Origin of the sequence: Vibrio sp. 5S239 (assembly GCF_041439575.1) — a bacterium.
GTDB lineage: Bacteria > Pseudomonadota > Gammaproteobacteria > Enterobacterales > Vibrionaceae > Vibrio > Vibrio kanaloae.
The window spans coordinates 1-57671 of sequence record NZ_JBGOOM010000009.1 but is presented as its reverse complement, the minus strand read 5'-3'; the positions used below and the strand labels follow the sequence as shown (position 1 = coordinate 57671).

Below are 57671 nucleotides of genomic sequence, written 5' to 3'. Positions count from 1 at the left end.
CAACATCCTACTTAAAATTGCCGACCGCATTGAAGCGAACCTAGAAGAAATCGCAGTCGCTGAGACGTGGGAAAACGGCAAGCCTGTGCGTGAAACTCTGGCGGCAGATATCCCTTTGGTTGTCGATCACTTCCGTTATTTCGCGGGTTGTATCCGAGCGCAAGAAGGCAGCGCAGCTGAGCTAGATTCAAACACAGCAAGCTACCACTTCCCTGAACCGATTGGTGTCGTAGGGCAGATCATTCCTTGGAACTTCCCGATTTTAATGGCGGCTTGGAAATTGGCTCCTGCACTGGCTGCGGGCTGTTGTGTGGTGATGAAACCCGCCGAGCAAACACCCACATCGATTTTGGTGATGATGGAGAAGATCGCTGATCTTTTGCCAGCAGGCGTCGTAAACATCGTGAATGGTTTTGGTAGCGAAGCGGGTCAAGCATTGGCAACCAGTGATCGTTTGGCTAAATTGGCGTTTACTGGCTCAACTGAAGTTGGACACCATATTCTGAAATGTGCGGCTGAAAGTTTGATTCCATCAACGGTTGAGCTGGGTGGTAAGTCTCCAAATATCTACTTCCCTGATATCTTTAACCATGAAGATGAATACCTAGATAAGTGTGTCGAAGGCATGCTGCTTGCGTTCTTCAACCAAGGTGAAGTGTGTACATGTCCATCGCGTGTGCTGATCCATGAATCGGTGTACGACAAGTTCATTGCCAAGGTGATCGAACGTGCTCAAACCATCAAGCAAGGTAACCCGTTAGACACTGATACTCAGGTTGGCGCACAAGCCTCTAAAGAGCAGTTTGATAAGATTCTGAGCTATCTAGAAATAGGCCGTCAAGAGGGCGCTAAAGTGCTAACCGGTGGTGAAATCGCGCAGCAACCAGATGATCTCGGCAACGGTTACTACATTCAGCCAACCATGTTGGAAGGGCACAACAAGATGCGTGTGTTCCAAGAAGAGATCTTCGGCCCAGTTATCGCAGTAACGACGTTTAAAGACGAAGCAGAAGCGCTAGAGATAGCCAATGACACCGAGTATGGCTTGGGTGCAGGCGTGTGGACGCGTGATGCAAACCTAGCGTATCGCATGGGTCGTAGCATTGAAGCGGGGCGTATTTGGGTGAACTGTTACCACGCGTATCCAGCACATGCCGCGTTCGGAGGTTATAAGAAATCAGGCATTGGTCGTGAGACACATAAAATGATGCTCGATCACTACCAAAATACTAAGAACCTATTGATCAGCTATGATACTAATCCGTTAGGCTTCTTTTAATACAGGTTCGTTTTAAAAGTATGAGAATGAATCATAGGTACAAAGAATAACTAACAACGCAGTAGGCTTAATTAAGAACAACAAAAGCTAGAAACCAAAACGCCCAACTCATTTGAGTTGGGCGTTTTTATGTTTGAATCGCTCTAGCTTTTCGAAAAGAAGATCTCTGGCTTGTGGACAGGGCCATAGTTGCCTTCTAGCTGAGTAAGCTCTAATCCTTGCTTTCCGATCAGAGAACCGACTAATTGGCGGTTAAACGGGTAACTGTCAGGGTTGTTAATATACTCTTCAACATCAATCCATTTTGCCTCTGCAATTTCATCGGTGTCTTGAATCGCAATCTCTTGGGTTTGAGCGATAAGGTGACAAACAAAGTAGAGGTTCGATTTGCCAAACTGATACGGGTGTCTCGTCGCCATGCCAACCACCGAAACAAATGTGGCTTCGATGCCAGTTTCTTCCAATGTCTCCCGAACCACAGATTCTTCAATGCCTTCACCCAACTCAATATGGCCGCCCGGTAATTTGTAGCCAGTCATACCGTGCTCTTTAATCATCAGCACTTGGTTGTGTTCGTTGGTGATCAATGCGCCTGCGCCCAAGGTGTGGGTCGGAATGAAAGGCACAAACTCGACAATCTCGGATTTATGGATCAGCGTAATTTCGTTTTCTAGACAGTTGTGAAACACAAAGCCAAGCTCAGTCGCCACCGGAATAAGGTGCGAGAGGGAAATAGGTAAGCTAATCCAAATAATGCCTTTGTTGTTCTGCTTTGAAAATTCGGTGATCTCGCTGAGTTCGGCATTGAATGAGTCAGCATCGTGAGGCGCTGTTGCTGGGTCGATGATGATGCCGTTAAATTTGTCGAGCGTAAATTCCACGGGTGATCCTTTATTGTTTTTGATTTATAGGGAGTCGAACATAGGTGGAGCTTATAACATCTGTAGGGGTTATGACACCTGCAGAGCTTGTGAGATTTGTTTTGCTTGTGAAGCGGAAGGCTAGAAACAAAAACTGCGCTTGGAAGCCAAAGCGCAGTTTTGAAATCAGGTTTATTGCAATTCGATGTTAGCGGATATAGTTCGCATCAATACTCACGTACCAGTGCTGAAGCTTGCCGTCAGATTTTTTGATCCATAAATCGTTGGTGTAGCTCTCTATCTTGCCGTTAACCGTTAGGTTGAATGTGTTCTCGTCGAATTCGCCAAGCTTCACGAACTGGTCCGTAGTAATCAGAAATGGGTCCATGTCGTCCACGCCAACCACATCAGAAATCAGATAGTAGTGATAAGTAAGCGGCTTGCTCGCATCATTTGGGTTGCTGCGATACGCCACAAGCTTGAACGGTTCCGTTAATGGGACATCAAGCGTTTGCTTGTCCATGGTCGCTGGAATCGGGATAAACAGCCAAGCGGTAAACAGACCGCTCAGTAAAACCATCAGGAAGAAAAGAGTCTTAATTGCTTTCATAGCAACCTTCAAAATAGGTGATGTTGAAGACGCTATGGTAACAGGTTCGATTTGCTGATTGTAAGAGTATGAATAAGTGAAGACATCACCTGTCTGTTAGGAAGTTTGAATGAATTGACACACTGTTCATAACCCTTGGTTTACATTGATGAGTGTAAGCAAATAACAGGAACAAAAAGCCCACACCTCACGCTTTTGCAAGGTGTGGGCTAAATCGGTGTGACTACTTGTTTAGGTAAGCTGCGTGGAACTCAATGTGCTCATCAATAAAGCTAGAGATGAAGAAGTAGCTATGGTCGTAACCTGGCTGCATACGTAGCTCTAAATCGGCATTGGTTACCTTAGCGGCTTCAACTAATTGCTCAGGCTTAAGCTGCTCAATCAGGAAGTTATCGGCTTCGCCTTGGTCAACCAACATTGGCAGCTTAGTGCCTTTGGTTTTTAGAAGCTCAGAAGCATCGTAGTATTTCCACTCTTCAATATCTAAGCCAAGATATTGGTTGAATGCTTTCTGTCCCCAAGGGCATTGCATTGGGTTGGTGATTGGGCTGAATGCAGAGATAGAACGGTAGCTATCTTCGTTCTTGATGCCAATCGTTAGGGCACCGTGTCCGCCCATGCTGTGGCCAGAAATCGACTTCACCGAAGTTACTGGGAAGAAAGACTCAATCAATGCTGGAAGCTCTGTTACCACGTAATCGTACATGTGGTAATGGCTGTCCCATGGTGCTTGAGTGGCATTTACGTAGAAGCCTGCCCCTTGGCCTAAATCGTAGCTTGCGTTGTCGGCAACGCCTTCGCCGCGCGGACTAGTATCGGGCGCGACAATAGCAATACCTTGCTCAGCCGCGGCTTTGAATGCGCCGGCTTTTTGCATGAAGTTTTCATCGGTACAGGTTAAGCCTGATAACCAATACAAAACAGGAACTGGGTTTTCTTTGCTTGCGTTGGGTGGCAAGAAAATCGCAAAACGCATGTTGCAGTCAAGCGTTGCAGAAAAGTGGGTGTATTGTTTGTGCCAACCACCAGCAACCTTTGCTTGGCTAATGTTTTCGATTGTCATCTATTGTGCTCCGTTAGGTTGATGGTTTGGGAGTAAATTTGTCTATATCACTTAAAGTTTCACCACCCACCGGGCAGGAGGTAGTGAAGACAGTTTCGCTCTGATGTTTAAGTCAGAACTGTAGTCTCGACACCTAAGTGCCAAGACCATGGGGTATTATCTATCCATGTGTAGAACTGTACGGATAGATTCACCTTTGTGCATTAGGTCGAATGCTTCGTTTACGTCTTGCAGACCCATGGTGTGAGTGATGAATTCTTGAAGCCCGAACTCACCTGCCATGTAACGATTAACGATTTCTGGAAGTTCAGAGCGGCCTTTAACACCACCGAAAGCAGAACCACGCCATACACGACCTGTTACTAATTGGAATGGACGAGTTGCGATCTCTTGGCCTGCACCGGCAACGCCAATGATGACTGATTCGCCCCAACCTTTGTGACAACATTCAAGTGCGGAGCGCATAACATCTACGTTACCGATACACTCGAAAGAGTACTCAACACCACCGTCGGTCATCTCAACGATAACGTCTTGGATTGGTTTGTCGAAGTTCATTGGGTTGATGCAGTCTGTCGCGCCAAGCTGTTTTGCTAGCTCGAATTTGCTCTCGTTGATATCAACACCGATGATGCGGTCAGCACCAGCCATGCGAGCACCAATGATTGCAGAAAGACCGATACCACCTAGGCCGAATACAGCAACGTTGTCGCCTTTTTCAACTTTAGCTGTGTTCAGTACCGCGCCCATACCCGTAGTTACCCCACAACCTAGAAGACAAACTTCTTCAAGTGGTGCTTCTTTGCTTACTTTTGCTAGTGAGATTTCAGGAAGTACCGTGTACTCAGAGAAAGTAGAGCAGCCCATGTAATGAAAAATCGTTTCGCCATTAATAGAGAAGCGGCTTGTACCGTCAGGCATCAGGCCCTTACCTTGCGTTTCACGAACGGCTTGGCATAGGTTAGTTTTACCAGATTTACAGAACTTACATTCGCCACATTCAGCAGTGTAAAGTGGGATAACGTGGTCACCAATCTCGACACTGGTAACGCCTTCGCCGATCATCTCAACGATACCGCCACCTTCGTGACCAAGAATTGAAGGGAAGATACCTTCTGGATCGTCACCTGATAGTGTGAATGCGTCAGTGTGACAAACACCAGTAGCAACGATGCGAACTAGAACCTCACCAGCTTTAGGAAGTTGTACATCTACTTCTTCCATTTTTAGTGGTTCACCAGCTGCCCATGCAACCATTGCTTTTGATTTTATATGAGTTTGATCAGGTTTAATGTCGATTGTCATTGGATGCTTCCTATATATGTCAGTACTGCGGATAACTGTGCCATTAGCTTCAATCCGTTAAGCGTAGTTGAGCCTAATTGTTTCCGCTTTTTCGTTTTGCTGGTTCTAGTATAGATGTGACTTTAGGTTTTGATAATCCCCGTAAATTGAAAATGATTAATACACATATGTAATAATTAATCGGAGAGGCAGATCTTGAACTAAGCCTGTTAACCATGGCTAGCGGTCTTTTTATTGGTTGAAAGAATGCGTACTTAAGGACCTATTTGCTGGAGTTAATAGTTAAGATCTTTTAGGGTACGTCATAATAATTACTTACTGAAAACCACATGAATTAGACATAAAATTACAATATTCTGAATGCTGTATTTTATTGTTGTGGACTTAAACATGCTTTTATCTCTTCCTCCTCCAGTAATGTTGTCACTTGCCATCGTGCTTGAAGTTGTCGCGACTTCTTTATTGCCTAAAACGCAGCAATTTACTTCTTTACCTGCGACTGTCGCGGTACTGATTGGTTACGGTTGTGCTTTTTATTTGTTATCCCTAACAGTGCAAACCATGTCTTTGGGTGTGGCGTATGCGATTTGGTGTGGAGCAGGGGTTGTATTGGTCGCAGCACTGTCTTGGCTGGTTTACGGGCAAAAGCTCGATATCTTCGCGATCATTGGAATCGCTTTGATTTTGTCGGGCGTGGTGATTATTAACTTGTTTTCGAGCTCGGTGAGTCACTAGGCTTTTTAGCTTACCTTTGCCCATTATGAGCTAGAAGACATTTTAGTGGCGATAAAATCTACAAGTAACTTTGATAGATGCGAGTGAAAATTTATTGCACGATAATGAATGAATATTGTCAGTGGAGATAAATCATAATCTACAAAAACCTGTTGTAACTCATCCTGTTTTATTTCATCTGAGCAGAAGCTAGTGGGCAGAGCGACAAACCCAAGTCCACGTTGTGCAAAAGCTTTTGCCGTAAATCCACCATCTACTTTTATTCTTGATTTTGGGGATAGTGTTCTAAATTCATTTGACTCTGGAATAGTGAAAACCCAAGGATCTCCTCCAAAGGATCTATAGCTTGATATACAAGGCATTGACTCCAGTTCAGTTAGGCTTTTTGGTAGGCCATAGCGGTTAATACACTCTTTAGAAGCTAAGATAGTAGTCTCCCATTGGCAAAGTGGCTTCGACACCCAATCCCGATCATCGAGAGATCCTCGCTCAAAACTAATAATAATATCTGGTTCGTTTGAGATAGCATTTTCAATCGCGGTACTGTGCTCACAGTACAATGTGATGTCTGTATACGTGGTTAAAAAATCCGCTAAAACCTCCCCAATAATAGGTATGTCTGGAGAGCTCAGCCGAATACTCCCTTTAAGAGAGGTCGGTGCCTCACTTAGTCGCTGTAGTGACTGATTGAGGTTGTATAAAGGTTCTCTAATTTCTTGGAAAAAACGCTCACCCATCAGTGTTGGGGTTACTTTACGAGTTGTTCTATAGAATAGCTTTTCACCCAATACCGACTCTAGTTGTTGGATGTGTCTGCTGACGTTGGAACTTGGAATTGCTAGGTGTTCGGAGGCTTTAACAAAACTATGGTTTTCATAAACGGAAAAAAATGATTGTAGCCAAACATTATCAATTCTATCTAACATAATTATCCCAAAACTTGAGCTATAGAAACCCATATTAGCTCATTTAATCGGTCTAAACCATGTCCTAGAATGATTCCATAGCAACCAGAGTGAGTATATAAATGAACGATAGAAATCCTTTATTTGTCAATCGTGATAATTATCATTTACAAGTCGAGCAGCATGGAACAGGCCCACATTTGTTAATTATCGGTAGTGTGAACTACTACAAGAAAGTCATTCCCGAATCTCTGCACAATTACTTTACTTGTGTGTATGTGGATCATCGCGGATTCTCAAAATGTGATGCTGTAAATCCAGTTGAGTTTGTCAGCTTAGATACTATCACTCGTGATATCCAAGCAATATGCGACAGCCTAAATCTAACCAAAACTAGTGTTTTAGGCCATTCAGGTCATGCGTATATGGCAATGCACTTTGCAAGTCATGCGAAAATAAAGATCGAAAAGTTGATTGTAGTTGGTGCTGCGCCAAGTCTGTCAGGTGATATGCAAGAGAAACAGTTTACTCATTGGTCTGAAAACGCTTCTGAACAACGAAAAAAGTTGCTAGATACAAGTATGGCTAGACTAGAAAGTGATATTGCCAAACAGCCAGAACGTAAGTTTGCGCATATCTGTCGTAGATTAGGTCCAATGAGATGGAAAGATGCGTCATTTGATGAGTTATCTTTGTGGGATGATGTTGAAATGAATACACCGCTACTAGATACGCTTTGGGGAGAAATATTCAGAGATATCGAACTTATGCAGTTTTCTTCAGACTTGGATGCCACCGTCATTAATGGGGAACTAGATTTTAGCATTGCTCCGATTGAGGTGTGGGAAAGCATTGAAGGCGCATTTAAATCATTACAGCTAATTAAGTTAGAAGATGTATCGCATACGCCAATGCTAGAAGAACCAGAAAAATTTATTGAAACGATCCTGAGTATATTTAACCATTAGATAAAATTCATAGTTATGTGTAGTTGATAGTTCAAATAATAAGGAGCGAAGTTTGAGTAGTTCAGACTCTATGTCCAAAAATGAGTTGGGCTAACCTTCCTTATGCAGCAACACAGCCAAAAATGCCTCCAAATATTGTTCGATAGTTAAATCCGCAGAAACGGGCGGCAGTTCTACGGTAATACACGGTAGGTTTCTTTCTTGGCACCATGTGCCGAATGAACCTGGGGTTTCGTAATCCACGTCTTCAACGAGCGGTAGGTTGAACTGTTTGCCTAGCCAAGAAGCGAGTTCCGATTGGGTTGGGTCATCGACCATGGCGAGTGGTTCGTGGAAAGAGATGACGAACTTGGGTTGGCGCTGATCAATGAGGTTGATGAGTGACTGCACTTCAGGTTCGAGTTGTTCGGCTTGGCCTGTTTTCACTTTTACATCTCTGACTGGTGTGTGAGAGCTCCAGCGGTAGACGGTGCCGTCTGCTGTCCAGTTTTGAGTAGGGAAGGCGCGGTTTAGATCGACCTGATTGGCGTTGGCGCGAGTACCTAACTGGTTGCCATCTGGGTTCATCGACAGAATCACATCGTGTCGTAAATTGGCGGCTGGCAAGCTTCTCAGGGCGCAAGATAATCCCGCGATAGAAGCGGTTTCATCACCGTGTGTGCCTGCTAAAATCAGCCCGCGAGATTCGCTTTCTATTTGCGCGGGGAAATAGAGCAAAGGCGCACCCAACACTGATTTTCCATATGACAGCGGCTTTATTGAAAACGCAACTCTTTCCGTTCTTGGAATTAAACTCACCTTAATCTCCTGATTGATCAAGTACTATCAAGTATTCACTATTGGCTATATTAATCATTAACTAAGTCCATTAGATGAACCCCTTTAAATAAACCATAGCGTCAAAACTCGTCAACCGTCGCATTGTTAATTTTATTAATTGCTTCAAAGATAGGCTAGGAGAGCAAACAAACATGGATTTTAAAAAACATTCAACGGCTTTACTCATTTCATCTTTATTGACCCCTTTTATATCAGTAACTGCCGTCGCTGAAACCTTACCTGCCGGTGTTTCGCTGGCAAAAGACCAACATTTAGTTCGCGCGAACGATGCAGAAGCGGCGACGCTTGATCCTGCGAAAGCAGAAGGCCTGCCGGAAATGCACATTCTACGCGACCTATTTGAGGGTTTAGTGATTCAAGATCGCGATGGCAATATCACTCCAGGTGTCGCGAAATCTTGGGAAACCGAAGATAACCAGACCTTTGTATTCCACCTGCGTAAAGATGCGAAATGGTCGAATGGCGATCCGGTGACGGCCGATGATTTCGTGTATGCGATAAGACGCGCGGTCGACCCGAAACTCGCTTCGCCGAATGTGTGGTATCTCAAGCTTACTCAAATCAACAACATTGCTGACGTAGCAGAAGGTAAAAAGCCTGTTGAAGAGCTTGGTATTTCCGCTGTCGATAAACACACGGTGAAGTTCGAGCTTGATAGCAAAGTGCCATACTTTGTGGCGATGACGGGCCACACATCTATGATGCCCGTTCATAAGGCAACGCTAGAGAGCAGCGATAAGCCATGGAACGATCCTAAGCAGTTTGTGGGGAATGGAGCATTTGTTTTAGAAGAGTGGGTGGTGAATGAGCGTATTGAGCTAAAGAAAAGCCCGAAATATTGGAACAGTGCAAATACTCACTTAACCCAAGTGACTTACATTCCGTTCGAAAACCAAAATGCTTCGATTAACCGTTATGCGGTGGGTGAGGTGGATATTACGTCTGATGTACCGACACACATGGCGCAGCAGCTTAAAAGCAAATATCAAGATGCGTTTACCGCGGTGCCTCTGCTGTGTACTTATTACTACGCGTTCAATACCACGCGTCCTCCATTCGATGACGCGCGAGTGCGTAAAGCGGTGTCTTATTCGATGATGCGTGATGTGATCACCAATGGTGTCACTCAGGTGGGGAATCTACCCGCTTATACCTTTGCCCATGAGTACACAGCAGGTTTTGATGCCACTCAGCCTGAATACAGCACATGGACTCAAAAGGAGCGTGACCAAAAGGCAAAAGAACTGTTGAAAGATGCAGGCTACGATGCGGTTAATCCATTGGATTTCAAACTGCTCTACAACACCAGTGAATCGAATAAGTCGATTGCGGTGGCTATCGCTTCCATGCTGAAAGGCAACCTAGGCGCGCAAGTTGAGTTGGAAAACCAAGAGTGGAAATCTTATCTAGTATCACGTCGCCAAGGTGATTTTGATGTGATGCGGGCTTCTTGGTGTGGCGACTATAATGAAGCGTCGACTTTCTTGAGCCTATTGCGCTCGGATTCTTCTGGTAACTTTGCTCGTTACAATAACGACAAGTACAACGCAGCAATGGACAGCGCCTTAGCCGCAACCAATGAGAAAGATCGCCAAGGTTTCTATGACCAAGCGGAGCAGTTACTGGCTGAAGATATGCCTATTGCGCCAATTTATTACTACATGCAGGCTCGCTTAGTGCGACCAAGTGTTGGTGGCTTTGCGAAGAACAACGTAGAAGGGCGAATCTATTCTAAGGATCTTTACATCAAAGAGTAATTAAGCATTACTAGGGCGTGTTGACCTTTCGTGGTTAAATTTTGTTCGAGATAAAAGCGTTTTAATCGCGGCGAGGGGGAAGTAGCCTAGTCATTCTAAGCAAATTTCCCTCAACAAAGAGTAAAACGCTTTTAGCCGAACCCTACGGGCAGCGTTTGATGGTTATTTCTACTACGTTATCGGCTTCTCATGTAGGCTAGCTACACATCGACGCCTCTGCCTTGTATAAATACCCAGTAACTCGCTGCAAAAATCCGCTCGAAAGATCAACACGCCCTAGAGCATTAGTTTAATGAGCACTTTATTACAAGATTAAATAGTGACACATTTTTTTAGATGGAGATGGAGATGGAGATGGAGATGGAGATGGAGATGAAGATGGTTGACTCTTTGCAAAGTATTTTGACAGTTCGTTGGCAAACTGGACCTGAGGGTGGTGAATAAACACAGAATCAACGAGTTAAAAAGGCGGAGGAGCAGATGAAAGAAGCAGGTTTACAACTCCATTTTTATCGAATTAAATTGGCTGGATGCGACCGAGTGGATGGAAGCTATGATTTTCATTATAATTTGTTATGATTAATCGCTGAATTTAAGGCTTAGATGTGTGCATTTATGCGAATCAGGCCTGATTACCTAAAATCAAATGAGAGTAGGAAGATAGTAAAATTATACCATGCTCAGTAACATTAAAATGGTATAAAATTCTATCATATTTAAGGAAAAATATGGCCCCTTTCCCGTTAGACATAAAAACTCTAAGTATAGTTTTTATTGTTTTCTCACTAACTTTTAGTATCGGTTTGTTGCTATTTCAGTCAGCGCAAAAGAAAGTACTAGGTCTTTCCCTCTTTTCATTATCCATATTTGTGATTGGGCTTGGTACAACTATATTGAGTCTGAGAGGCGTCATTCCTGATTTCATCAGTATTATTATTGCCAATGTCACGATTTCCTATGGCTTTCATTTGGTATTGTATAGCCTGACTATCTTTCGTAACCACTCATTTGATGTTGTTCGTTACAGCCGCATAGCTTTAGTCATGATTTTAGTTAGTTTTGTTTACTTTACTTATTATGAACCTTCCATAAAAAATCGTATCATTGCCATTAGTCTTTACTTGTCTTTTGTAACCGCAAGCTCGGCTACTGTAATACTTAATGGAAAAAAGAAAGACCTCACTTTAGCTGTGAATATGATGGCTTTAACCTTTATTATTTATAGCCTCTTCATGTTTTTCCGAGCGACAAAGTCACACTTCGCATTGAAAGAGACCAATGATTTTATCAGTGGTAACTACTTGAATGAATATACGTATATTTTTAGCATTGTTTTAATTGTCTCCATGTCCTTTTCAATGCTTTGGCTAATTAATGCTAGGTTAGTACATTCACTTCAATGTCTTTCACAACAAGATCCTCTTACGACATTACAGAATCGCCGTGCTCTAGACAAAGCGGTGCAAAGGTACCTTGCACAAGTTAATCACCAGCCAGTGAGTATCGTATTATTAGACATTGATAACTTTAAACAGGTGAACGATCAATTTGGGCATATTGTTGGTGACGACGCCATAAAAGCCTTAGCCAAAACAGTGTTGAGTATAGTCGATTTACCTAATACGGTTTTTCGACTTGGAGGAGATGAAATTCTTATTTGGTTACCGGATTCGAATCTTGAGCAAGCTGCAGCTCTTTCAGAACAATTACGCTCTGCCATTGGACAGATTAGACTTGAAGAGCATCCATCTTTGCAAGTTACATCAAGTTTCGGTATCAGTTCACTATCAGAAAATGAAAAGTGGAAAGATTGTGTAGATCGTGCTGATAAAGCTCTTTATCAAGCAAAGCTCAAAGGAAGAAATACTATTGTGATTGAAGAATCATGTGAAAATTACTCGATATCAACAAAAGCGGTAAGTCACTCCTAGTTTAACTTAAGAGCTGGTATTCAGTGAGAGATTAATATTCACACAAATCGTTCTGAACATGTTTAACCCTGAAAGGTTTTTTCGCGCAGAGCGATGATGTAAATTGACAAACTAAGGTTAAAAATAAAAGCGCGAGCGGTAGATTGCGATTTACGTTATGAGCAGCTTGTAACACATGAATCATGACACATTAGATGGAGAGACAGCAGCTAACGATGAATAAGGTAAAAAAGCATCCGGTAAATATAGTCCTCAGTTACTTAATAATTTCATTTTTATGGATTTTTTTCTCTGACCTCGCGGTTGAGTCGCTATCCAGTGATTTACAAGAACATGCCTTAGCACAGACAATCAAAGGTCTGCTCTTTATCATTCTAACGTCTACCTTATTGTGGATAATGGTTCGGAAAAATAATCGAGATTTAGAGAGCGCTAACGACCTTGATAGTGTAACCGGGTTGCATAGTCCATCAGTTTTTTATCGATACTTAAATAAAAGGCTGAACAAATCTCAGGCTACGGACCAGTATGTCCTCTTTTTACTTGATATTGATAACTTCAAATCAGTCGCTGATCAGATTGGGTTCGAAAGTACTCATTCATTTTTAAAAGACATCGCACGATCTATTGAACTTCCTGTAGAGCATCAACCTCTTTCGTCACGGGTACACTCCGATGGTTTTGCGTGTTTAGTCAAGCTCAATGATAAGGAAGATATTGAACCCTACATTGCTCTCGTACATCGTAGATTTAACCAGTGTGCTTATCGTTATAATACCAATGCCACTTGTTGTATTGGTGCTGCTTTATTTCCCTCGGATGGTAATAGTGGTAAGCAACTCATGGCATCTGCGACCCATGCTTTAACTGAAGCAAAGAAAAGTAAAAATACGATTGAATTTCATGATCCCAAACTCACTGAAATTGAACGTCAGCGTCAAGAAATGGTGCAAGAGTTACGTAAAGCGATTGATGACAAAGCGATTGATATTGTGTTTCAGCCAAAATACGACATTGGAAGTAACTCTGTCGCTGGCGTTGAAGTATTGTCTCGTTGGACGCATGAACGCTATGGTGCCGTTTCACCGGATATCTTTGTTGCGTTAGCCGAAGAGAATCATTTTTGTCGTGATTTGACCACGTTAGTTCTAGAGAAAACTGCGGTACAACTAAGAGCCTGTGGTTTGCTCGGGAGTGTGTTAAATAGTGTCTCGGTCAATATTTCAGCGGTAGAGCTAAATAGCGTGGATGACATGGACCATCTGGATAATTATCTACGCAAGGATCCCGAGTTCGCTCGCTTACTTTGTCTTGAAATCACGGAAACCGCTATTTTAAAAGATATAGATCAGTGTGCAATCGCTGTTCAAAAATTAAAAAAACATGGGGTTTCTTTTTCGATAGATGACTTTGGGGTTGGTTACACTTCTTTTGGTATATTTAGCAAGTTGGATGTTGATGAGATTAAAGTCGATCGCAGTTACATCAATGGGTTAGAAGATGATTATCGTTCTAGAGCCATAACGTCTGGGATCATTGATATCGCTCGAGGTTTTGGCATTCAAGTGGTGGCTGAAGGGGTTGAAAATGCCCAACAACTGTCAATTTTAAAAACGTTAAATTGCGAACAAGCCCAAGGTTATTATCTGGGCTACCCGATGCCATATAAACAGTTGAAAGAAAGTCTCACCTCTGAAATAAAACCGTGTCCGATAACATAACCGAATACTTTTTATAGGTAGCTTGTTTAGGTTGTAGATGGGTAACATTATATAAATAAACTCAGACGCTAAAAAGGGTGGTACTTAAATACGTCTTCAACCATTGAGTTGAGTAAATCGATATCGTCACAGGTTTTAGCATAAGTACGCAGGCCTGCGATTTGAACCTGAACATGACGAGCAAGTTGAGTCGGTTCGCGCTCTTTACTTATTTCACCCAGTTCTTGTGATTCCGCAATCACCTTGGCGAATTCACCTTCCATTATCTTCAGTGCCTTTTTTGCTTCTGCTAATAATTCTGCGTGCTCATCAGTCAGTTCAGCGACCGTTTTAGCCAGCATACACATACCGTTTGGTGCGCTCTGTTTAGATTCGACAACGGCGCGTTTTACGAAGTTTTCCAACGCTTTGATAGGCGATTCGGTTTCACTGCGGAAGCGGTTCAGATTGAGGATGCCAAGTTCGGTATAGCGAGCAAGCGTCTCTTTAAATAAGCCTTCTTTACTGCCGAACGTCGCGTAGATGCTGCCCGGACGCATATCAATCACGTCTTGCAGGTTGCGCATAGAAGTCGCATGAAAGCCCTTTTCCCAATACAGGTTCGTTGCTTTATCTACTACGTCTTGTCTATCGAACTTAGCGGTCTTAGCCATAACATCTACTTCATTAATCTGAACATATGTTCAATATTTTATGCTGAACGCCCGTTCTAGTAAAGGTGTGTTTGGCTGCTTTGCACAGGCTTAGAACATCAAAGAGTTAATAAAACATCCCGATCATCAGGAAATGATCTTAATCATCAATAACTTCTACGGTCTTGTGCTGAGCGCCGTAGTAGGTACCTTCATCGATGGTGTACATCAATGTTGCGTCGCACTCTGGACAATCGAATTCCTCATTGGGCTCAATGGCCGCTTCTTCTACCCATTCCCAACCGATATGTTCTTCGCAAGCGGGACAATCCATACAATATCTCTCAGTTGTTGTCGCATATTTATTGCGAATCTCTACTTTAATAATTCGGCATTATACATATTTAGTTAACGAGGAATAGACAGTTAATCAGCGCAGAATAGGGAGTTGGTTAGTTGTGAATCAATCGCTGGTGAGCGTTGAATCTATAGTTCGTTCTGAATATATCGTTTTCTCTGAGCACATAATTGGTGCATATTTACCCCTTTTGGGTAGTTAAAATGTGTCATATTTCAGTCGATTACGTCAATAAAATGTTGTTGCACGTGTTTTTGGTATCGTTAGGTCGCTTAGCTAACAGTTTTATCGGTAAATCAATGAATTTTGTAAGGTTAAATGTTACCTTCATCGCAGACCGATCTGTGTGGCACGGTAATTGATGCACATTGATCAAGTTGAATAATTATACAGTCACAATTGAGGCGCATCTTAATTAAAGATGTGCGAGTTAGATGACTGAAAAGATTTGTTAGCTGCTAGGAAATAAAAATGAAATTAACCGATATGTCTTTTAAGCAAAAAATCATCGCTTTGCTTATTTTACCGATTTTAGGTTTTCTATGGCTGAGTGTTTCTGCGATTTCAAAAGGCGTAGAAACCACCAGTGAAATGACATCATTAAACCAACTTACGCGTTTATCAGTCGTGTACAGCGAATTGGTGCATGAGTTACAGAAAGAGCGTGGAATGACGGCTGGATTTATCGGCTCACAGGGCACCAAGTTTGTCAGTGAACTACGAGCTCAAAGAGCCAGTGCTGATAATAGACGTAATCTGAAAACAGAATACTGGCAATCTGCGGGGATCGACTTACCGCAAATCGCTCGTCTGAACACTGAAATAAGCCAAAGCTTCAATCAAATTACTTCTATTCGTAATCGAGTCGATTCTCAATCGATTCCACTTTCTGAAGCTTTAGGTTACTACACCAAACTCAATGCCAAGTTACTCAGTGTTTCTGCATTAATTGCAGAGCTGAGTTCTGATGCCACTATCACTAAAGAAACCATCGCTTACTACAACTTCCTGCAAGGTAAAGAGCGCGCTGGCATTGAACGAGCGGTTCTAAATAATACCTTCTCAAAAAATGAGTTTGGTCCCGGTATGCTGGTTAAATTCATCTCTTTGGTGACAGAGCAAAATACCTACTTCTCGAACTTTAAAGTGTTGAGTAACCCAGACAACGTGCGATTTTTTGAGCAACAGTTAAATGACCGCTCGGTGGCAGAAGTAGAAAAGCTTCGTGGTTTGGCTGAATCTAAGATGAGCGGCTTTGATGTCGACCCTGTCTACTGGTTCTCTCAATCAACGGCACGTATTATTCAGCTGAAGAAGACAGAAAACCATCTAGCAGAATCATTGATCACGCTTACGGAGCAAAAAGCTGCCAGTGCTCGATCGGCAATGATTACCAGTATTGCTATTTTTGTCGTGATTACCTTGTTCTCGACCTTTGTTAGCGTTAAAGCAATTACCGATCTGACGACTCGAGTGAAAGATTTAACGAGAGTGCTTTCAAAAGTACGTGATGAGAATGACCTAACGGTACGTGCGACTTACGAAGGTAAAAGTGAATTAGGTCAGATCTCGTTGTCGCTTAATACCACTCTAGAGAAGTTCTCTGAAGTTATCGACAACCTGTCTCAATCTAGCCTGACACTCGCTTCTGCTGCAGAAGAGACAGCGCAAACTTGCCAATACAACTCCAACACCTTAGTTGATCAACAAGACCAAATTGGCTTAATTGCAACTGCGACAGAAGAGCTTTCAGCAACCGTAAACGAAGTCGCGGCTAAAACACAACAAACAGCAAGTTCAGCTAAGTTGGCTAATAAACAGTCACAAGAAGGCTTGAGCACGGTTCAGCACTCTTATCAATCGATTGAAAACCTAGCGTCTGAGATTAACGATCTGGCTGAAAAAATTGCCCACCTACACGACAGTAGCAATAACATTAATAGCGTGGTTGACGTGATCAAATCGGTTGCTGACCAAACCAACTTACTCGCGCTAAACGCGGCGATTGAAGCCGCACGTGCTGGTGAACAAGGTCGTGGTTTCGCCGTCGTGGCGGATGAAGTTCGGACATTAGCACAGCGCACTCAAGAGTCTACCTTGGAAATTGAAGGCTTCATTGGCTCACTACAAGCAGACGTGCAAACCGCGTTTAACGTGATTGATAACAGCAAGGAGATGTCGTCAAGAGCCGTTGAGGACTCACGAGGAGTAGAGAAAACTCTGCAAGATATTTCAGTTGCAGTGAGCGAGATATTTAGCATGACAGAACAGATTGCAACCGCAACCGAAGAGCAAGCAGTTGTGACTCAAGATATTGCTCAGAACGTTATGGCGGTAGAGCAGAAGTCGACAGAATCTACGACAGGTGCAACGCAAATTGCGGCGACAGCCAAAGAGCAAGCAGAACTAGCAGCCTCACTGAAACAACTCTCTAATACTTTTAAGAGTTAAGAGTTAAGAGTTAAGAGTTAAGAGCTTGATACGAAGATATGACTCACCTACAGCGGGCATATCTTCGTTAGGCGCTAGAATTAGTGTACGTGTTTAGCGATAAGCTTCGCTAAGGTGACTATCCCTTCCTTCCACTCTTTACTCTCTTCAATATTGGCAACAGTGAATCGCAAACAGTTCCTGTATTGGTCATTAGTCCCAAATACTGTTCCGGGTAAAATGCCTAACTTATGTTTTAAACAATCTTGATAGACCGCGTAGCTATCGACCGATTCAGGTAGTGTTATCCAGTTTAGAAAAGATCCCTCTGGCTTCGATAAATGATAGCGTCCTTTAAGGTGTGGGTAGCTATCTAATGCTTGTATTAACAGGCTTTGGAATTGCTTTTGATTGGTTTGGTAGAGCCGTTTCATTTTGGATAAATGACTGCGATATTTACCGGTAGTGAGGAATTGCCCCACTGCGGATTGCATCAAATTTGAGCTGCCCATGTTGTCGCAAAGCTGATACTTTTCGACCAAAGGCTGGTAACGCCCCGACAGTAGCCAGCCAATTCGCAAGCGCGAGTCTAAGGTTTTAGATAGTGAGTTCACATAGATAACCCGATCTTGGTTATCAAGTTCTTTGAGGCTGGCGATTGGTCTATCAAACGCCAGACTACCAAACACATCGTCCTCGATGAGCGGTAAAGAGCCAGTGACCTCTAATAATAACTCACGGTTAGCTAACGGCATTCGCGAACCTGTTGGATTGGTAAAGTTCGGTGTGAGAAGCAGCGTTTTTACTTGCCATTTATCAAGTGCAATTTGTAGCGATGGGATGTCTATTCCGTGGCTAACACTGCTTGGTATTTCTAGAGCCTGCAAACCCAGTGATTCAAGTAGCAGCAAGTTGCCGAAGTAACACGGTGACTCTACCGCTACGATGTCGCCCGGCTTGGTTAATGCCCGTAAAGCCAGGCTGATCGCTTGTTGCGCACCATGAGTAATCGCAATCTCTTTCGATCCCGCAGGTACGCCTAGATCATGGGTGATCTTTAACAATTGCCTTACTAATTGCTCGTCACCGGGCGGTAACTGGTAATAACCCGGTAATTGGGTTTGTAAACGGCTGTGTCGACCGATTTCAGCATATAAGCTACGAATGGCGGGGTTGTTGATGTTGGGATGGGCAGAGCCAGCCAGCAGTTTTAAACGACCTTTCGGGGGAGAGAGTACAGATTTTGTGACTGACAATAGATCAACTTTTTGAGGTTGGCTTGGCGTATCCCAGTTAGTGGTATTAGGTGCTTTGACGCGATAACCCGATTTGGGAACAGAATAAACCCAGCCTGTCGCTTCGAGTTCTTGATAGGCTCGAATCACGGTATTTTTACTTACTCCAAGTTGTTCACTGAGTTGGCGAATAGAAGGTAATCGGTCATCGGGGTGAAACAAGCCTTTCTCTATCTGATCTTTAATGTGCTGCTCGGTCGCTAGATATTTGTTGCTGCTGAGTTCTACGTCCACACATTCACCTCTCGTTTTTTTCTCAATCTGTAACCATTAAAAGTATTATATCTGTATCTTTATTACTTATCTGTACCCAACTAAGGTAACAGCATTGATGAAGAGTTGACCAGAGGTTTGTAATGCTGATTAAAATGATTCCGTTTGTGTTTGTAATATTGTGGTCGTCAGGCTTTGTTGGCGCACGTCTTGGTGTTGAATACGCCGAGCCTGCGACGTTACTTTCACTTAGGATGGTCGCTAATGTCGCGCTGTTTTTAGTTTTGATAGCGTTTCTTAAGCGTCGTATTCCTCGTGGTCGAGCATTTTTTCACGCCTGCGTGGTGGGCATTCTGATTCATGGTTTCTACCTTGGTGGAACGTACTTTGCTATAAATTTTGGCATGCCTGCGGGGCTCAGTTCGTTACTTGTTGGCTTACAACCTATTCTCACGGCACTGATCATGGTCAGCTGCACGTCACAGCGTTTTAACGCCGCTCAATGGCTTGGCTTATCGCTTGGTTTTGCCGGTATTAGCTTAGTGTTGATGGGGAATATTGAATGGCAATCGGATGATCAAAAAAGCATTGCGACATTATTGTGCTTAGTCTCCCTGGTTGGCATTACCTGCGGCACTTTATACCAGAAGCGCTTTTGTCAGGGGACTGATATGGTGGGTGGGGCGATGGTGCAATACCTAGCAGCCGCGGCCTTGTTTCTTCCTTTCGCGATGCGTTACGAAACCATGCAAGTGAACTGGACTCTGGAGTTTACTCTAACGCTTGCTTGGCTCGTGATTGTTCTATCGTGCGTAGCAATTCTGTTGCTGTTGTATATGGTTGAGCATGGTGCATCCTCAAGCGTAGCATCGGTGTTTTATTTAGTTCCGCCAACGACGGCAATTCAAGCTTGGCTTATTTTTGGCGAGTCGTTTGACACCTATGGTGCAATGGGGTTTGCCTTGTCAGCTACAGCGGTATATTTGGTAGTGAAGAAGCCAGTTTTAATGAAACCGCGAAGACGAGCTGCATTAGACTGATAGCAATAAAAAGAGCCTGAATTATATTCAGGCTCTTTCTGGTGAGTTGTTTGTTAGCGACTAAGAATTAGCGCTTCATCAAGCACGCATAAGCTGTTGTAAATGGAGCTTCTTGGTATTGCTTAAGGCCAGTTTCTTTGAACTTCATCATAAGAGGGTTACGCTTAAGGCTTTCTTTGATGTCAGTTGGTGACACAACAGTGACGTCTAGTCCATCGATCAACTGAATTGCTGCTTCTAGTTTGAAGCCAAAACCACCGCCAGCAAATTTACCTTTTGTTTGGCGTTGACGAATCACAACTTTGTCTACTTGGTAATCTTCCATTAACTTTGCAAATGAGAATTGAAAGTCTTTCATATTCTGTGTGTCGTTTGCGTCGCTAATCGCAACCTTAGAAACTCGGCAATCAGGGATGTTAAATACACCATCTGATAGAGAAAGAAGACAGATGACTGCGTCGTTACCTTTGATTTCAACACCACAAATTTTCATGTTTATACCTATTTACTTTTGAGCCGTACATTATGGTTCTATTTCTATGACTTCTCCAGTATTTGAGCATATCTGTGGTAAATAAGTACAATATTTCCTTTGGTTTTATCTTTTTCAAGTTGCCCCTTGCTTAAACATTCGGCAGTCGATACAGGGGGGCCATGAGTGCTAAGGTTTTGAAAGTGGCTTTAGCAAGTCATGTTGCTGATCATGCAATGGGTCTTCGGATACAGTATTGAGCTGACGGTGATGTCTATGGGGCGTTTAGGGGGATTGGTTTTTAATGGTTGTAGTCGGTATCTCTATGCACATAACCTATCGAGCATGGTGACACTGATTTGTAACTTCAATACACTGTCTGGGTAACCATTGTTCAGTATAGGGTAAATAAAGGTATGGCCAATTGGGAAGGGGTAAGTGAGTTTGTTGCAGTGGCAGAACGTGAAAGTTTTACCAGTGCGGCGCAGAAGCTTGCAACGTCAGTGGCTCAAATAAGTCGTAGAGTCGCGAACCTTGAAGAGCGTCTCGCGGTTAAATTATTAAACCGAACCACGCGCAAAGTCTCTTTGACAGAAGCTGGCCAGCTTTACTATCAACAATGTAAGTTGTTAGTTGAAGGTTTAGAAATTGCAGAACTTGCGGTTACACAGATGCAATCTACACCAAAAGGTCTGCTGAAGGTCACCGCTCCTGTGACCTATGGGGAACGTCAACTTGCCCCAATTCTTCATCAATTCTTAAAGCTCTACCCACAGGTAGAATTAGATCTGATGTTAACCAACCAAAAGCTTGATCTTATCGACTCAGGTGTTGATGTAGCGATTCGCTTAGGTCGCTTAGAGGACTCTAGCCTGGTAGCAAAGAAGCTCTCACAGCGACAACTTTATGTTTGTGCTAGCCCCAAATATATTGAACGCTCTGGAGAACCACATACGCTCTCGGAATTGACTAATCATCAATGTTTGGTGGGTGGTTTTGAACATTGGCGTTTCAAAGAAAACGGTCGCCCTCGTTCTGTTCGTGTCAATGGGCGTATTAAGTGCAACAGTGGTCTCGCATTGCTGGATGCAGCGAAGCAGAGCATTGGCTTGGTTCAATTACCTGAATATTACGTAAGCGAAGATCTAGAGTCGGGAGAGTTGGTTGAAGTGCTGTCTGATTATCGAGACGATAAAGAGGGGATTTGGGCGCTTTATCCGCAGAACCGCAATTTGTCTTCAAAGGTTCGCCTGTTAGTGGAGTTTCTTTTCGAGCAATTGGGTTAATGGTATGAACCGAGCTGTCTTTGAGTAAGTACAGAATATTGGCTCTATTTGAATGGCTTCTTTGTATTAATGCATCATTAAACCAAAATTGGGCTTCAGAATAGAGATTCTGAAGCCCAATACTTAGTTAATGCGAGACACCTTTAAACATCAAAGTACTGTGTACAGGCTTAAATTAGACGGTGAAGCGATCCACCAAGTGATACAGCTCATTTGCACGACTATTGAGGTTTTGGCTACCAGTACGGTTTTGATTCGCGAGTTCCGCCGATTGCGAGCTTTGGTCGGAAATCACAACAATACGTTGAGATATCTCTTGGCCAACAATGTTCTGTTGTTCTGTCGCTGTTGCAATAAGCGAATTCATGTCCATGATGGTATCTATCGACGCTTGAATTTTCGCCAGAGCTGCAGCCGCAGCATTTGCTTCTTCCACCGTTTGAGCACTGCGATTTTGGCTCGAATCCATCGCTTTTACAGCAGCATCTGAAGCGGCTTTTAGTTGTTGGATCATTTTGTGGATGTCGCCCGTACTTTCTTGAGTTCGGCTTGCAAGTTTACGAACCTCATCGGCAACTACGGCAAACCCACGTCCTTGCTCACCGGCACGTGCGGCTTCAATCGCGGCATTTAATGCTAGTAGGTTGGTTTGCTCGGCGATGTCTTGGATTACCGCCAGTGAAGACGAGATATTCTGTACATCGCCTTCTAAACGAGATACCACTGTGTTCGCTTCTGATACTTCGCTCGCGAGGCCAGCTACCGAGTTTGCAGCAGCATTGACAATCTGTTGAGCTTCTTTGGCGTTGTTTTCCGCTTGTTTTGCAGAATCCGCAGCCTGACTTGCATTACCAGAGATCTCTTGTGCGGTAGTGGTCATCTCTGTCATTGCTGTTGCGACTTGTTCTGTTTCTTCACGTTGGCCAGTAGCAATCTCATCGACCTGAGCGGCGCGAGAAGACATGCTGGTGGTCTCTGATACGACCTGCTGACCCACATCACTTACGCTGCGAATAATAGTTTGTAGACTGGCAACGAAGGCATTGAAGTTTTCGCTAAGCCTGGTGAATTCCGGTGCTTTGAACGCCTCCATTCGAGCGGTTAAATCGGCTTCGCCACTCGCAAACGCGCTAATCGAACGATCAAACTGCTCTAGGGGTTGCATGATCGTTCTATTCACAGCAACAGCGAATACGGCGACAACAAGGGCAATCAAACCACAGAACATTGCGATAGCAGTCAATGAGCTTTGTAGCGCAGCATTGGAGCTTTCTTTCATCTCGGCAATAACAGCGTCGATGTCATCAGTGTAGAAGCCAGTACCCAACATCAAATCCCACTGTGGAACAAATACTGAGTAGCTTAATTTTGGTAACGCGACAGATTGACCTGGTTTAGGGAAATAGTAAGTTGTGAACTCTCCCAATTTAGCGTTCTTGATGAGGTCGCGGATTAAGTAGTTACCTTGCTTATCTTGCAGATCGTAGTAGTTGTTACCAATTCCATCTTCACTTTGCCCAACCACGACTCGGACACCTTTCGAGTCATAACCAAAAATATAGCCAGACTCGCCATATTCTAAGGTTCTCAATGTTGGTAAGGCTTCTTCTAGCGTTGCACCTCTATCCAAGAATGGACTGATCGAAGAGTAGGCCATTTGTAGATATGCTTTGAGTTCCTTTTCTTTCATCGCCATCATATTGCTACGCGTCGATTCTACTTGCTGTTCGGTTAGCTCGGTGCTCTTCATATACGTCACGCTCATCATGCCAATTGCCATTAGTAGCAACGGAATGAAAGAGAGAATATAAAGGCGATTTTTGATGGTTAGGGTCATGTCACGCTTCCTGTGCGATTGTCCAATGCAGTTTTCAACAGATTATTAATGTGAATTAAAAATGTAAATGAACTTGTTGTTTAATTGCTATCCTAAATAACATTTGTTTTGTAAATATGAAGGTGGTTCTGTTTTCTGCTCGTGAGGCCTATGTAATCAGGGTCAGTGCACGTCGTTATCTGGTTGTTTATATGCTTTTGCATTAGACATTGCTTTGTTAGAATGCGACGCTTTGTAGCACCCTGCTATGCCTATTCGTTAAGTGAGAAAATTCATGAACAAAAGCCATGTGACTATTGGTCTAACTAACCCAAAGAGCCCGACGAATGTTGGTGCTGTTATGCGCGCGGCGGGTTGTTACCAAGTCGATGAAGTTAAATACACAGGGCAACGCTACGAAAAAGCCGCGAAATTCCACACTGATACTAAGAGTGCAGCGCGTACGATCCCGCTTACTGGCGTGGAGTCATTTTTAGATAACCTTGAGCTTGAAACCCAAATTGTGTGTGTAGAACTTGCAGAAGGTGCAACACCGCTTCCGCGTTTTAAACATCCAGAAAATGCTATCTATATTTTTGGCCCGGAAGACGGGTCTATTTCTCAAGATGTCGCTGATAGAGCGGATCATGTTGTTTATGTGCCAACGGTTGGCTGCATGAATTTGGCAGCAACAGTGAATGTTCTGCTTTATGATCGTCTTGCAAAGTCAGAAGAAATGGACGAAAGCAACGAGCTTATTAAAAAAAGCCGCGATAACCGTAATCATCTGCTAATCAAAGAAAAGTAAATCTCTTCTTGTCGTGTTACCTATCCTGTAATATCTATCCTGTAAGCAATCGGAGAAACCACTCTCTTTATACTTTACTAGAGAGGTTATCTTCCCTTAAAGAACTGCAGCAGTTACGCACTTGTCTTAACCTTTCAAACCTCATATTAAAGGGTTACTTGCTCAGTTTAATAGCACCACACAGGCAGCTATATAGATAGACAACTTTATAGATAACAACTTTGCTAATACAACAACCCAAACTTGAGCTTGCTCGTTGAACCATAAGGACATCAATGTGAATCTAAGACAACTGGAAGTCTTTTACGCCATCATGCAAACCGGCACCGTATCTGGAGCCGCACGTAATCTGCATGTGTCACAACCTAACGTGACGCGTATTCTGGCGCACACAGAGCAACAACTCGGGTTTGGTTTATTTGAAAGAGTTAAAGGGCGCTTAGTACCAACGGTTGAAGCGAAAACTTTGTTACCGGAAGCGGAGAAGGTCTACCAACAGCTGGGTCAATTTCGTTCTTTGACCAACAAAGTCAAGCAAGGCCATCAGCATTTACGTATTGGTGCGCCACCGATTCTGGCGACCAAATTATTGACACCAGTGATCGCCCAAATGTCTCGTGAGCAAGAACTCTCTTTTGAGTTACTAACAGCCAACCGTGACGAACTGTGTGCTGGGCTATTAAAGCATGAGTTAGATATTGCTATTGCGTTTGGGGATGAAGCGCCGCCGGCGGTATTGGCTGAAACGTTATTGACCCAATCACTGAAGGTTCTGGTTCCATCAGATCGAGTTGATCATTTACCCACTGAATTGACCCTGGATGATCTGATCAATTCTCCGCTGCCAATCATCGGGCTTGATAGTCGAGATCCGCTGGGTTTGCTGCTGCATCAAAGCTTGATAGCGCGAGATGAGCATTATCATCATCCGATATCCGTTCGTGGTTACAGTGCAGCTGCGGAACTGGTGAAGCACCAAGCGGGGCTTGCAATTGTGGATCCGTGGACGGCCGCTCAATACCAAGATGATGAAGCGGTTTGCATGTTGCCACTGAAGCCAGACATACAATTCTCGGTTTCGATTTTGTTTGCGGAACACTCGCCACAGTCGATTGCGGTTAAGCAGTTCATTTCAGCATTACAGTGCTCTTTCTAACTCCTCACTTTTTGAGCATTACTTAACTTTTCACCTATAACCTTGCGTTATAGACATTCGATAAATAAGCATTCGGCACCTTCGAAGTTCTTAATTAAAGTAAATTCATACAAGGACTTATTAATTAGGAATGCTCATGTCTATCGCTCAACCTTACCTTCTTTTTCTTGGGGATGTTACTGACCCACTCGCTGCAAAAACCGCTCGCGGTATTCATCAATGGCGACCAGAAATCTGCCTCGGCCAACTGCGTTTAACAGGCAATACGGTTTCTATTGGTTTAACGGATATAACCTTACAAGAGGCGCAAGCACAGGGCGCGAAAACGTTAGTCATTGGCACAGCAAACCCAGGTGGCGTTATTCCTGATTCTTGGCAGTCAACCATTATGGCAGCTGCGGAAATGGGATTTGAGATTGCATCCGGCATGCACCAACGCTTGAGTGAATTTTCACCGCTTGCTGACATGCAACAGCGAGGATTGACTAAGCTTCATGATGTACGCCATTTTGATGGTGATCTAAAGGTTGGTAACGGTAAGCCTCGTCAAGGTAAGCGCCTACTTACTGTCGGAACAGATTGTTCAGTCGGCAAAATGTTTTCAGCTTTAGCTATCGAAAAGTCCCTTAAAGAGTCAGGTACATCCGCTCAGTTCAAAGCGACAGGGCAGACGGGGATCTTGATTGAAGGCGGCGGTATTTCGATTGATGCTGTGGTTGCGGATTTTATTTCTGGTGCGGTTGAAGCGATTAGCCCCGATTTTACCGACCACGAATGGGACATCATTGAAGGGCAAGGTTCTTTGTTCAACCCTTCGTTTGCAGGCGTGAGTTTGGGTCTTTTACATGGCGCACAAGCCGATGCCTTAGTGTTGTGCCATGAAGTCGGGCGACCACATATTCGTAACCTTCCTCATGCTCAATTGCCAAGCATAGAACAGACGATTGAAGCCAACTTACAAGCGGCGCGACTGACCAACCCAGACGCGACGCTGGTGGGTATCTGTTTGAACACGTCGGCGATTAGCATTGAAGATGCTGAGACATTATGCCAAGAATGGACCACACTCTATCAAGTGCCCGTGACGGACCCTGTGCGTTTTGGTGTACGACACATTACTGATCATTTGCGACATTCATTATAACGCTTTCATCATTTCTACGTTTTCATTTGTTAAAGCAAACATCAATCGAGTGAAATTATGAAGATTACAGCAGAACCCATTACTATCGCGATGCAAACGGCTTTTCGCATCTCTCGTGGCAGCCGAACTGAGTGTCACGTTGTTCGTGTTTATATTGAACATGATGGCAAACAAGCTCAGGGAGAGTGCACCCCTTACCCACGATACGGCGAGTCATCGGAGTCTGTGTTAGCGCAAATCCAACAAGCAACTAGCGCACTTGAAGCCATGTTTGAACGAGGCGTTACCGATCCGGCAGAGCTAAGAGATCACCTTCAGTCTTTATTGACCGGAGGGGCAGCGCGAAATGCGGTCGATTGTGCGCTTTGGGAGCTTGAAGCCAAACAACATGACCATGTCTTCCCAAATAGCCTGTTTGAGTTACCGAATCAAATCGTGACAGCAATGACCGTCTCGATTGGCACTCCAGAAGCGATGGCGACTCAGGCTCGAGACTATGTCGCAAATGGAGCGAAACTCTTAAAAGTGAAGCTTGATGGAGAGCAGGTGGTAGAACGTGTTCGCGCTGTGAGAGAAGCGGCACCCGATGTTCAGATTGTACTGGATGCTAATGAAGCGTGGACAGGGCTTAACCTCGAAGAGTTGTTTAATCAACTGACAGAATTTGATATTGCGATGATCGAGCAGCCGTTACCCCAACAGCACGATGCCTCACTGGCGCACATCAAGCACCCGATACCATTGTGTGCCGATGAAAGTTGTCATACTACCTCACAGCTCTCATCGTTGTTGGGCAAGTATGAAATGGTCAATATCAAGCTTGATAAAACCGGTGGTTTAACAGAGGCCTTGGCGCTTGCAGAAGAAGCTCAAAGGCTCGGCTTTACTCTGATGTCTGGTTGTATGCTTGGTACATCGTTGGCGATGCGTGCAGCGCTGCCTATTGCTGTTCAATCTGAAATTGTCGACCTTGATGGCCCTGTATTGCTCGGCCAAGACGTGTCGCCAGCACTGACTTATCGCGATGGGATGATTATTCTCTAAGTTCGTTGAGCTTCGGGTTAGTCGATGGGCATGACATAAATGAAATCGCATGAGTGAAAGCTTGTGCGATTTTTTTAGATCTCTAGTCCTTAACTTATTAAATAATCGAAAGTTTTTACTGCTTGATTGGGCGCGCTATTCGTATAATTTACGGGCGTATTGATAAAGTAATCACGTTTCTGTCGGTGCGGTCACTTTCTATTATCGCAAAACAGACAGCTCAAGCTTTATAAAACAATTGTTATGATATCTTATGTGAAATGTTAATGATTACTCTTCATTTAATAGCTTCACTAAAGCTATTCGATGCAAACCTAAGTAAGGCTCACACCCTAACTAATTGAATCATTGACAGTTCCTGTTGATTAATTGATGAGAAGAAGGTGGGGCGAGTGAGTAGTCATGTCTCCGAGGTTGTAGAAAATAAGGATAGTTTCGAGCGCCCGTTCTCGATCAAAATCCCACGTCGTAAGTGGTTTGGTTGGAAAGGTATTGAGCTGCGCTTAGTACTTGCGTTAGCCATGTTATCGATGACCACTATCTTCCTCTCGGTTGTCTCCAGCTTTACTTTCGATGATTTAAACCAACGTCTTGTTGAGCTAAAGGAGAGTGAAATCCCGGCCTTAGATAATGCCGCACGCCTTAATGATATGGTGCGAGTGATTATTACAACGTCTTCTCAGCTCAGTGACGCTGAATCGAATTTAGAGCGCAAACAGGCGATGCTAAAAATCGAAGACGCTATTTCCGTGATGAATAGCGTTATGGTTCAGTTCCCGGATTATCACTCCTATTTTAAAGATCTGATCGCCCAAGTTAACAACAGCCTTAGCTTGTTGTATCAAAGTGAAATTGAGTCAGAACAGCTCAATCAAGAGCTTCGTAATTTGCTAGAAGGTTTTTACCCGCTACTGCAACAGGCCAGTGATTCACTTGATAGCCTACCTGAGTCTGCCAAAGATCAAATCCAGTACACACAGCTCAAGTCTTTGCTTTATTACCAATTAGGCTTGGTCGAAAAGCTGTATAACGATTCCAGTTTTAATGAACTGGATTACACCAGTTACCGACTCGAGCAGGTAGGAGAAGAGTGGTGGAAGCTCTGGGTCAGTGGTGATTTAAGAAGTAATTTTCCTCAATTAGATCATCAACTCACGGTGATTTATAACCTTGCCTCAAGCGATAGCAGCTTGTATGGGATGAAAAACAAAGCGCTCGATCATCTTTATCAAGAGCAATACTTCCTGCAAAACAGCCGTGAGCATTTGAACCAATTAACCGTGCAGATCGAAAGCAACACCAGCAAGGTGAATAGCAATATTGACCAATCGATTCAGCAGGCGCAGCAATCTTTGCAATCTAATCAGCGTCTTTCTCTCTTCCTTTCTCTATTTAGCGTGTTGGCTGCCGCTGCCATTTCATGGTTCTACGTGCGTAAGAGTATTTTGGAAAGGCTTTTACAGCTTAAAGACAACATGTTTGCGATTTCTACCGGCCATTTAGATACCGAAGTATCTATTCGTGGTAAAGACGAAGTGACGCAAATGGCCAAGTACCTGAAGGTATTTCAAACCACGGCCAAAATCGTTAAGCAAACTAACCGTAAGCTGGAGGCTGAGGTTGAAGAGCGCACCTTAGCCGAAGCCAAATTGCGAGTGACCCAAGATGAGCTGATCCAAGCGGGTAAATTGGCGGCATTGGGACAACTAAGTGTCGGGATCACGCACGAGATCAATCAACCTCTGACAGCTGTAAATAGTCACGTTCGTAGTGCGCAGCTTTGGATCGACAAGCAAAGGCCAGAACGAGCGCAAGATAACCTGAAGAAAATAGAAGTGCTGTTAGAGAAAGTAGTAGCGATTACTCGTCACTTGAAAGCCTTTTCTCGTAAGAGCGATGGCAAGATCGATAATGTTGAATTAGAAAAGGTGATTGGTGATGCGATTGATCTGTTTGAAACCAGGCAGACCAAGGTGTCTATTGAGTATTCACCACAGAGTTGCCTGATGGTTCGAGCCAACAGTATTCGCTTAGAGCAGGTATTGGTTAATTTGATCAGTAACGCTTTGGATGCCGTTGAACACAAAGAGCAACCTCAACTCAGAATCTCTACGCACGAGCTCTCACATACTATTCAGCTCTCAGTTAATGACAACGGCTCAGGTATCTCTGAAGAGGATATTCCGTATCTGTTTGACCCATTTTATACCCGCAAGACAACAGGTAAGGGACTTGGACTCGGTTTATCTATCGCATACAACATAATTAAAGACTTTGGTGGCTCAATTCACGTGGAATCGGTTGAACACCAAGGTACCACTTTTGTCGTCACTTTACTAAAAGGTACAGACTCATGAATTCAGATAAACACATAGTTCTTATCGACGATGAAATCGATGTTGTCGAGGCTGTGAGTGAAATGTTAGAGCTAGAAGGGTTTAGCGTGACTACCTTTACTGACCCTAACCTTGGTCTTAAATCGCTCAAAGCAAACAGTCAGTCGGTTGTATTGTGTGATGTACGAATGCCACAAGTGGATGGACTGACTCTGTTAAGTTCAATTCAACACCGAGCGGGCAATGTTCCTGTTCTGTTGATGAGTGGACACGGTGATATTCCGATGGCTATCGAAGCGATGAAGCTAGGTGCTTTCGACTTCCTAGAAAAACCGCTCAATGCCAGCGAACTGGTGGAAAAGCTCGATCTCGCGTTGACACAATGTCAGCATAATTGTCCTTTCCCCTCGGACGGCGATGAGCAAGAGGAGTTACCGATTGAATCTGTGGTTATCGGCCAATCAAAAATGATGGATACCATACGTAAACAAGTACTCGCTTTGGCGCATACTGGCGTCGATACCATCATCAACGGAGAAACGGGAACGGGCAAAGAGGTGATAGCTCGCGCGTTGCATCAATTTAGCCGTCGTAAGGCTAAGCCATTTGTCGCGATTAACTGTGGTGGCATGACAGAGAGCATTATTGAAAGTGAGTTGTTTGGTCATGAAGCGGGTTCCTTTACTAGCGCGAATAAGAAGCGTATTGGCAAAATAGAACAAGCCAATGGCGGTACTCTGTTTCTCGATGAAATTGAGAGCATGCCGATTGCGGTGCAAATCAAACTGCTACGGGTGATTCAAGAGCGAATGATTGAGCGTGTTGGTGGTAACGAGTTGATACCTGTCGACATCGTCGTGGTAGCCGCTAGTAAAGCTGATCTCGCGAGCTTGAGTGAGTCTGGGGAATTCAGAGCCGATCTCTTTTATCGCCTTAACATTGCGAGCTTAAACCTTCCGGCACTGCGCCAAAGGAAAGAAGATATTCAGGTGCTGTTTCGCCACTTTGTGATTCAAGCGAGCCACAAATACAAAACGCGCCCATCGACGATTTACCCGGAACAAATTCAGCAGCTATGCCGACATGAATGGCCGGGTAATGTGCGTGAACTGCGTAATGTCGCTGATCGATTTGTGTTAGGTATCGTCGGTGATGGCTTCGATCTTCAATCACCAATTTGTGAAGCGGCCGGAGAAGATTTCGCTTTTGAAAAGCAGATGGAGCAGTACGAAAGAAATGTATTGACGGAAGCGCTAATAGAAAGCGCAGGCAACATTAACGAGGTATCAAGTAAGCTGAATTTACCGCGTAAAACCCTTTATCGAAAAATGAAAAAACACCAATTGGATAAAGAGAGTTTCAAGGTCTAGCTGGTTCATTAATTCGCCTAGTAAAAGCACAAGACAACAATGACCCATTTGGTTTTTAGTCGAATGGCTAACTGTTTCAAGTGATTGTAATAAAAGAGCTTTAACATCTGGCACAAAGCGTGCAATCCCTACATTGTGGCGTCAGTCCACATGAGGTTATTCGGTGTTGAGTCAAAAAACATATGACAGCTATCTATATATGACAGCTATCCAACACTGAATGATCGAACAAAGGACATTAGAAAAATAATTGCTTGTTGCAAGGAGATACAAACATGAAGCAAATACTGAAAGGTTCGATTGCTCTGATACTCGGTATGAGTTCAATAACGGCATGGGCCGCTGCAGAACCAGCAAACTTAGGACCTCGTCCCCTCTTTTTAGTCAACAATATGGATGAGAGCCCTTTGAAAACCAAGCTGCTCAGTTGTAGCGAAGGACCTTTTCATCGTAGTGATTTTTCTATTGGGCATCGCGGAGCTGCGATGCAGTTTCCTGAGCACACTAAGGAATCTTATTTAGCGGCGATTCAAATGGGCGCAGGCGTTGTCGAATGTGATGTGACCTTCACCAAAGATAAGGCGTTGGTATGTCGTCACTCGCAAAGTGATCTGCACACCACGACCGATGTATTAGCGCACCCAGATCTTGCTAAGAAGTGCTCAACCCCTTTTACACCAGCTAATCCAGCGACAGGTGAAGATGCTCAAGTTGAGTGCCGTACTTCTGATTTCACGCTGGCTGAGTTTAAGACGCTCAAAGGTAAAATGGATGGGGCGAACCCAAAAGCCATCACGGTTGAAGAGTACATGAATGGCACTCCAGGTTGGAGAACGGATCTTTACAGCCAAAGTGGCACACTGATGACACACGCAGAAAGTGCAGCACTATTTAAAGAGTACGGCGTGAAGGTCACTCCTGAATTGAAGTCAGCAGCGGTAGATATGCCTTTCAATGGATTTAGCCAAGAGATGTATGCGCAGAAGTTGGTGGATGAACTGAAAGAGGCGGGCTTCAAGCCTTCTGAGACTTACCTGCAGTCATTCAACTTGGATGATGTGAAGTATTGGATAAATGAGACGCCGAAGTTCGGCAAACAAGCGGTTTATCTTGATGACCGTGTTTACGAACAAGCGGACTTTGTCGCGTCTGTTGAGAACATGAAGGAACTGCACGATGCGGGTGTGAATATCATCGCACCACCTCTGTTTGCTCTGGTTGATTTAGACGAAAACAACGAACTGGTTGCGTCTAATTACGCCAAGCTTGCTAAGGATGCAGACCTCGACATTATCGCTTGGACACTGGAACGCTCTGGCCCGCTAGCGCAAGGCGGTGGTTGGTACTACAAGAGTGTGAAAGACGGCATCAACAATGATGGCGATATGATGAAAATGCTTGATGTGCTGGCACAAGATGTGGGTGTGATGGGTGTATTCAGCGATTGGCCTGCAACAGTAACTTATTACGCTAACTGCATGGACAGTGACGCATAGGCAATTCTTAGAGCGCTGTTACGTCGCTAATTATAGCGTTTGTATAGAGAGCGCTTAGCCAAAGAATAATAAGAGAAAAAGCAGTGAACCAAAGAGCCTTCGGGCTCTTTTTTTACCACTGAAATCGACGGGACAGAAATGACCCAAATGATGGATTTTTAGTTGGACACTTATGACTCAAAAGATATTAGTCAGTTTGGGTTTTTATTTAAGTAACTGAAATTAAAGATATAAAAAGGTGGCACAAAGGCTGCAATAGTGAAGGTGACTTTCAACAATAAGTAAAAGTAAGGTTTGAATATGAAAATCAGTGTTAAAGGACTGTTAATCGCTAGCTCATTACTACTTCCTTCAATGGCTATGGCAAGCGACTGCTCTAGCCGTGGTGTGTTAGACGATCGATACTGTGATGAAAACCAAGATTTGGTTGCCGATTCACCAAAGAATCCAGATGAGTGGAACGACCCAAGTACGCTTGTGTTTACTTACACACCGGTAGAAGACCCTGCGTTGTACAAAGATGCGTTCGCGGATTTTCAAGCTCACCTAAGCAAAATTACGGGTAAGCGAGTAATCTATTACACAGTGCACTCAAACTCTGCACAAGTAGAAGCGATGCGCTCTGGTCGACTACACGTTGCGGGTTTCTCTACGGGCCCAACAGGCTACGCCGTTAACCTAGCAGGTTACGTTCCAATTGCGGTGAAGGGCGATGAGTCTGGCTTCCAAGGCTACAACCTAATCACGATTGTACGTAAAGACAGCGGCATCAATACAATGACTGATCTGAAAGGCAAAAAGGTTGCACACACTTCTGCATCTTCCAACTCTGGCAACCTAGCTCCACGTGCGTTATTCCCAGCGAAAGGCCTAGTGCCAGATGAAGATTACAAAGTGCTTTACTCAGGTAAACATGACCAATCTATTTTAGGCGTTTTCAACGGAGATTATGACGCAGCACCTGTGGCATCGGATGTTTACGATCGTATGGTAGCAGCAGGTCGTGTTGACGATTCTGAACTGAAGATCATCTACCGTAGCCCACGCTTCCCAACGTCTGCATTTGGGTATGCTTACAACCTAAAACCAGAATTGGTTGAGAAGATCAACGAGGCTTTCTTTAGCTACCGCTTTACTCCAGAGATGAGCGCATCATTCAAAGGTGCAGACCGCTTCTCACCAATCAGCTACAAAGAAGAGTGGGACGTGATTCGTGATATCGCCCACGCGACAGGTACGGCTTACACAAAAGCTGGCCTTAAGAAACTCGCTGAAAAAGATGCGGCTAAACGCGCGAAGAAAAAAGCCGCTGAGCTAGCAAAACAAGCAAACAACGGCTAGTTCTTAGCTCTGTTGGAAGGCTAAGTTTTAGAAAGACTTAGCCCTTTAAAAATACCTACTTCAACTAAATATCTATGCCCTCGCGGGTAGGGCATAGATCATTCGAAAATTCGCAAAAGGAAATGCAGTATGGCCGTAGCAAGCTATGAAGGAATAAAGATAAACAACCTTTTCCACGAATACGTGGCAGGCAAGCCAATCCTTAAAGGCATTAATATTGATATCGATGAGCCAGGTATCATCGCGATCATTGGCCCATCCGGTACCGGTAAAAGTACGCTTCTGCGCTGTATCAACCGTCTCAACGATCCAAGCCAAGGTGAGATCATTTTTGATGGCGCAGATCTGACTCAATTAAAAGGCCAAGCACTACGTAAACAGCGTCGACATATCGGCATGGTGTTCCAAGAATATAACCTTGTCGAACGTTTAACGGTTATCGAGAACGTATTGAGCGGCCGTTTGGGTTACATGACCGCTTGGAACGCATGGCGTCGCAACTACTCTGCGCAAGACCTCGCCAAAGCGTTCGAGTTACTTGAATTTGTTGGCCTGCAAGACTTTGCTAACCAACGTGCCGACAGTTTGTCGGGTGGGCAAAGACAGCGTGTCGGTATCGCTCGCGCCGTTATGCAAGACCCATATATCTTATTGGCGGATGAACCGACTTCATCACTCGACCCGAAAACCGCGGTTGAGATCATGGAGTTGATGGAGACATTCGCAGAACAGAAAAACATTCCCGTGTTGGTTAACATCCACGATGTGAACTTGGCCAAGCGTTATGCCAAGCGCATCATCGGTATGTGTAACGGTAAAGTACATTATGACGGTAGCCCTGAAGGGATCTCAGAAGAAGATCTAAAAATCATTTACGGGGGTGAGTCATGGCTGGATTAAACCCAGGTTCGTCGCCAAGCGTTTCATCAAGCACATCGCCAGCGAACCATGAAAACCCATTTAAAGTGTCATGGACGAACCGTGCGATCATCGCTGGCATTATTGCTTACCTGTTCTATAGCTTTTCGACATTAGGGCTGACGTTTGATCGTTTGATCATCGGCTTTGGTGAAAGTGAACGGCTACTATCTCGAATGTTTCCGCCTGACTTTTCGCGTACCAGCTTACTATTGAGCGGTTTAGCAGAGAGCTTGCAGATTGCGATTATCTCAAGCTTCTTTGGTATCGTCATTTCACTATTTTTAGGCTTGTTAGCCGCGAGAAACATGATGCCTTCAATCGTGTCGACGCCAATACGCTGCTTTATTGCGCTATGTCGCTCTTTTCATCCAGTGATCATTGCAATTCTATTCGTGAAAGCGGTGGGCTTTGGTGCCTTGGCCGGGATCTTGACTTTGGTATTCGCATCAATTGGCTTCATCGCCAAGCTGTTTGCAGAAGCGATTGAAGAAATTTCTTTTAAACCAGTTGAAGCGATTAAGGCAACAGGCGCGAGTTTCATCAGTGTCATTTTATATGCGGTGATGCCGCAGGTTTTCACGCGTTTTATTGGTTTTGCTAGCTACCAGCTGGACTCGAATTTACGTAATTCCACCATGGTGGGTATCGTGGGGGCGGGGGGCCTTGGCGGTACGCTGTTCTCGGCATTCCAGCGTTTTGATTACGACTTTGTCGCCGCTATTTTGCTCACCATTATCGCACTGATTCTTGTCGGTGAATTTCTTTCCAACATTGTTAGGAGAATCTTCTAATGACAACTGCATCTATCGATAGAGAGTGGCAACGCTTTACACCCAACGAACGCGTGGCTCGGTTTGCCGTTTACCTCAGCTTAGTGTGTGCCATTGTTTGGTCTTGGCAAACGGTGGAAGTGATTCCTGAGTTCTTATACGACGCGCCAGCGCAGTTTGCTGATATGTTTGAGCGCATGGTGCCAATGGACTATGCCTTCTATCCCGAATCGATCCACGCAGCGATGATTGAAACACTTCACATCGCAACGTTAGGTACTTTATTTACCTTGGTATTTGCAATTCCGTTAGCGTTATTGAATGCGCCAAACATTACCCCGAATAAAGCGTTGAACTGGGTTGCTCAATTCTTTCTCGTGTCTTCACGCTCAGTGAATTCGTTGGTTTGGGCACTGTTGTTTATCGCACTGTTTGGCCCCGGTGTTCTCGCAGGTATCATGGCGATCGCCATTCGCAGTATCGGCTTTGTAGGGAAGCTGTTAGCGGAAGCTATTGCTGAAGTGAATATGGGGCCTATTGAAGCTTTGCGCACAACAGGTGCTTCGTGGATGAGTATCTTGCTTAAAGGTTATTGGCCACAAGTGATGCCCGCATTTTACTCAATTGTATTGTTCCGGTGGGATATCAATGTGCGTGAATCTGCGGTATTGGGTTTGGTAGGCGCTGGTGGTATTGGTGTGGTGCTCAACGATGCGCAGAATTTGTTTGAATGGCAAAAAGTGTCGATGGTATTAGTGAGTATCTTTGCGGTGGTTATTATTGCTGAAGCCGTAGTGATCCATATCCGTAACAAACTCATATAGACAGTTTGTTGTGTGAAAGTTAAGAGCTTATCTAGCACTTTGAAGCTCAAACGACCCTAGGTACTTCGGTCTACCTAGCGGTCGTTTTTTTATGTCTAAAGAGTGACCTGAGATCTGATTAGAAGGGCGTGATTCGCTTTTAAGTGTCTAGCTTTTAACTGCCAATAGCGCATCCACAAATTCTGCAAACCCATAGCCACCCGGCTGCGACATCACCGTACTTGGGTGATGATCTAGCTTATCCCAATAATGCTTAATATTAGCCACGCCAACGGATAGAGGTAACGACTCGAACATTTGTTGATCGTTCATTGAATCGCCGACATAACAGGCTTGGTTATGGATCTGTTCGATCGATAGGCCTTTATTTGCGAGAAAAAGATGCACCGCGTTTTTCTTTGAGTGCTCTCCATACCAAGCATTAATATGAATCGAGCTGGCCGTCGCGTATGCGCCTAAAGCATGTATTCTCTCAAGTACCTCTTGCACTATTTCAGGATCAACAGGCTTACGGTTTTGGCCGATATCAATAGCGACCTCACACAAGCGGTAAGGTTGGTCCAAAGTTAGAGATAAGTCTGGGTAATTCAACAAGATCGTTTCGACTTGTTGTTTTAGCTTGGCTTGGTTCTGACGCACTTGTTCTAGCGGAATTTCCGATGAAAGCTGTAATGCACCGTCTTGCTTCTCTAGCAAGAAAGCGCCATTTTCTCCAAGCACGGCATCGACAGGCCAAAGTTGCGCAATATGATCGCACCAACCAGCACAGGCTCCTGTAACTGCGACCACTTTGATTCCGTTGTCTCTTAGCTTTTGCAACGCAATCAAGGTATTTGGAGGAAGTGAGCCTTGCCAAGTGAGCGTATCATCGACGTCGGTTAGTACCCATTCGATATGCTTCCAGTCATTACTTAGTTGGTGTTCCATCCTTAAACTCACTTATTCGATTTTTAGTGCTATATAGAGTGATCAGTTTGTCGTTAAACGCCTTTCGATCTGTATCGTTAATGAACGCTGCGGTATGTTTAGAAAATACAATGCTTGGCAAAGTCACCAGCTTCATTAGCCGTCCAGTCACCTTTAGGTTTCTCTTTCATATCAGTACACCAAGCTTCACTTCCGACTTCTGTACAAGCCATAATTTGAGTGGATAGAAATAGAAGTAGCGCGATTTTTCTCATAATAAATATCCTTTATTGTCTCTATTACTGTTTATAACTGTACCAAATACTATCTGTTATTGTTATAGCAACCAGTGACTTAAGATTGTTAAAAGTGATGGTGATTTTAGAGTGGGGAAAGAATGGGGTGACTAGACTTTTTATCGATAAAATCAAAGTTACGGAAAGGTCGTTTGGGGCCATAGATCGAAAAAGCCAGCAACATGTGCTGGCTTTGAAAACCTTAGTGCGCTTCTATTAGTTAATGCGCTTCTGTTGGTTTATGCACTTCTATTAGTTAGGTCGCTTCTACTTATAGAGTTATACCAATTTCATCTCTTGGATGATATCTGAAGCAATTTCTGGCTTCGTACTTGTTGGCTTCTCATGCAGGTCTGCTTTCAATTGTCCCTTACGGTTACTCAGGCCTGTTTCAAGTTTCTTGAGTGCTGAAGCGATTGCTGGGTACATAACGTCTCCAGTAGCTTTTGCCGATACACGTACGCCTTCGTAGTTGGTGAACACTTCAACCTGATGCTTGCTGTGCTCTTTTGTAATGATGATGTCGCAGCTAATCAGTGATGGGAAATGGTTAGATATCTTCTCGAATTTTCCTTCGATGTCTTTGCGTGACTCGTCGTTAATTGATACATGATGTGTTTGAACATTTATTTTCATAAATCATACCTTTCCAATGACTGTGTCACTTAAACGTAGCAAACATCGGATAGTTTAACCAACAGCGAAAGCATACATGTGTGATTGACTTCAGTGTTATCAAATAATCTATCCTTGCTCCCTTGAAAGTCCGATTAACTGAACGCATATTATGTTTCGTGTTTTAAAGACATGTTCAAAAATACTTCATTCTTGATGAATTGCTCTAACCTACCTTCCTTTCTTAGTTTTTATCACCCAAATAAAGCATCAATCCAAATATATATTCTAGTGCTAAATCTACAAATCACCGCTGACTATTATATGATGGACGGCACTCATCCTTTCATTCCACAAGGGCTAGTGAGCCGTTAAGTTAGACATAAATAAGGCAACGCAGAGCTGCCTTTGGATTGAGAAATCTAGTTTCATCATAGGCGTGTATTAACTGAATTTGTAAGACGATGGCACTACGATTACACCTTGTTTTGAAACATGAAATCGCTCGGCATCGTCCCTGCTATTAATGCCTATTTGAGTATCATCAGGCACCTTAACGTTCTTATCGATGATGCAGTTTTGGATATGGCAGTTTTTTCCTATTTCAACATCTTCAAACAGAATACTATCAATCACAATCGCGGCATTGCTGACTTTTACTTTAGGAAAGAAGATAGAGTTTTGCGCAGACCCGCCTTCAATTACAACCCCGTTCGCTATCATCGAGTTGATAAATATCCCTTGGTTCCCTTCTACAGAAGCGACGGTTCGTGCTGGTGGCAGTTGCGGTTCGTAGGTACGGATTGCCCAATCAGGCTGATATAAATCGATAGGGGAAACTGGTTTTAGCAAGTCCATATTGGCTTGGTAATAGGAGTCTAGGGTTCCAACATCTCTCCAATAGGCGTCTTGAGTAACTCGGCCTTCTGTATCTCCAAACTTATAGGCATAAACACTGTTGTTTCCGACTAACTTAGGAATGATGTCTTTACCAAAATCGTGGCTTGAACTCGGGTCTTTTGCATCCGTCAGTAGTGCTTGAGTCAGGACTTCCTTATCAAAGATGTATATCCCCATTGAAGCCATGCTTCGGGTTGGCCTACCGGGTACACTCGCAGGGTAACGTGGCTTCTCGGTAAAGTTATTGATCTGCAGGGATTCGTCTATCTCCATCACACCAAACTCTTTGGCTTCATCAATCGATACTTCCATACACGCTACCGTTAAGTCAGCCTCGTTCTTTTTGTGTTGCTTGAGCATTGGCGCGTAATCCATGCGATAGATATGGTCGCCGGATAACACCACCACATGCTTGGCTTCACTGCGAGACAGCAAATACAAATTTTGATAAATCGCATCGGCAGTGCCGCTATACCAGCTGTCACCGGTGCGCATTTGTGGGGGAACATTGGTGATGTATTCGCCGAGCTCGGGGTTAAGCACCGACCAACCATCTCTCAAATGCTTTTGCAAAGAGTGAGATTTGTACTGAGTCAGCACTAAAATTTGTCGTAGCCCAGAGTGTAAGCAGTTCGCGAGAGTGAAATCTATGATTCGATATTTACCACCAAAGGGTACCGCAGGTTTTGCACGGTTATCGGTGAGAGGGGAAAGCCGAGAGCCAACACCGCCGGCCAGAACGATTGTTAGAGTGTCTTGCATGGTCAGAACCTCAATGTATTTATGATTATGAACATACACTTGCAAGCACTAAGCCAAATGTAACTCATTGAATATTAAACAAGGTGTGAGTTGACGGCGTGGTGCTGCACCAAATTGATGCGCATGAGGTCTTGGCTTGCTCTATTTTGGCACAAACAGGTCGAATTAAAGCTAAGGTGAAGTGTTTAAAGGAATGATGCACGGAAAATATGCATTACAAAACTGTCAATAAAATGAGGAAATAAAGTGATCGAGTCGATATAAATTTACACAAATAACCATAACCTTTCACAAATTGATTTCCATCAATAAAGTAGGGTTATTCTATGCTACCTTGCACGCAAAATAAGAAATGATTACTCATTCACCAATAAAGAATTAAGCCCTAAAAAGGAAATAATAATGAAAAAAACAGTATGTGGTATTGCGGTTATTGCGGCTCTTTTGTCAACCAATGTTCTTGCTCATAAAGAAGGTGATTTCATCATCCGTGCTGGTGCAGCAACAGTATCTCCAAATGACAGCAGTGGCGCTGTTCTTGACAATTCAGACCTAGAGTTTTCAGTTGATTCAGATACTCAGCTTGGTTTAACTTTCGGCTACATGTTTACTGATAACCTCAGTTTTGAAGTATTAGCAGCGAGTCCATTTTCACACAATATCTCCGTCAATGGTTTAGGTAAAGTTGCCGACACTAAACAGCTACCGCCAATGTTTATGGTTCAATACTACTTCGGTGAAGCGAACAGTGATTTCCGCCCTTACGTAGGTGCTGGTATCAACTACACTGTATTTTTCGATGAAAGTTTGAATAGTACGGGTAAAAGTGCAGGCTTGAGTGACCTATCTCTTGATGATTCTTGGGGCTTAGCGGCTAACATAGGCATTGATTACATGATCAATGAAGATTGGTTTCTAAACGCATCGGTTTGGTATGCAGATATTGGTACAACCGCTAAGTACAAGCAAACAGTCGGTGGAATTACCACACAATACTCTACAGATGTTGATATCGACCCATGGGCATTCATGATTGGCGGTGGTTACAACTTCTAACTAACCTTTGTTAGATGATTCCGAGCGCTCAAGCACCAGCCAGCTTGGGCGTTTTTTTGCATCTTTTTTAATGAAATACTTACTCCAACTTACTGTTGTTATAGGGAAAAGAAACCGATTGTGGTCACCTATTGTTAACAAAAGGGAAAGATAAGTGTCATAACAGCCCTCTATGATCGCGATTCAAATTATGGAGGATATATGAATCGTAAATTTAATAAGCTGACACTATTATTACCTATCGCGGTAAGTTCTGCTCTAGTTGGGTGTTCTCAATCAACTTCAACATCACCAACGACTGCTACGCCATCTCAAACATCACTTGATGCTTTTAGCCTTCAATGCCAATCCATCGAGCAGCCAAGTTCTTCCAATGCTGAGGTAACCGGAATCAGCCTAGTTGGCCGTTCAATTGCCGACGCCCCGTTTGATACTTCTGCAGCCGAAATCGTCAGCTACGATTCATGTACCGACAAGCTTTATGTTGTGAATGCTCAAGCGCAGAAAGTCGATGTGTTGTCGATGAACTCAGCTAGCGAACCAACATCTAAGGGCTCTATTGATCTTCAATCAGCGGCTGCAGCTTCTGGTATTGATATTGGTGCCGCGAACAGTGTGTTGACTCATCAAGGGTTAGTTGCTGTCGCGATTGAAAATGCCGACAAGCAACAGAACGGCATCATTGCACTTTATCGTTCAGACACGTTAGAGCTGATCACTACTTATACGGCTGGCGCATTACCGGACATGGTGAGCTTCTCGAAAGATGGTCGCTATATTGCCTCTGCAAATGAAGGTGAGCCGAATGCGGATTACAGCATTGACCCTGAAGGTTCAGTGACACTGGTGGATTTAACTTATGGTCCTCTGCAAGCAAGAGTCACGCAGATCGATTTTAAGGCATTCAATCAAGGTCAGCCTCGCCATGCAGAGCTGACCGACAAGGTTCGAATCTCTGCGCCGAATGCAACCGTTGCTCAAGATTTTGAACCGGAATACCTAACGTTTGCTGATAACGGAAAACTCTACGTTGCCCTTCAAGAGAACAACGCTTTGGCTGCCATTGATGTGGCGAGTGCACAAGTGGATGCGATTCTTGGGCTAGGCGGGAAGCCTTGGTATCGCGCTCAGCTAGATGCGTCAAACAAAGACAAAAACATCGGTAATCTACAAAGCTACGCAATGTTAGAAGGTCTCTACATGCCAGATAGTATCACTAGCTACACTGTTGATGGCAACACCTACATCGTGACTGCGAACGAAGGTGATGGGCGTGAATATGGCATCAAGACCACGCAAGAAATGTGTGACGAGAAAGGTTTTGAGTGGGATGGCGATGACTATCAAGGCACCGAAAACTACACAACAGAAAAAGACTTTTGTATCGCTTATGTCGATGAAGTGCGTGGCAAGAAGTTAGACGTTGATGCTAACCACCCATTAGTTGGCGCATTGAAAGAGAAAAAGCAACTTGCACGTCTTAAAGTGATTAAGCCACAAGGGACACTCGCTGCTGACCAAAAGGTTCAAGCATTCGGTAGCCGCTCGTTCTCTATCTGGGATGAGTCAGGCGAGTTAGTGTTTGATAGCGGTGATGATTTTGCTCGAATCGTACTTGAGCAAGATCCTGCAAACTTCAACAGCACCAATGATAACAACCAAAGCGGTGACGATCGTAGTGATGATAAAGGAGCGGAACCTGAAGCCGTCGAAGTGGCAGAGATCAACGGCAAGCACTATGCCTTTATTGGACTTGAGCGCCAAGGTGGCATCATGGTTTACGATGTAACGCAGCCTAAGAGCGCAAGTTTCATCAGCTACTTGAACAACCGCGACTTTACTCAGCCAGCGTGCACCAAGGTTGATGAAGACGGTGATTGCGACAACGATACTTACAACTCGAAAGTGGGTGACTTAGGTCCAGAATCAATCAAGTATTTCACTCGCTCTGGTAACCACTTTATCGCGGTCGGCAACGAAGTGAGTGGTAGCACATCAGTTTACCGCGTTGAGTTTTAATCACGCTTCTTACTAGCAATTAGATTGAATCAATACAAAAGCGCCACTACTGGGTAAGTAGTGGCGCTTTCTATTTATGCATCACAAATATATGCGTGATAATTAACTTCTATGGTTGTTGCTTAGTTGGCGCTAGAGCAATTTCACGGATACAAACGTTCTGTGGTTGCTGGTAAGCGAATGATACCGCGCGAGCAATATCGTCAGCTGCCAGTACGCCGCCCATGCCTTCTTTCCAAGAATCGTAACCGTCTTTGATCTCTTGAGATGTTGTGTGAGACAGAAGTTCTGTTTCTACAGCACCCGGTGCGATAGTCGTAACACGAACATTTGATGCCGCCACTTCTTCACGAACGTTCTCAGAAATAGCATGTACCGCGAATTTAGTACCACAGTAAGCCGCGTGGCTTGGGAATGTTTTCTTACCCGCGATAGAGCTGATGTTGATGATAGTACCTGTATTGCGTTCCATCATCGGAGCAAGTACAGATTGCATGCCGTTTAGAAGACCAATCACGTTAACATCGAACATTGTCTTCCACTCTTGTGCGTCTTGAGTATCGATTTGACCAAGAAGCATTGCGCCAGCGTTGTTGATCAGCGCATCTACAGGGCCAAATTTCTCTTCACCCTGTGCGATTGCCGCATCAAAAGACGCTTTGTCTGTTACGTCTACTTTTACTGACAGTGAGTTTGGTAGGTTCAGCGCTTCAAGGCGGTCAACACGACGAGCTAAAAGTAGAAGAGGGTGACCTTCATCGCTTAGACGACGAGCGATTGCTTCACCAATACCAGAGCTTGCACCTGTAATTACGATTAGTTTTTCCATTTTATTTCCTCTGTACTTTTATTGCGTCGGTTGGCTACGACGTGTTGTTTAAGTGCATTCGAATCAAGTGCTTGTTGCCTTGCTTCGTTGCGATGGAGGTATATTAAGGAAAATATCATTGTTGATATATAGCGCTTTACTTGAAACACTGTTGCTGTGGTGCAACAATAAAAGCGTCTATCTCATAACTTCATTAGTAAGCTGGCGACTATGCTCAATCAAATTAACCTGTCTGATATTCGCTCCTTCGTGCTTATCGCTCGTTTAGGTAATTTCACCAAAGCGGCAGAGGAGTTGGATGTGTCTCGTTCCCACGTATCACGCCAAGTGAGTAGCCTAGAAAAGCAGATGGGTGTGACACTGTTTATCCGCACCACTCGAACCTTAAGGCTGACGCACGCGGGGCAAGATCTGTACGCGAGATGTGAACAAGCCTTAGATAATATAGACCAAGCGTTGATTGCTGCGGTGGACGATGTCGAAGAAGTACGTGGTGACATAAAAATAAACTGTGTCGGCGGTTATCTTGGTGAGGTGATCATCGCGGATCTGGTCAATGAGTTTATGCAGCTCTACCCAGACATCAGCATCAGTCTTGATTTCAGTAGTAACCGAGTCGACTTGATTGAAGACGCGTTTGATATCGCTTTTCGCATGGGAAGCATAGAAGACGCGGGCTTTATCGCTAGAAAGCTATTGGATATTGAAATGGGAACACTCGCGAGCCCAAAGTATTTTGCTCGCAAAGGAAAGCCAAACCATCCTAAAGATCTCATCCACCATGATTGCTTAACGGGGTCAGTGCGTAAGTGGAGTTTTCAAGCGTTGGACGACACCAAGAAAACAGTCGATGTTCATGTGATGGGCAGACTGCAATGTAAGAATGGCCGAGTGTTGGTGCAGGGCGCCAAGTCGGGCAACGGGATTATTCGAGTTCCAACCATCTATTGCTTACAAGAACTCAATGACGGGCAATTGGAGCAGGTGTTTGATGAGTGGGTCGTGCCGAAAGTGGACTTTTCAGCGATCTACCATCGAGACCGCTATCAACCGAGCCGAATTCGAACCTTCATTGATTTTGTAAAAGGTCGCTTCGAGCAAATGCCAATCAGCTGAGACTCGCTTGCAAAAAATCGCGGTCGCTTGGTGAGCATTTTTGGCATTGAATGACATGAGTAAGTATTTACTTACTCTGCTGCTTCTATCATTTTTAACTTAGAATAAAGATCAAACCCAATAACACCAGACAAGAGTAAGGCCGCTATGATGTTGAATATGGATTTTGCAAAGAGATTGGTGATTGATACCGCATTACTGGATTGGATTGCAAGCCCTGCTAAAGGGGTTTGGCGTAAGCCGTTAGAAAGAGAAGAGAAAGAGTCGGGCCACACGACCAGCGTGGTGAAGTACGATTCTGAATCTTCGTTTTCTGAGCACCCACACCCGCAAGGCGAAGAGATCTTCGTATTAGAGGGGGTGTTCTCAGATGAAACGGGTGATTTCCCTGCCGGTACTTATATCCGTAATCCGCCGGGCAGCGCGCATTCTCCATCAAGCAAAAATGGCTGCACGATCTTGGTTAAACTCAACCAATTTGATGCGAGAGACTTAACTCAAGTTCGCATCAATACTCTAGATGCAGAGTGGCTTCCGGGGATTGGTGGTTTACAAGTGATGCCACTGCATGAGTTCGAACACGAGCATGTCGCATTAGTGAAGTGGCCGGTTGGCGAACGTTTTCAGCCACATCGTCACTTTGGTGGTGAAGAGATCTTCGTTTTGTCTGGCACCTTTAAAGATGAACACGGTGAGTACCCGAAACACACCTGGATGCGTAGCCCTCATATGAGCGAGCATTTCCCTTATGTGGAAGAAGAGACGGTTATCCTAGTGAAAACAGGGCACTTGCCGATCGATTAACTGTACTTTTAGCTGCACAACTGTTGCCATTTGGACTGAATCACAGAGAGCAAAATCAGTGAACTTGTTCTCTGTAGATGCCCGGAGGTACGCCTTTCCAATTGCTATACGCACGAATAAACGAGTTCGCTTCTTTGTACCCTAGCAAGAAGGATATCTCTCCCAATGACAGTGTCGACTTTTCCAAATAATGATCGGCTAATTCACCTCTTACTTCTTGCAGTAGGTGTTGAAAGCTCTCTGCTTCATTGGTGAGTTTGCGTTGCAGGGTGCGCTTACTCGTTGCAAGCTTACTAGCGATACCTTCAATCGAACTCTCACCACTCGGTAATGACTCTAACAGAGTGGCTTTCACTCGCTCAGACGTCGATGCTTCTGAATCCAAATCAACCAGTTTTTTGTTGAGCGACTCTTCGAAGAATGCCCACATAGAGACATTCTCGGTCAAGAAGGGCAAAGCGGCGTCTTTAGCACTGAAGGTGATTTTTATCTGTTCGCTGTGCGTAAGGTCGCAACCAAAATACGATTTATAATCTTCTAGGTTGTTAGGCAACAGTGGTAACTCGATAGCTATTGGCTTGATGTTTTCTCTGGTCGCCAAGCGTGCTAATTGGGTAAAGAATACTAACTCAGACACGCTAAGGTATTTTGGGATTTCCGCGTCGTAGCCGTAGCAACTGATGGTAATGCTGGTCTGTTTTGAATTGATCTGGACATCAGACATCATCGGGCCAATCAGAGGTTTGTATTGGCTAAGGCGTTGCAGGGCCGTATTCAAATCTGGGCTACAAATGCTAGCAAAGATCGGAGGATCAAACGCCTCTACCGTCATGTACTTAGCCAGTAGTAACGGTGCTTCTTTTTCACCAGATGAGGCTTCAATACCATCCCAGAGTCGGTAATATTCATTTGGATTTAAGGTGAAATTCTGACGATTGAAAAGGTCCATCGGCAATTTTGCGTGCTTGAGTACCGAGAGCGGATCAATGCCCATATCGCAAAGTAACAGCTTCCAACTCGGGGAGTAGGTGAATTTCTTCGCTCGTTTCATAATTTCCCTTTAATACCTGTTTAGCTTTTAAGCTCTTGTAAATCGACTAAACCCTTCGAAACCGGCCGGCTCTTTGAAACCGACTAAGCGCTTTTTAAAACGAATAAGCTCTCTTAAACCGAATAAGCATACATCGCTCAACCGAGATCGAAGTACGTTCGTCGTTGCGTGATTGATTTATTGTTTTTCCATTGCTTGACGAGACATTTTTAGCACCATTTTTCTTGGTAGCAGTGGGATAAGCCATTCAAGCATGAACTTTAGACCTTTTTCATTAAACGCCACTAACTCGCCTTTTTCCATCGCTTGATAACCAATTTGAGCAACCGACTCTGGTGATTTTGCATTTTTCCAAGCATCGACATCTTTAAGATCTCCGGCTTCTACAAACCCTGTTTTTACGGGACCTGGGCATAGCGCTGTCACCGTAACGTTGCTCTCTTCGAGTTCCTGAGCGATTGCTTGAGAGAAGGACGTCACGAACGACTTAGTTGCGTAATACACCGCTTGCAGTGGACCGGGCAGTAAAGAAGCGGTCGATGACATGTTCATTACTTTACCGTGGTTACGCGCAACCATGCCTTGCAGGTATAAGTGAGTCAGTGATACCAGAGCATTGATGTTTACTTGAATCATCGACAAGTCAGCTTCTAGCGCTCGCTCATGAAACAGACCATGACCACCAAAGCCTGCGTTGTTGATCAGGGTACTTATCTCAAGCCCATGACTTTCTGTGTAATCGAAGATTCGTTGCGGGCTCTGAGGATCACTGAGATCTTCTGAAATCACATGGACTGAGACTTTATATTGGCTTTCAATCTCAGCTTTTAGCGCTTCCAGTTTTGGCAGCGTGCGGGCAACAAGGACAAGGTCACCCCCTTTCTTTGCATGAATTTTTGCAAGTTCAAGGCCGATACCACCTGATGCACCAGTGATTAACGCAATGTTTGAAGTGTTCATAGGGATTCCTCGTTATTTTCATTATTGTTGCTGACGAGGTAAATTGTAGGGTATCCCATCGCGCCATGCACTCGCGCATAACGACATGCTGCTATCAAAAGGTGCCAATTTAATATTGGCGCTTCGAAGGAAGCGAAAAAGCCGCTTAACCAGTTGGGCTAAGCGGTCATAAGAGCAGGGTTTAAAGCTATAAAGCTAAAGCAATGGCAGCATCAAGACTAGTACGCGACACCAATGCGTTGGCGTGGGAAATTGCCAGCTTCGAGTTCATCAATCATCGCGATTGCATAGTCGCTGACTGAAATTTTGCTGTTGCCATCTTCGTCGGTGAGCAGCTGGTCGCCACCAGTACGGTAGGCCGACAGTTTCTCGCCCGGGAAGATTTCTGCTGCTGGGCTAATAAACGTCCAGTTAACCTCGCTGTCCGATTGTTTGAACACTTCAAGAGCTTCACCTTGTGCTAACGCTTCGTTTTTGTAATCCACAGGGAAGTCAGGAACAGTAACTAATGGTACGTTTGGTGCTACCTCTAATGAGCCTGCACCTCCTACCCAAAGTAGACGTTCGATACCAATGCTTGGCAGTGTATCAAGCAGCTTAGTTGCTGTGCTTTTTACGATGTCGTGATTGCCTAGAGCACGTCCACCAATCGAAGCAATAACCGCATCAACGCCTGATAAAGCCGTCGTGAGACTGGCTGCTTCATCTTGTAAATCAAATGAACGAACCTCAACATCGCTGATTTCTACACGGCTTGCATCTCTTACAACAGCAACAACTTCGTGTCCGCGCGCTTTAGCTTCTTGAGCGATGTGACTACCAATCCAACCTGATGCGCCTAATACTGCAATTTTCATAATGTCTCTCCAATTATCTGATTTATTGAGTCTGTTTCTCGACAGTCATTGCAGTCTAATAGCTCACTAGGTTGCGATAAATATCGTAAAATGATGTAGATTGTATCTATATGGTTACCTAATTGACTTGGTTCAGTGGATAAGGGAAAGTGTGATGGATAGATTGACGGCGATGCGTAGCTTTGTTGAAGTCGCAAATTGCGCCAGTTTCACTCAAGCAGCAGAGCATTTGGACATGAGCCGTTTACAGGTTTCACGGCATGTTCAAGAGATCGAAGGGTGGTTAAAGCAGAGGCTATTACATAGAACGACTCGAAAGGTTAGCCTAACGGCGGCAGGAGAAATCGCCTTACAGCGCTGCGAGAAAATACTCCATGAAACGGCGGAGTTAGAAGTGACCGCACTGAATCAAACCGATGCTCTCTCGGGAACCATTCGAATTGCTGCACCCATTGGTTTAACTCAGCACATGTTGTTGGATGTGGTTGAACAGTTCACAGAGCTTCATCCCAATATCACGGTAGAACTTTTTGCTTCTGACCGTTTTGCTCAGCTGGTGGATGACAGAATCGATATTGCGCTGCGTTATACCGATCAACCTGACGATAGCTTGATTGCTCGTAAGCTAATGGAAATTGATTCGGTGGTGTGTGCATCGCAAGCTTATTTAGATAAACATGGTCAACCTAAAACAGTCGAAGAGCTTCGACAGCACAATTGTTTTCGCCATTTGAGTGTCTCTAAGTGGGATTTCGTGAAGGATAATCAGCATTATTCTGTTGAGGTGTCTGGCACTATCAAAGCTAATGATGTTGGGGTATTAACCCGCGCCGCGCAACATGGAAAAGGGGTTGTTCGATTGCCCTGTGATTTAGCCAATCCACTGATTGCGGATGGCAAATTGAAACGAATTTTGGATGATTTTATTTCACCGAGTAGTGTGCTTTGGGCGGTGTATCTATCTCGCAGTTACCAGCTTCCGATTGTTCGTCAGTTCATTGATTTTGCGGCACAAACTTGGGCTAGCGATATCAAGTCTGGGGATGTTTGAAACTTTATAGGTCATGATACATCACGACAGAAATTTAAAAGTGTATAAATACAAAAATCCGATATCAATGGTGATATCGGATTTGAACTCAATAATTCAGAGTTCCAGCACGCTCTCCTCTCACGAAGTCTTTACATGTAATGATGTACGGATAATCGGGTATTTATCACCTTTTCGTTGATGTCTGGTAAAGGCTGATACAAGCTTCTCGTAATGTCGGATAATACTTGGTCGTAGACTTGCGACACGACGCTAGAGATATCACTGGTTAATTCGTACATGCTATCTGCCGGTTGGGTCGCTTCGCTGCTCGATGCGATCTCTGTAAGTGCATGCATCGCTCGTGTGCAAACCGGTGAACCGCTGCTGATAGGGCAAATCATTGATAATTGGTTGAGTTTACGGTGTGTCTGAGAAGCATAGAATTTGAATCTCAAATACTCATCAGGCTTTTCCATATCAGGTATGCACATTCGTAACTTGGTCAAGATCTCCATGCAATCTAAGATCTGTTGCCAATTCATGTGGTACTCACGGCTCATGTCTTCTCGTTCAGACTGAATCAACCAAATGATCATCACCTCATCCATTAAGAACATGCTGTGGCGAATCGTTTTGCCATGAATTGATTGGTTACGTACCAAGGTTCGGTTTTGCCAGTCACTGTGCATGGCGATGAGTTTGAGGTGATAAATGCGGTACATAGGACGGCTATCAAATGACACGTGCGATTGAAGCAGTTCAGATACCTCAAGTATGTTGTCGTAAATCTCGTTCACTTTGCGAATCGAGTCGCTAGACAGTTTATGCGCCAGAGCGTAATGCGTTGCCGCGCGGTGTTTGCGTGATAACAACAATAACTCTCTAAGCAGAACTAAGGTTTCAAACCTGTGTGATAGCGCTGTTTGTCTCTTCCTTGAGAAATAAAACAGGGCTGCAAGTACTAATAGGGATAAACCCACTGAAATAACTACAAACATATTCAACTCCTAATATTTGTATACCTACTTAGTGGTAGTGCAGACACCGTGCCAAAATAAATAAGTGTTATATTTCATTAAGTTATGTTTTTTATCTAATTATGGATGATCAATCATGGTGCATGACTTCACCATTCGAGTGAATATTTCTCATATTTTGCAGGATTTTTTGAGAGGTTAGTCGTTGGCGAGGAGATGGATCTTAGGTTTCAGTGTAGGAAATGAAGAAGGCCTCACCCTTTATGTACTTTTAACTAGAAAAAGCAGTAAGAGTGAGGCCTTTCAATGTTCATTTCGCAGTGTATTAGCTTAAATGCTAAGTGTTTAGCATTGAGGGCTAAACGTTATGCTAGCTTAAGATCGAACTCAGTGCGGTACATCACCATATCTTCAATGGTCAGTACAGGCATGTTGTGCAGTTTACCGAAAGCAACGATCTCTGGCGCTTTTGCCATCGTGCCGTCTGGGTTGGTTACTTCACACAATACACCCGCTGATTGAAGACCTGCCATTTGCATCAGATCCACAGTACCTTCTGTGTGGCCGCGGCGAGCCAGTACGCCACCTTTACGTGCGCGCAGTGGGAATACGTGACCAGGGCGAGCAAGGTCAGTAGGCTTAGCTGTTGGGTTGGCAGCTGTCTTGATCGTCGTTACACGGTCAGCAGCAGAAACACCGGTCGTAACACCTACTTTCGCTTCGATAGTTACGGTAAACGCAGTTTGGTTTGCGCTGTTGTTATCAACAACCATAGGTGGAAGTTCAAGTTGGTTTGCTTGCTCGTCAGTTAAACACAGGCACACAATACCGCTGCATTCACGGATCATAAGCGCCATTTGAGCATTAGTTAGGTGTTCTACTGAGTAGATGATGTCGCCTTCGTTCTCGCGATCTTCATCGTCAAGTAACAGTACGCCACGACCTTCGCGTAGAGCTTGCAGTGCGTTTTCAACGCGAGTGATTGGTTCGCCAAATTCGGCAAGTAGTGAAGACTGATTCATGGTTAAACTCCTAAAATATCACCAGAATCAGGGCTGTATGAGGGATCTCAACCGACGAGCATAACAAAGCCAACTTATTACAAGTAGACTTATACCAATCCAAATACGATTGGCATTAGCTCATTATGGTTTATCCAAAACGAAATGCACTCGTCTGAGTTGGAGGCATCAACTCAACAAATAGATGCGCCTTTCCAACTTAAACGAGTGTGTTTTCATTCTCTCTCATCCGGACTATAACCGTCGGCTCTGGCATCTCACCAGATCTGCTGACCTCGACGAATCGAGCGCTCGCGGGCTTATCTTTAGATTTTGCTAAGGACATACCGCCGGTGGGGAATTTCGCCCCGCCCTGAGAATAAAAATTAATAATTTGTTTTGCTTTGACAGCAGACCAGATGTTAATCCTTTCAATAATGGATTTAAAGGACTGGCAGCAAAGTTTTTTAGATTCAGCCCTATGAACTTGATAAGTGCTTACTTAATCGACGGAATATGCCATAACTCAGTTTAACGTAGCGTTGTGATGTTTCTAATTAATCTAATCCAACTGTGAATATGAATGGCTGTCTGGCGATTATCATTGACATAAAATTGATGTTGGCGATGCTAAGCTGCGATAGCATCCGACCACTTTACCCAAAAGATCTTATCTATGACTTCTCTGTTCTCTAACAAGTCTAAAGGCTTATTACTGCTCGTTCTAAGTTTGTATTCCCTAGTACCCTTTTTGATCTTTGGATCTGATTTCGACCTTGGAAGTACGATTTCTCCTTTCTATGGTGCCTTCATGACCTTCGTGACGTATTCAGCAGGTAATCAAGGATTCTTGATAACGCTGGCTGTTTTGTCTTTAGTTTTGCTTACGATGACATTTTCCAAAGCTAAGCTAGTCAGCCTTTATCTACAGTTAGGCATTTTATTGGTACTTAGCTTTGCAGCGAAGACTTTCTTAAAGCATTCAACAGAGAGCCCGCGTCCTTATTCTGTGTATTTGGTTACACAGGAAGTGGTTGAAATGCCGGAGCTGTTTTATGAGTTACCATCGGCAGAAAAAAACGCGGCAATAGAATCTGTGCAAGATAGGGTCAGCGAGTGGCGAACACGTCATTGGCTTGGCGAAACGGACTATTCTTTCCCGTCGGGACACATGATTTTCGTCGGTGTGTGTTTAGCGTTCTTTGGTGGTCTTCTCTTAGAGGCGAAACGCTTTTATCTAGCCGGCGGTTTACTGGTTTGGGCTGGTGGCGTTGCTTATAGTCGTGTTTGGCTTGGTATGCATCGTCCTGAAGACTTGATTGCATCTATCGCTTTTGCGGGTTTAATCTACCTATTGGTGCCACTGGTACCAACGCAAAAAATAGAACCTTTACTGCCTAAGTTTTTAAGAGCGACTTAAGCTTTTAAGATCTGCTCAAATTTCTAGGATCTTCCTGAATTTTAAAGCGTTAACATAGTATTGAATAACCGATTACAAGCAGACAATCTCGTTATTGATTGAGACCGAGTTCTGCTTGTTTCTTTTTGGTTAGCCCTAAAGAGACAATTCGGTGTGACTCAGTGAGGTAGTATCTCAATTCCTCATCCTTTTCTGGCGTGCCCTCAAACAGCTGAATCCATTTCATACCACGCGAAGCAAAGTAGGGCGCAGGTTTATAACCGGGCTCTTCTTTCAGAAAGTCGAAGTTCTGGTCGGACGCTTTGAAGATAAATGCAGGCTCGTCGTTCGGCCCCCAACCACCAATCGCAAACACCTTTCCACCCACTTTCCAAACGTGAGAATTATTCCACTGCATCACATAGCTGGTGGCAGCTTTTGATTCACAAAATGCATTGAACTCGTCGTATGTCATAGAGCGTCCTTTTATCTATTGGGTGTTTGATCTGTGTTGGTTTTCTAAGATGTATTTCTTCTTCTCGTCTTTATCGCCAATAACTAGCCAGCTAAGCCCTGCCAGATTGCCGTAAAGCCACTGATAGAACATAGCAGCAAAGAGCCAATGCGTATCTTCTCTTTAGGAATGCTTTGCGTCGTCAATAACGCCACTTTGTAACCCAACCAAGCGGCTGGAAGTAGCGGGATTGTGATGATCAAATGGTGCATCGTAAAGAAGCCTATTGGGATCTGTACCAGTAATGAAATGATAGAACTAAACACGAAAAACGCGGAAAGGTTACCACGAAGTTGATTGGCATCTTGGTGTTGAAGTAGCAACGCCATTGGTGGACCTCCTATACCTGAACTTGTACCAAAGAACCCTGAGAAGAATCCCGCGATGCCCATCTTGGCAGGGGTCGGCTCTAATCTAAACGGCAGCAAGCTGACAATCACCGCAAATACTACCAATAAGCCTAACCACAGAGACAGAACGCTCGTTGAAACCATCACCAACAAAGCCCCGCCAGCTATCGAGCCCGGAATACGGCCAAGCAGTGCGATTTTTAATCCGCCAATAGAAATGTTTGCTCGGTGTTTAAACGCATTGAATATAGAAATAAACAGGCCAACGAGACATATAGGCGCGGGTACATAGTCAGGCGAGACCAAAAACAGCAGTGGGGCAGCAACAATAGCCAAACCAAAGCCGATTGCGGTTTGTACAAACGAGCCGACAAAAATGAGTGCCATCGCAATAAGGGCGGTCTGATCTAGGTATTCCATAAGCCTGCGGATTAGTTTTAAAGGAGTGAGCGGATACTATAAAGTAAAATGGCAGGAATAGTCTTATTATTCAGTGAAGTTTATGTGTGAATTTATGCTTTGTTAGCGTTGATATAAACATGACAAATAAGTAGAGAAACTTGAAGGTCGTTTGTTAAACGATTGAACCTTGTAACTTAGAATGAATACATAGATTTTTCAATGTAACTTATTGCTTTTTTTGAGTTTTTAACAATGATGTAAAAACTAATATACAAAGTAATCATTAAGTAACATTGGTCTTTAACTCGACTTATCTGTTAAATATCGTAAATTTGGACGCAAATCGTTTCAACATGACTGAAACGCGATGTTAAAGATTCAGGGAGAGTCATCATATGGATAAAGATCACAACCTTCGCGAAAACTTACTGGCACTGATCTTAGGTAGTGCACTGGTTTCACTCGGCGTTATATTTTTCAACCAAGTCGGTTTGCTCACTGGAGGCACGGCTGGCCTAGCGATCTTCATTACCAAAGTAACAGACCTAAGTTTTGGCCAAGTGTTCTTCGCGCTTAACTTACCTTTTTATATTTTGTCGGTTGCTCGTATGGGCTGGCGTTTCACCATCAGCACCTTTATTGCCGTTTCGATTGTTTCGTTCGCGGTAGATTACTTGTACCACGTGATTCAGATTGCTGAGATTCATGCATTGTATGCAGCATTATTAGGAGGTGGCTTAATTGGTACCGGCATGTTGGTGATCTTTCGTCATAAGATGAGCTTAGGTGGTTTCAACATTCTGGCGTTGTTCTTACAAGAACGTTTTGGGATTCGTGCGGGCAAAGTTCAGATGGCACTAGATTGCGCGATTGTCGTACTCTCATTGTTTATCGTTGATGTGTCACTGGTACTACTATCTGTATTGGGCGCGATAGTCACTAACTTGATCCTTGCGATGAACCATAAACCAGGGCGCTATCAACCTGTGGTTAAAGCGGAAGCAGCGTAGCTGTTAGCCAAAGCAAAGTGATTTGCAGATTATGAAAACAACAAAGCCAGCATCAATTGCTGGCTTTACTTATTATGGCTGTGTCTCATCGGGTTAGAAACCGCGAATATCCAGCTCATTATTGATCAACACAACACACTGAGAAGCAAACAGCATGTTCGGGCCTAAGCTGATCTTTTCTGTTCCTAAGCGCTTTAAGCTGTTGTAGCTTTTCTTCGGCATAGGGATGTGGTCAGTCAGAAGGAAACATGGGTTTTCTACAATCTCTGCATCACGAATAAAGTCGCCTTTCTTATCCATCATGTACAGCTGGTGGTTTTCAGCCAGTTCTTTAACCAACTTTTCAAAGCTCATAGTGCGAACGACGATCCCAGGTTCAACCTGACGAGTCTGCTCTTTGGTCATACCTTGAGAAGCATCAACCGCTCTTACTACCGCTGATAACAATGCCGATTCATGAAAGCCGCCAATGTTGGTGATTTCATTTGAATCGAAAGTGACCGTACGCGAGAAGTCTTTAGTACTTTCTAATACAAGGTGCACGGTGACATTCTCACGATGAGATTGAGCAACGAAGATCGTGTTCATCAGAGTATGAGCCAGAATCTCAGTATGAGCGTCTTGCCCAACACCTTCTAAGATAAGTTTGCTCTCTGTAGGGGCTGCACGAGCGCGTAATACAAATGAACGCATGGAATGTACCTTGTCAGTATGTGATAAAGCGAAACGGACATTATCAACATGAATTGATGAATAACCAAAATTGTGGCGGTATGTAACTCTTTTCTATTAATGAAGTCAAATGGAGTTATGTATAGTACTTATCGGAATAACTCTGCTTATTAAATAGAGAGTGACCACATTACAAGATGGTAAGGGTTGAAGCGAAGCAAGGTTTACATAGATAGTATGCGCAAATTATTAGGTGACTTACATAAGGAAGTAGTTGATGAAGTTACAGAAGATTAATAAAGAAGAATATAGAAAAAAGATGAACCTACTGTTGGTTTCACTGGTTGGGTCACTCGCCTTGTTTGCCATCGTATTCGGTAGCATTCTGATTGAACTTTTTGGTTCAGTTGGATCTGTTACTGGGGAAGCAACAGGTAATTTTCATTTGAATGTACTTGGTGTGATTTTATCAGTCGCACTGAATGCCTTTATCGCGAGCCGTGTGAAAGGGCATGATTACTTTAAGGAAGCCCTTTATGTGTGGAATCTCAAACAAATCCATAATCAAATCTATCGTAAGCTCAAGCGTATTCAACCCAAAGCTGAGCAAGGCGACCGAGATGCGCTGACTATCCTGTACTTCTATTACACCACGCAAAAACAGGTATACGACCTAGACAACAACACATTGACGATAAAAACAGTTCAGCAATCGCTAGATAACATCCTAGAGCTGGGTGATAAATGGAGCATTGAACTAGATATAGAGGATTTTTCGAAAGATCTAATCGCAAAGTTTTAAGTAATATGCCCATTATTGTATGAGCTTTAACCTGTGAAAGAGGATTTTGACGTAAAAGTAGTCGCTTAATCAATTTTTTTGAATTTTTATCAAAAAAGGGTTGCCATGTTTTCGATGATCTCTATAATGCCGCCTCACTGACACGGCAGACGCCACAAGGCTTCAGCAGTAACCAGTAAGACGGAAAGTTCGAAAGAAATTAATTTTAAAAAGTGTTTGACACTCAAGATTAAATCGCTAGAATTCACGTCCGCTTTCAAGAGTTCCTTTGTAAAAAGGAAGTTTCGATAAGCAAAGCTCTTTAACAATTTAAACCTATCAATCTGTGTGGGCACTCGTTGATGAATATCAAAACGTTATTACTTAGGTAATAGCAGTTACTTCGGTAACACAATGATTTCAATGAACTGAGTGACCAATACGAATAATTACTTTCTTTATAGAGAGGGGTTATTTGGCACAGTCAATTCATTACCATTCTGTTGGAATGGTAATAGCTTTAGAATTACATGTTCATGTTTACATGAATATTAGTTTTGAAGTCAGTATTCGTTGAGTCACAAAATCTTAAATTGAAGAGTTTGATCATGGCTCAGATTGAACGCTGGCGGCAG

The 57671-nt window shown here is 43.9% G+C and carries 52 protein-coding genes and 1 riboswitch (1 of these 53 running past the window's edge); of the genes, 28 read left to right on the top strand and 24 right to left on the bottom strand.

Going from position 1 to position 57671, the window contains the following annotated elements:
- Positions 1-1279, top strand: the 3' portion of a protein-coding gene (locus ACED48_RS09530; protein ID WP_017054873.1) for an aldehyde dehydrogenase family protein. Its footprint begins 242 nt before the window's first position; 1279 of the gene's 1521 nt are visible here — the last part of the coding sequence; its start codon lies beyond the left edge, outside the window; it ends in the stop codon at positions 1277-1279.
- A gap of 143 nt (positions 1280-1422) precedes the next feature.
- On the opposite strand, the gene ACED48_RS09525 is transcribed toward ACED48_RS09530, so the two are convergent.
- The 4 genes from ACED48_RS09525 to ACED48_RS09510 form a co-directional block, all read right to left on the bottom strand.
- Positions 1423-2160: an NUDIX domain-containing protein gene (locus ACED48_RS09525; RefSeq protein ID WP_017054872.1), complete on the bottom strand. Its 738-nt coding sequence runs from the start codon at positions 2158-2160 to the stop codon at positions 1423-1425.
- Between the two features lie 187 nt (positions 2161-2347).
- Positions 2348-2749, bottom strand: a complete 402-nt coding sequence (locus tag ACED48_RS09520; protein ID WP_017054871.1) for a hypothetical protein — start codon at positions 2747-2749, stop codon at positions 2348-2350.
- 223 nt (positions 2750-2972) lie between these two features.
- On the bottom strand, positions 2973-3812 hold the full coding sequence (gene fghA / locus ACED48_RS09515) for an S-formylglutathione hydrolase (protein WP_017054870.1): 840 nt from the start codon (positions 3810-3812) through the stop codon (positions 2973-2975).
- A 156-nt stretch (positions 3813-3968) separates the two neighbouring features.
- Positions 3969-5117, bottom strand: coding sequence for an S-(hydroxymethyl)glutathione dehydrogenase/class III alcohol dehydrogenase (locus ACED48_RS09510; RefSeq protein ID WP_017054869.1), 1149 nt, complete (start codon positions 5115-5117; stop codon positions 3969-3971).
- A gap of 390 nt (positions 5118-5507) precedes the next feature.
- Between ACED48_RS09510 and ACED48_RS09505 the strand changes: the two genes are divergently transcribed.
- Positions 5508-5852 carry a multidrug efflux SMR transporter gene (locus tag ACED48_RS09505; RefSeq protein WP_029626759.1) on the top strand — a complete coding sequence of 115 codons (345 nt, stop codon included), beginning with the start codon at positions 5508-5510 and terminating at the stop codon, positions 5850-5852.
- Positions 5853-5875: 23 nt separating this feature from the next.
- Here ACED48_RS09505 and ACED48_RS09500 read toward each other — a convergent pair whose 3' ends face one another.
- Positions 5876-6811 carry a LysR family transcriptional regulator gene (locus ACED48_RS09500; protein ID WP_017054867.1) on the bottom strand — a complete coding sequence of 312 codons (936 nt, stop codon included), beginning with the start codon at positions 6809-6811 and terminating at the stop codon, positions 5876-5878.
- A gap of 68 nt (positions 6812-6879) precedes the next feature.
- On the opposite strand from ACED48_RS09500, the gene ACED48_RS09495 reads away from it, so the two are divergent.
- Entirely contained in the window at positions 6880-7725 is an 846-nt protein-coding gene (locus ACED48_RS09495; protein ID WP_017054866.1) for an alpha/beta fold hydrolase, read from the top strand.
- A 90-nt stretch (positions 7726-7815) separates the two neighbouring features.
- On the opposite strand, the gene mpaA is transcribed toward ACED48_RS09495, so the two are convergent.
- A complete protein-coding gene (gene mpaA, locus ACED48_RS09490) occupies positions 7816-8523 on the bottom strand; it encodes a murein tripeptide amidase MpaA (protein ID WP_084026646.1) in 708 nt (235 codons plus the stop codon).
- Between the two features lie 173 nt (positions 8524-8696).
- Here mpaA and ACED48_RS09485 point away from each other — a divergent pair, with 173 nt between their 5' ends.
- The 3 genes from ACED48_RS09485 to ACED48_RS09475 all read left to right on the top strand — a co-directional run bounded on the left by ACED48_RS09485 (position 8697) and on the right by ACED48_RS09475 (position 13974).
- Positions 8697-10322 (top strand): ABC transporter substrate-binding protein, encoded by a 1626-nt coding sequence (locus tag ACED48_RS09485; protein WP_017054864.1) that lies wholly within the window; start codon positions 8697-8699, stop codon positions 10320-10322.
- A 728-nt stretch (positions 10323-11050) separates the two neighbouring features.
- Positions 11051-12253 carry a GGDEF domain-containing protein gene (locus tag ACED48_RS09480; protein ID WP_017054862.1) on the top strand — a complete coding sequence of 401 codons (1203 nt, stop codon included), beginning with the start codon at positions 11051-11053 and terminating at the stop codon, positions 12251-12253.
- Between the two features lie 215 nt (positions 12254-12468).
- Positions 12469-13974 (top strand): bifunctional diguanylate cyclase/phosphodiesterase, encoded by a 1506-nt coding sequence (locus tag ACED48_RS09475; protein ID WP_017054861.1) that lies wholly within the window; start codon positions 12469-12471, stop codon positions 13972-13974.
- Between the two features lie 68 nt (positions 13975-14042).
- On the opposite strand, the gene ACED48_RS09470 is transcribed toward ACED48_RS09475, so the two are convergent.
- Positions 14043-14627: a TetR/AcrR family transcriptional regulator gene (locus ACED48_RS09470; protein WP_017054860.1), complete on the bottom strand. Its 585-nt coding sequence runs from the start codon at positions 14625-14627 to the stop codon at positions 14043-14045.
- A 139-nt stretch (positions 14628-14766) separates the two neighbouring features.
- Positions 14767-14940 carry a hypothetical protein gene (locus ACED48_RS09465; protein WP_017054859.1) on the bottom strand — a complete coding sequence of 58 codons (174 nt, stop codon included), beginning with the start codon at positions 14938-14940 and terminating at the stop codon, positions 14767-14769.
- Positions 14941-15435: 495 nt separating this feature from the next.
- On the opposite strand from ACED48_RS09465, the gene ACED48_RS09460 reads away from it, so the two are divergent.
- Positions 15436-17415: a methyl-accepting chemotaxis protein gene (locus ACED48_RS09460; RefSeq protein WP_017054858.1), complete on the top strand. Its 1980-nt coding sequence runs from the start codon at positions 15436-15438 to the stop codon at positions 17413-17415.
- Between the two features lie 80 nt (positions 17416-17495).
- Here the strand turns inward: ACED48_RS09460 and ACED48_RS09455 are convergent, their stop codons facing one another.
- Positions 17496-18923 (bottom strand): PLP-dependent aminotransferase family protein, encoded by a 1428-nt coding sequence (locus ACED48_RS09455; RefSeq protein WP_017054857.1) that lies wholly within the window; start codon positions 18921-18923, stop codon positions 17496-17498.
- Between the two features lie 122 nt (positions 18924-19045).
- Between ACED48_RS09455 and ACED48_RS09450 the strand changes: the two genes are divergently transcribed.
- The gene (locus ACED48_RS09450) at positions 19046-19942 is read left to right on the top strand and encodes a DMT family transporter (protein ID WP_017054856.1); all 897 of its coding nucleotides are present in this window, start codon (positions 19046-19048) and stop codon (positions 19940-19942) included.
- A gap of 67 nt (positions 19943-20009) precedes the next feature.
- Here the strand turns inward: ACED48_RS09450 and ACED48_RS09445 are convergent, their stop codons facing one another.
- Complete coding sequence (locus tag ACED48_RS09445) at positions 20010-20435, bottom strand: DUF3010 family protein (protein ID WP_017054855.1); 426 nt, start codon at positions 20433-20435, stop codon at positions 20010-20012.
- Between the two features lie 395 nt (positions 20436-20830).
- Here ACED48_RS09445 and ACED48_RS09440 point away from each other — a divergent pair, with 395 nt between their 5' ends.
- A complete protein-coding gene (locus ACED48_RS09440; protein ID WP_017054854.1) occupies positions 20831-21700 on the top strand; it encodes a LysR family transcriptional regulator in 870 nt (289 codons plus the stop codon).
- Positions 21701-21875: 175 nt separating this feature from the next.
- Here the strand turns inward: ACED48_RS09440 and ACED48_RS09435 are convergent, their stop codons facing one another.
- Positions 21876-23537 (bottom strand): methyl-accepting chemotaxis protein, encoded by a 1662-nt coding sequence (locus tag ACED48_RS09435; protein WP_017054853.1) that lies wholly within the window; start codon positions 23535-23537, stop codon positions 21876-21878.
- Positions 23538-23811: 274 nt separating this feature from the next.
- On the opposite strand from ACED48_RS09435, the gene ACED48_RS09430 reads away from it, so the two are divergent.
- From ACED48_RS09430 to phnE (ACED48_RS09380), 11 genes are all read left to right on the top strand, one after another.
- Entirely contained in the window at positions 23812-24324 is a 513-nt protein-coding gene (locus tag ACED48_RS09430) for an RNA methyltransferase (protein ID WP_017054852.1), read from the top strand.
- Between the two features lie 277 nt (positions 24325-24601).
- Entirely contained in the window at positions 24602-25480 is an 879-nt protein-coding gene (locus tag ACED48_RS09425) for a LysR family transcriptional regulator (protein ID WP_017054851.1), read from the top strand.
- A 136-nt stretch (positions 25481-25616) separates the two neighbouring features.
- On the top strand, positions 25617-26624 hold the full coding sequence (gene dgcN / locus ACED48_RS09420) for an N-acetyltransferase DgcN (protein ID WP_017054850.1): 1008 nt from the start codon (positions 25617-25619) through the stop codon (positions 26622-26624).
- A gap of 57 nt (positions 26625-26681) precedes the next feature.
- Positions 26682-27668 (top strand): N-acetyl-D-Glu racemase DgcA, encoded by a 987-nt coding sequence (gene dgcA, locus ACED48_RS09415; protein ID WP_017054849.1) that lies wholly within the window; start codon positions 26682-26684, stop codon positions 27666-27668.
- A 383-nt stretch (positions 27669-28051) separates the two neighbouring features.
- Positions 28052-30025 carry an ATP-binding protein gene (locus tag ACED48_RS09410; protein ID WP_029626758.1) on the top strand — a complete coding sequence of 658 codons (1974 nt, stop codon included), beginning with the start codon at positions 28052-28054 and terminating at the stop codon, positions 30023-30025.
- The gene (locus tag ACED48_RS09405; RefSeq protein WP_017054847.1) at positions 30022-31374 is read left to right on the top strand and encodes a sigma-54 dependent transcriptional regulator; all 1353 of its coding nucleotides are present in this window, start codon (positions 30022-30024) and stop codon (positions 31372-31374) included. The genes ACED48_RS09410 and ACED48_RS09405 overlap by 4 nt, the downstream gene beginning before the upstream one ends.
- 275 nt (positions 31375-31649) lie before the next feature.
- Positions 31650-32870, top strand: coding sequence for a glycerophosphodiester phosphodiesterase family protein (locus tag ACED48_RS09400; protein ID WP_017054846.1), 1221 nt, complete (start codon positions 31650-31652; stop codon positions 32868-32870).
- A gap of 300 nt (positions 32871-33170) precedes the next feature.
- The gene (gene phnD / locus ACED48_RS09395; RefSeq protein ID WP_017054845.1) at positions 33171-34211 is read left to right on the top strand and encodes a phosphate/phosphite/phosphonate ABC transporter substrate-binding protein; all 1041 of its coding nucleotides are present in this window, start codon (positions 33171-33173) and stop codon (positions 34209-34211) included.
- Positions 34212-34340: 129 nt separating this feature from the next.
- Positions 34341-35111 (top strand): phosphonate ABC transporter ATP-binding protein, encoded by a 771-nt coding sequence (gene phnC, locus ACED48_RS09390; protein WP_004732991.1) that lies wholly within the window; start codon positions 34341-34343, stop codon positions 35109-35111.
- Positions 35099-35923: a phosphonate ABC transporter, permease protein PhnE gene (gene phnE, locus ACED48_RS09385; RefSeq protein ID WP_017054844.1), complete on the top strand. Its 825-nt coding sequence runs from the start codon at positions 35099-35101 to the stop codon at positions 35921-35923. Before phnC ends, phnE (ACED48_RS09385) begins: the two co-directional genes overlap by 13 nt.
- The gene (phnE, locus tag ACED48_RS09380) at positions 35923-36726 is read left to right on the top strand and encodes a phosphonate ABC transporter, permease protein PhnE (RefSeq protein ID WP_017054843.1); all 804 of its coding nucleotides are present in this window, start codon (positions 35923-35925) and stop codon (positions 36724-36726) included. Before phnE (ACED48_RS09385) ends, phnE (ACED48_RS09380) begins: the two co-directional genes overlap by 1 nt.
- 147 nt (positions 36727-36873) lie before the next feature.
- Here phnE (ACED48_RS09380) and ACED48_RS09375 read toward each other — a convergent pair whose 3' ends face one another.
- The 4 genes from ACED48_RS09375 to glgC form a co-directional block, all read right to left on the bottom strand.
- The gene (locus ACED48_RS09375) at positions 36874-37653 is read right to left on the bottom strand and encodes an HAD-IIB family hydrolase (RefSeq protein WP_017054842.1); all 780 of its coding nucleotides are present in this window, start codon (positions 37651-37653) and stop codon (positions 36874-36876) included.
- A 98-nt stretch (positions 37654-37751) separates the two neighbouring features.
- Positions 37752-37907, bottom strand: coding sequence for a DUF3012 domain-containing protein (locus tag ACED48_RS09370; RefSeq protein WP_017054841.1), 156 nt, complete (start codon positions 37905-37907; stop codon positions 37752-37754).
- A gap of 300 nt (positions 37908-38207) precedes the next feature.
- Positions 38208-38564 carry a ribosome hibernation-promoting factor, HPF/YfiA family gene (gene hpf / locus ACED48_RS09365; RefSeq protein ID WP_017054839.1) on the bottom strand — a complete coding sequence of 119 codons (357 nt, stop codon included), beginning with the start codon at positions 38562-38564 and terminating at the stop codon, positions 38208-38210.
- A gap of 423 nt (positions 38565-38987) precedes the next feature.
- Positions 38988-40205: a glucose-1-phosphate adenylyltransferase gene (gene glgC, locus ACED48_RS09360; RefSeq protein WP_017054838.1), complete on the bottom strand. Its 1218-nt coding sequence runs from the start codon at positions 40203-40205 to the stop codon at positions 38988-38990.
- 402 nt (positions 40206-40607) lie between these two features.
- Here glgC and ompW point away from each other — a divergent pair, with 402 nt between their 5' ends.
- Together ompW and ACED48_RS09350 are read left to right on the top strand one after the other, a co-directional pair.
- Positions 40608-41261: an outer membrane protein OmpW gene (gene ompW, locus ACED48_RS09355; RefSeq protein ID WP_017054837.1), complete on the top strand. Its 654-nt coding sequence runs from the start codon at positions 40608-40610 to the stop codon at positions 41259-41261.
- 201 nt (positions 41262-41462) lie between these two features.
- Positions 41463-43280, top strand: a complete 1818-nt coding sequence (locus ACED48_RS09350; protein ID WP_017054836.1) for a choice-of-anchor I family protein — start codon at positions 41463-41465, stop codon at positions 43278-43280.
- A 109-nt stretch (positions 43281-43389) separates the two neighbouring features.
- Here ACED48_RS09350 and ACED48_RS09345 read toward each other — a convergent pair whose 3' ends face one another.
- A complete protein-coding gene (locus ACED48_RS09345) occupies positions 43390-44109 on the bottom strand; it encodes an SDR family oxidoreductase (RefSeq protein WP_017054835.1) in 720 nt (239 codons plus the stop codon).
- A gap of 210 nt (positions 44110-44319) precedes the next feature.
- Here ACED48_RS09345 and ACED48_RS09340 point away from each other — a divergent pair, with 210 nt between their 5' ends.
- Together ACED48_RS09340 and ACED48_RS09335 are read left to right on the top strand one after the other, a co-directional pair.
- On the top strand, positions 44320-45225 hold the full coding sequence (locus ACED48_RS09340) for a LysR family transcriptional regulator (RefSeq protein ID WP_017054834.1): 906 nt from the start codon (positions 44320-44322) through the stop codon (positions 45223-45225).
- A gap of 150 nt (positions 45226-45375) precedes the next feature.
- Positions 45376-46029, top strand: coding sequence for a cupin domain-containing protein (locus tag ACED48_RS09335; protein WP_029626756.1), 654 nt, complete (start codon positions 45376-45378; stop codon positions 46027-46029).
- 55 nt (positions 46030-46084) lie between these two features.
- On the opposite strand, the gene ACED48_RS09330 is transcribed toward ACED48_RS09335, so the two are convergent.
- From ACED48_RS09330 to ACED48_RS09320, 3 genes are all read right to left on the bottom strand, one after another.
- Positions 46085-47080: an AraC family transcriptional regulator gene (locus ACED48_RS09330; protein ID WP_017054832.1), complete on the bottom strand. Its 996-nt coding sequence runs from the start codon at positions 47078-47080 to the stop codon at positions 46085-46087.
- Positions 47081-47257: 177 nt separating this feature from the next.
- Positions 47258-48040, bottom strand: coding sequence for an SDR family oxidoreductase (locus ACED48_RS09325; RefSeq protein WP_017054831.1), 783 nt, complete (start codon positions 48038-48040; stop codon positions 47258-47260).
- A gap of 218 nt (positions 48041-48258) precedes the next feature.
- Positions 48259-48897, bottom strand: a complete 639-nt coding sequence (locus ACED48_RS09320) for an NAD(P)-dependent oxidoreductase (protein WP_017054830.1) — start codon at positions 48895-48897, stop codon at positions 48259-48261.
- Positions 48898-49051: 154 nt separating this feature from the next.
- Between ACED48_RS09320 and ACED48_RS09315 the strand changes: the two genes are divergently transcribed.
- Positions 49052-49948 carry a LysR family transcriptional regulator gene (locus ACED48_RS09315; protein ID WP_017054829.1) on the top strand — a complete coding sequence of 299 codons (897 nt, stop codon included), beginning with the start codon at positions 49052-49054 and terminating at the stop codon, positions 49946-49948.
- A 131-nt stretch (positions 49949-50079) separates the two neighbouring features.
- Here ACED48_RS09315 and ACED48_RS09310 read toward each other — a convergent pair whose 3' ends face one another.
- Positions 50080-50928 carry a hypothetical protein gene (locus ACED48_RS09310; protein WP_017054828.1) on the bottom strand — a complete coding sequence of 283 codons (849 nt, stop codon included), beginning with the start codon at positions 50926-50928 and terminating at the stop codon, positions 50080-50082.
- Between the two features lie 344 nt (positions 50929-51272).
- Complete coding sequence (ribB, locus tag ACED48_RS09305; RefSeq protein WP_017054827.1) at positions 51273-51929, bottom strand: 3,4-dihydroxy-2-butanone-4-phosphate synthase; 657 nt, start codon at positions 51927-51929, stop codon at positions 51273-51275.
- A gap of 213 nt (positions 51930-52142) precedes the next feature.
- A riboswitch (FMN riboswitch) is annotated at positions 52143-52293 on the bottom strand.
- 291 nt (positions 52294-52584) lie between these two features.
- Here ribB and ACED48_RS09300 point away from each other — a divergent pair.
- Positions 52585-53328, top strand: coding sequence for a phosphatase PAP2 family protein (locus ACED48_RS09300; RefSeq protein WP_017054826.1), 744 nt, complete (start codon positions 52585-52587; stop codon positions 53326-53328).
- Positions 53329-53419: 91 nt separating this feature from the next.
- On the opposite strand, the gene ACED48_RS09295 is transcribed toward ACED48_RS09300, so the two are convergent.
- A complete protein-coding gene (locus ACED48_RS09295; RefSeq protein ID WP_017054825.1) occupies positions 53420-53782 on the bottom strand; it encodes an MmcQ/YjbR family DNA-binding protein in 363 nt (120 codons plus the stop codon).
- Positions 53783-53865: 83 nt separating this feature from the next.
- Positions 53866-54591, bottom strand: a complete 726-nt coding sequence (locus ACED48_RS09290; RefSeq protein ID WP_017054824.1) for a sulfite exporter TauE/SafE family protein — start codon at positions 54589-54591, stop codon at positions 53866-53868.
- Positions 54592-54968: 377 nt separating this feature from the next.
- On the opposite strand from ACED48_RS09290, the gene ACED48_RS09285 reads away from it, so the two are divergent.
- Positions 54969-55583 (top strand): YitT family protein, encoded by a 615-nt coding sequence (locus ACED48_RS09285; protein ID WP_017054823.1) that lies wholly within the window; start codon positions 54969-54971, stop codon positions 55581-55583.
- 93 nt (positions 55584-55676) lie between these two features.
- On the opposite strand, the gene trmY is transcribed toward ACED48_RS09285, so the two are convergent.
- The gene (trmY, locus tag ACED48_RS09280) at positions 55677-56276 is read right to left on the bottom strand and encodes a tRNA (pseudouridine(54)-N(1))-methyltransferase TrmY (RefSeq protein ID WP_017054822.1); all 600 of its coding nucleotides are present in this window, start codon (positions 56274-56276) and stop codon (positions 55677-55679) included.
- 256 nt (positions 56277-56532) lie between these two features.
- Here trmY and ACED48_RS09275 point away from each other — a divergent pair, with 256 nt between their 5' ends.
- Positions 56533-57057, top strand: coding sequence for a DUF3087 family protein (locus ACED48_RS09275; RefSeq protein WP_017054821.1), 525 nt, complete (start codon positions 56533-56535; stop codon positions 57055-57057).
- Positions 57058-57671 lie beyond the last annotated feature (614 nt).

What these genes read in the sequence shown, in the direction of transcription:
- ACED48_RS09520 (WP_017054871.1), bottom strand. Translation starts at nt 2,749, where the DNA reads ATGAAAGCAATTAAGACTCTTTTCTTCCTGATGGTTTTACTGAGCGGT.
- fghA (WP_017054870.1), bottom strand. Translation starts at nt 3,812, where the DNA reads ATGACAATCGAAAACATTAGCCAAGCAAAGGTTGCTGGTGGTTGGCAC.
- ACED48_RS09510 (WP_017054869.1), bottom strand. Translation starts at nt 5,117, where the DNA reads ATGACAATCGACATTAAACCTGATCAAACTCATATAAAATCAAAAGCA.
- ACED48_RS09505 (WP_029626759.1), top strand. Translation starts at nt 5,508, where the DNA reads ATGCTTTTATCTCTTCCTCCTCCAGTAATGTTGTCACTTGCCATCGTG.
- ACED48_RS09500 (WP_017054867.1), bottom strand. Translation starts at nt 6,811, where the DNA reads ATGGGTTTCTATAGCTCAAGTTTTGGGATAATTATGTTAGATAGAATT.
- ACED48_RS09495 (WP_017054866.1), top strand. Translation starts at nt 6,880, where the DNA reads ATGAACGATAGAAATCCTTTATTTGTCAATCGTGATAATTATCATTTA.
- ACED48_RS09485 (WP_017054864.1), top strand. Translation starts at nt 8,697, where the DNA reads ATGGATTTTAAAAAACATTCAACGGCTTTACTCATTTCATCTTTATTG.
- ACED48_RS09480 (WP_017054862.1), top strand. Translation starts at nt 11,051, where the DNA reads ATGGCCCCTTTCCCGTTAGACATAAAAACTCTAAGTATAGTTTTTATT.
- ACED48_RS09475 (WP_017054861.1), top strand. Translation starts at nt 12,469, where the DNA reads ATGAATAAGGTAAAAAAGCATCCGGTAAATATAGTCCTCAGTTACTTA.
- ACED48_RS09470 (WP_017054860.1), bottom strand. Translation starts at nt 14,627, where the DNA reads ATGGCTAAGACCGCTAAGTTCGATAGACAAGACGTAGTAGATAAAGCA.
- ACED48_RS09465 (WP_017054859.1), bottom strand. Translation starts at nt 14,940, where the DNA reads ATGGATTGTCCCGCTTGCGAAGAACATATCGGTTGGGAATGGGTAGAA.
- ACED48_RS09460 (WP_017054858.1), top strand. Translation starts at nt 15,436, where the DNA reads ATGAAATTAACCGATATGTCTTTTAAGCAAAAAATCATCGCTTTGCTT.
- ACED48_RS09450 (WP_017054856.1), top strand. Translation starts at nt 19,046, where the DNA reads ATGCTGATTAAAATGATTCCGTTTGTGTTTGTAATATTGTGGTCGTCA.
- ACED48_RS09445 (WP_017054855.1), bottom strand. Translation starts at nt 20,435, where the DNA reads ATGAAAATTTGTGGTGTTGAAATCAAAGGTAACGACGCAGTCATCTGT.
- ACED48_RS09440 (WP_017054854.1), top strand. Translation starts at nt 20,831, where the DNA reads ATGGCCAATTGGGAAGGGGTAAGTGAGTTTGTTGCAGTGGCAGAACGT.
- ACED48_RS09435 (WP_017054853.1), bottom strand. Translation starts at nt 23,537, where the DNA reads ATGACCCTAACCATCAAAAATCGCCTTTATATTCTCTCTTTCATTCCG.
- ACED48_RS09430 (WP_017054852.1), top strand. Translation starts at nt 23,812, where the DNA reads ATGAACAAAAGCCATGTGACTATTGGTCTAACTAACCCAAAGAGCCCG.
- dgcN (WP_017054850.1), top strand. Translation starts at nt 25,617, where the DNA reads ATGTCTATCGCTCAACCTTACCTTCTTTTTCTTGGGGATGTTACTGAC.
- dgcA (WP_017054849.1), top strand. Translation starts at nt 26,682, where the DNA reads ATGAAGATTACAGCAGAACCCATTACTATCGCGATGCAAACGGCTTTT.
- ACED48_RS09405 (WP_017054847.1), top strand. Translation starts at nt 30,022, where the DNA reads ATGAATTCAGATAAACACATAGTTCTTATCGACGATGAAATCGATGTT.
- ACED48_RS09400 (WP_017054846.1), top strand. Translation starts at nt 31,650, where the DNA reads ATGAAGCAAATACTGAAAGGTTCGATTGCTCTGATACTCGGTATGAGT.
- phnD (WP_017054845.1), top strand. Translation starts at nt 33,171, where the DNA reads ATGAAAATCAGTGTTAAAGGACTGTTAATCGCTAGCTCATTACTACTT.
- phnC (WP_004732991.1), top strand. Translation starts at nt 34,341, where the DNA reads ATGGCCGTAGCAAGCTATGAAGGAATAAAGATAAACAACCTTTTCCAC.
- phnE (WP_017054844.1), top strand. Translation starts at nt 35,099, where the DNA reads ATGGCTGGATTAAACCCAGGTTCGTCGCCAAGCGTTTCATCAAGCACA.
- phnE (WP_017054843.1), top strand. Translation starts at nt 35,923, where the DNA reads ATGACAACTGCATCTATCGATAGAGAGTGGCAACGCTTTACACCCAAC.
- ACED48_RS09375 (WP_017054842.1), bottom strand. Translation starts at nt 37,653, where the DNA reads ATGGAACACCAACTAAGTAATGACTGGAAGCATATCGAATGGGTACTA.
- ACED48_RS09370 (WP_017054841.1), bottom strand. Translation starts at nt 37,907, where the DNA reads ATGAGAAAAATCGCGCTACTTCTATTTCTATCCACTCAAATTATGGCT.
- hpf (WP_017054839.1), bottom strand. Translation starts at nt 38,564, where the DNA reads ATGAAAATAAATGTTCAAACACATCATGTATCAATTAACGACGAGTCA.
- glgC (WP_017054838.1), bottom strand. Translation starts at nt 40,205, where the DNA reads ATGCAAGACACTCTAACAATCGTTCTGGCCGGCGGTGTTGGCTCTCGG.
- ompW (WP_017054837.1), top strand. Translation starts at nt 40,608, where the DNA reads ATGAAAAAAACAGTATGTGGTATTGCGGTTATTGCGGCTCTTTTGTCA.
- ACED48_RS09350 (WP_017054836.1), top strand. Translation starts at nt 41,463, where the DNA reads ATGAATCGTAAATTTAATAAGCTGACACTATTATTACCTATCGCGGTA.
- ACED48_RS09345 (WP_017054835.1), bottom strand. Translation starts at nt 44,109, where the DNA reads ATGGAAAAACTAATCGTAATTACAGGTGCAAGCTCTGGTATTGGTGAA.
- ACED48_RS09340 (WP_017054834.1), top strand. Translation starts at nt 44,320, where the DNA reads ATGCTCAATCAAATTAACCTGTCTGATATTCGCTCCTTCGTGCTTATC.
- ACED48_RS09335 (WP_029626756.1), top strand. Translation starts at nt 45,376, where the DNA reads ATGTTGAATATGGATTTTGCAAAGAGATTGGTGATTGATACCGCATTA.
- ACED48_RS09330 (WP_017054832.1), bottom strand. Translation starts at nt 47,080, where the DNA reads ATGAAACGAGCGAAGAAATTCACCTACTCCCCGAGTTGGAAGCTGTTA.
- ACED48_RS09325 (WP_017054831.1), bottom strand. Translation starts at nt 48,040, where the DNA reads ATGAACACTTCAAACATTGCGTTAATCACTGGTGCATCAGGTGGTATC.
- ACED48_RS09320 (WP_017054830.1), bottom strand. Translation starts at nt 48,897, where the DNA reads ATGAAAATTGCAGTATTAGGCGCATCAGGTTGGATTGGTAGTCACATC.
- ACED48_RS09315 (WP_017054829.1), top strand. Translation starts at nt 49,052, where the DNA reads ATGGATAGATTGACGGCGATGCGTAGCTTTGTTGAAGTCGCAAATTGC.
- ACED48_RS09310 (WP_017054828.1), bottom strand. Translation starts at nt 50,928, where the DNA reads ATGTTTGTAGTTATTTCAGTGGGTTTATCCCTATTAGTACTTGCAGCC.
- ribB (WP_017054827.1), bottom strand. Translation starts at nt 51,929, where the DNA reads ATGAATCAGTCTTCACTACTTGCCGAATTTGGCGAACCAATCACTCGC.
- ACED48_RS09300 (WP_017054826.1), top strand. Translation starts at nt 52,585, where the DNA reads ATGACTTCTCTGTTCTCTAACAAGTCTAAAGGCTTATTACTGCTCGTT.
- ACED48_RS09295 (WP_017054825.1), bottom strand. Translation starts at nt 53,782, where the DNA reads ATGACATACGACGAGTTCAATGCATTTTGTGAATCAAAAGCTGCCACC.
- ACED48_RS09290 (WP_017054824.1), bottom strand. Translation starts at nt 54,591, where the DNA reads ATGGAATACCTAGATCAGACCGCCCTTATTGCGATGGCACTCATTTTT.
- ACED48_RS09285 (WP_017054823.1), top strand. Translation starts at nt 54,969, where the DNA reads ATGGATAAAGATCACAACCTTCGCGAAAACTTACTGGCACTGATCTTA.
- trmY (WP_017054822.1), bottom strand. Translation starts at nt 56,276, where the DNA reads ATGCGTTCATTTGTATTACGCGCTCGTGCAGCCCCTACAGAGAGCAAA.
- ACED48_RS09275 (WP_017054821.1), top strand. Translation starts at nt 56,533, where the DNA reads ATGAAGTTACAGAAGATTAATAAAGAAGAATATAGAAAAAAGATGAAC.